This is a genomic window from Shewanella waksmanii, from assembly GCF_043643685.1.
Classification (GTDB): Bacteria; Pseudomonadota; Gammaproteobacteria; order Enterobacterales; family Shewanellaceae; genus Shewanella; species Shewanella waksmanii_A.
This window is the reverse complement of the sequence record NZ_JBHZSN010000010.1, coordinates 115,002-172,351: the sequence shown is the minus strand read 5'-3', so window position 1 is coordinate 172,351 and position 57,350 is coordinate 115,002. Positions and strand designations below refer to the sequence as shown.

The 57,350-nt window shown below is 45.2% G+C and carries 60 protein-coding genes and 2 riboswitches (2 of these 62 cut by a window edge); of the genes, 20 read left to right on the top strand and 40 right to left on the bottom strand.

Annotation, left to right across the window (positions count from 1 at the left end):
• The 3 genes in view from gspE to gspC are tightly spaced (at most 27 nt apart) and all read right to left on the bottom strand, a layout consistent with a single transcriptional unit that may run on beyond the window.
• Positions 1-551, bottom strand: the 5' end (the start) of a protein-coding gene (gene gspE, locus ACHUFW_RS15850) for a type II secretion system ATPase GspE (RefSeq protein WP_394204314.1). Its footprint begins 1,021 nt before the window's first position; only the first 551 of its 1,572 coding nucleotides appear in the window; its start codon is at positions 549-551; the stop codon falls past the left edge of the window.
• Positions 544-2,694 (bottom strand): type II secretion system secretin GspD, encoded by a 2,151-nt coding sequence (gspD, locus tag ACHUFW_RS15845; RefSeq protein ID WP_394204313.1) that lies wholly within the window; start codon positions 2,692-2,694, stop codon positions 544-546. Before gspD ends, gspE begins: the two co-directional genes overlap by 8 nt.
• A 27-nt stretch (positions 2,695-2,721) precedes the next feature.
• Entirely contained in the window at positions 2,722-3,639 is a 918-nt protein-coding gene (gene gspC / locus ACHUFW_RS15840; RefSeq protein WP_394204312.1) for a type II secretion system protein GspC, read from the bottom strand.
• Between the two features lie 256 nt (positions 3,640-3,895).
• Here gspC and hslR point away from each other — a divergent pair, with 256 nt between their 5' ends.
• The 7 genes from hslR to ACHUFW_RS15805 all read left to right on the top strand — a co-directional run bounded on the left by hslR (position 3,896) and on the right by ACHUFW_RS15805 (position 10,647).
• A complete protein-coding gene (hslR, locus tag ACHUFW_RS15835; protein ID WP_394204311.1) occupies positions 3,896-4,294 on the top strand; it encodes a ribosome-associated heat shock protein Hsp15 in 399 nt (132 codons plus the stop codon).
• Positions 4,295-4,306: 12 nt separating this feature from the next.
• Complete coding sequence (hslO, locus tag ACHUFW_RS15830) at positions 4,307-5,170, top strand: Hsp33 family molecular chaperone HslO (RefSeq protein ID WP_394204310.1); 864 nt, start codon at positions 4,307-4,309, stop codon at positions 5,168-5,170.
• 220 nt (positions 5,171-5,390) lie between these two features.
• The gene (locus tag ACHUFW_RS15825; protein WP_394204309.1) at positions 5,391-6,932 is read left to right on the top strand and encodes a phosphoenolpyruvate carboxykinase; all 1,542 of its coding nucleotides are present in this window, start codon (positions 5,391-5,393) and stop codon (positions 6,930-6,932) included.
• Positions 6,933-7,124: 192 nt separating this feature from the next.
• Entirely contained in the window at positions 7,125-7,550 is a 426-nt protein-coding gene (locus tag ACHUFW_RS15820) for a hypothetical protein (RefSeq protein WP_394204308.1), read from the top strand.
• Complete coding sequence (locus ACHUFW_RS15815; protein ID WP_394204307.1) at positions 7,547-7,756, top strand: helix-turn-helix transcriptional regulator; 210 nt, start codon at positions 7,547-7,549, stop codon at positions 7,754-7,756. Before ACHUFW_RS15820 ends, ACHUFW_RS15815 begins: the two co-directional genes overlap by 4 nt.
• A 198-nt stretch (positions 7,757-7,954) precedes the next feature.
• Entirely contained in the window at positions 7,955-8,695 is a 741-nt protein-coding gene (locus tag ACHUFW_RS15810; protein WP_394204306.1) for a helix-turn-helix domain-containing protein, read from the top strand.
• Positions 8,696-8,808: 113 nt separating this feature from the next.
• Positions 8,809-10,647 (top strand): M14 family metallopeptidase, encoded by a 1,839-nt coding sequence (locus tag ACHUFW_RS15805; RefSeq protein WP_394204305.1) that lies wholly within the window; start codon positions 8,809-8,811, stop codon positions 10,645-10,647.
• Between the two features lie 46 nt (positions 10,648-10,693).
• Here the strand turns inward: ACHUFW_RS15805 and ACHUFW_RS15800 are convergent, their stop codons facing one another.
• Positions 10,694-11,476, bottom strand: a complete 783-nt coding sequence (locus tag ACHUFW_RS15800) for a class I SAM-dependent methyltransferase (protein ID WP_394204341.1) — start codon at positions 11,474-11,476, stop codon at positions 10,694-10,696.
• Between the two features lie 223 nt (positions 11,477-11,699).
• On the opposite strand from ACHUFW_RS15800, the gene ACHUFW_RS15795 reads away from it, so the two are divergent.
• Positions 11,700-12,452 (top strand): DUF4097 family beta strand repeat-containing protein, encoded by a 753-nt coding sequence (locus tag ACHUFW_RS15795; RefSeq protein WP_394204304.1) that lies wholly within the window; start codon positions 11,700-11,702, stop codon positions 12,450-12,452.
• An 86-nt stretch (positions 12,453-12,538) separates the two neighbouring features.
• Here the strand turns inward: ACHUFW_RS15795 and ACHUFW_RS15790 are convergent, their stop codons facing one another.
• The 4 genes from ACHUFW_RS15790 to ACHUFW_RS15775 all read right to left on the bottom strand — a co-directional run bounded on the left by ACHUFW_RS15790 (position 12,539) and on the right by ACHUFW_RS15775 (position 16,824).
• Positions 12,539-13,330, bottom strand: a complete 792-nt coding sequence (locus tag ACHUFW_RS15790) for a phosphatase PAP2 family protein (RefSeq protein ID WP_394204303.1) — start codon at positions 13,328-13,330, stop codon at positions 12,539-12,541.
• Positions 13,331-13,529: 199 nt separating this feature from the next.
• The gene (locus ACHUFW_RS15785; protein WP_394204302.1) at positions 13,530-13,835 is read right to left on the bottom strand and encodes a GIY-YIG nuclease family protein; all 306 of its coding nucleotides are present in this window, start codon (positions 13,833-13,835) and stop codon (positions 13,530-13,532) included.
• Positions 13,810-14,652 (bottom strand): phosphatase PAP2 family protein, encoded by an 843-nt coding sequence (locus tag ACHUFW_RS15780; RefSeq protein ID WP_394204301.1) that lies wholly within the window; start codon positions 14,650-14,652, stop codon positions 13,810-13,812. The genes ACHUFW_RS15785 and ACHUFW_RS15780 overlap by 26 nt, the downstream gene beginning before the upstream one ends.
• A gap of 99 nt (positions 14,653-14,751) precedes the next feature.
• A complete protein-coding gene (locus ACHUFW_RS15775) occupies positions 14,752-16,824 on the bottom strand; it encodes a S9 family peptidase (RefSeq protein ID WP_394204300.1) in 2,073 nt (690 codons plus the stop codon).
• A gap of 176 nt (positions 16,825-17,000) precedes the next feature.
• Positions 17,001-17,185: riboswitch (FMN riboswitch) on the top strand.
• 142 nt (positions 17,186-17,327) lie between these two features.
• On the opposite strand from ACHUFW_RS15775, the gene ribB reads away from it, so the two are divergent.
• Both ribB and ACHUFW_RS15765 read left to right on the top strand, forming a co-directional pair.
• Positions 17,328-17,981: a 3,4-dihydroxy-2-butanone-4-phosphate synthase gene (ribB, locus tag ACHUFW_RS15770; protein WP_394204299.1), complete on the top strand. Its 654-nt coding sequence runs from the start codon at positions 17,328-17,330 to the stop codon at positions 17,979-17,981.
• A 279-nt stretch (positions 17,982-18,260) separates the two neighbouring features.
• Positions 18,261-21,482, top strand: coding sequence for an EAL domain-containing protein (locus ACHUFW_RS15765; RefSeq protein WP_394204298.1), 3,222 nt, complete (start codon positions 18,261-18,263; stop codon positions 21,480-21,482).
• Positions 21,483-21,520: 38 nt separating this feature from the next.
• Here the strand turns inward: ACHUFW_RS15765 and ftnA are convergent, their stop codons facing one another.
• Positions 21,521-22,048: a non-heme ferritin gene (gene ftnA / locus ACHUFW_RS15760; RefSeq protein WP_394204297.1), complete on the bottom strand. Its 528-nt coding sequence runs from the start codon at positions 22,046-22,048 to the stop codon at positions 21,521-21,523.
• A gap of 260 nt (positions 22,049-22,308) precedes the next feature.
• Here ftnA and ACHUFW_RS15755 point away from each other — a divergent pair, with 260 nt between their 5' ends.
• From ACHUFW_RS15755 to moeB, 4 genes are all read left to right on the top strand, one after another.
• Positions 22,309-25,416: an efflux RND transporter permease subunit gene (locus ACHUFW_RS15755; protein ID WP_394204296.1), complete on the top strand. Its 3,108-nt coding sequence runs from the start codon at positions 22,309-22,311 to the stop codon at positions 25,414-25,416.
• The gene (locus tag ACHUFW_RS15750; RefSeq protein ID WP_394204295.1) at positions 25,413-26,492 is read left to right on the top strand and encodes an efflux RND transporter periplasmic adaptor subunit; all 1,080 of its coding nucleotides are present in this window, start codon (positions 25,413-25,415) and stop codon (positions 26,490-26,492) included. Before ACHUFW_RS15755 ends, ACHUFW_RS15750 begins: the two co-directional genes overlap by 4 nt.
• A 188-nt stretch (positions 26,493-26,680) precedes the next feature.
• A complete protein-coding gene (gene moeA, locus ACHUFW_RS15745; protein WP_394204294.1) occupies positions 26,681-27,925 on the top strand; it encodes a molybdopterin molybdotransferase MoeA in 1,245 nt (414 codons plus the stop codon).
• 16 nt (positions 27,926-27,941) lie between these two features.
• On the top strand, positions 27,942-28,703 hold the full coding sequence (gene moeB / locus ACHUFW_RS15740) for a molybdopterin-synthase adenylyltransferase MoeB (protein WP_394204293.1): 762 nt from the start codon (positions 27,942-27,944) through the stop codon (positions 28,701-28,703).
• A 43-nt stretch (positions 28,704-28,746) separates the two neighbouring features.
• Here moeB and ACHUFW_RS15735 read toward each other — a convergent pair whose 3' ends face one another.
• The 21 genes from ACHUFW_RS15735 to moaA all read right to left on the bottom strand — a co-directional run bounded on the left by ACHUFW_RS15735 (position 28,747) and on the right by moaA (position 43,117).
• Positions 28,747-29,385, bottom strand: coding sequence for a hypothetical protein (locus tag ACHUFW_RS15735; protein ID WP_394204292.1), 639 nt, complete (start codon positions 29,383-29,385; stop codon positions 28,747-28,749).
• Positions 29,382-29,864: an RNA polymerase sigma factor gene (locus ACHUFW_RS15730; RefSeq protein ID WP_394204291.1), complete on the bottom strand. Its 483-nt coding sequence runs from the start codon at positions 29,862-29,864 to the stop codon at positions 29,382-29,384. Before ACHUFW_RS15730 ends, ACHUFW_RS15735 begins: the two co-directional genes overlap by 4 nt.
• Complete coding sequence (locus ACHUFW_RS15725) at positions 29,857-30,618, bottom strand: HvfC/BufC family peptide modification chaperone (RefSeq protein WP_394204290.1); 762 nt, start codon at positions 30,616-30,618, stop codon at positions 29,857-29,859. Before ACHUFW_RS15725 ends, ACHUFW_RS15730 begins: the two co-directional genes overlap by 8 nt.
• Positions 30,618-31,460, bottom strand: coding sequence for an MNIO family bufferin maturase (gene bufB, locus ACHUFW_RS15720; protein ID WP_394204289.1), 843 nt, complete (start codon positions 31,458-31,460; stop codon positions 30,618-30,620). The genes ACHUFW_RS15725 and bufB overlap by 1 nt, the downstream gene beginning before the upstream one ends.
• Positions 31,453-31,743 carry a BufA1 family periplasmic bufferin-type metallophore gene (locus ACHUFW_RS15715; RefSeq protein ID WP_394204288.1) on the bottom strand — a complete coding sequence of 97 codons (291 nt, stop codon included), beginning with the start codon at positions 31,741-31,743 and terminating at the stop codon, positions 31,453-31,455. Before ACHUFW_RS15715 ends, bufB begins: the two co-directional genes overlap by 8 nt.
• 130 nt (positions 31,744-31,873) lie before the next feature.
• Positions 31,874-33,097 (bottom strand): sodium/glutamate symporter, encoded by a 1,224-nt coding sequence (gltS, locus tag ACHUFW_RS15710; protein WP_394204287.1) that lies wholly within the window; start codon positions 33,095-33,097, stop codon positions 31,874-31,876.
• 278 nt (positions 33,098-33,375) lie between these two features.
• Complete coding sequence (locus ACHUFW_RS15705) at positions 33,376-33,540, bottom strand: DUF2986 domain-containing protein (protein ID WP_394204286.1); 165 nt, start codon at positions 33,538-33,540, stop codon at positions 33,376-33,378.
• Positions 33,541-33,626: 86 nt separating this feature from the next.
• Positions 33,627-33,794 carry a YqaE/Pmp3 family membrane protein gene (locus tag ACHUFW_RS15700; RefSeq protein WP_028772859.1) on the bottom strand — a complete coding sequence of 56 codons (168 nt, stop codon included), beginning with the start codon at positions 33,792-33,794 and terminating at the stop codon, positions 33,627-33,629.
• A gap of 25 nt (positions 33,795-33,819) precedes the next feature.
• Entirely contained in the window at positions 33,820-34,494 is a 675-nt protein-coding gene (locus ACHUFW_RS15695; RefSeq protein WP_394204285.1) for a TIGR01621 family pseudouridine synthase, read from the bottom strand.
• 7 nt (positions 34,495-34,501) lie between these two features.
• A complete protein-coding gene (locus tag ACHUFW_RS15690) occupies positions 34,502-35,725 on the bottom strand; it encodes a sensor histidine kinase (RefSeq protein ID WP_394204340.1) in 1,224 nt (407 codons plus the stop codon).
• A gap of 82 nt (positions 35,726-35,807) precedes the next feature.
• Positions 35,808-36,485 carry a response regulator transcription factor gene (locus tag ACHUFW_RS15685; RefSeq protein ID WP_394204284.1) on the bottom strand — a complete coding sequence of 226 codons (678 nt, stop codon included), beginning with the start codon at positions 36,483-36,485 and terminating at the stop codon, positions 35,808-35,810.
• Between the two features lie 3 nt (positions 36,486-36,488).
• Positions 36,489-37,025 (bottom strand): PepSY domain-containing protein, encoded by a 537-nt coding sequence (locus ACHUFW_RS15680; RefSeq protein ID WP_394204283.1) that lies wholly within the window; start codon positions 37,023-37,025, stop codon positions 36,489-36,491.
• Positions 37,026-37,121: 96 nt separating this feature from the next.
• The gene (locus ACHUFW_RS15675) at positions 37,122-37,472 is read right to left on the bottom strand and encodes a NirD/YgiW/YdeI family stress tolerance protein (RefSeq protein WP_394204282.1); all 351 of its coding nucleotides are present in this window, start codon (positions 37,470-37,472) and stop codon (positions 37,122-37,124) included.
• Between the two features lie 162 nt (positions 37,473-37,634).
• Complete coding sequence (locus ACHUFW_RS15670) at positions 37,635-38,753, bottom strand: ABC transporter ATP-binding protein (RefSeq protein ID WP_394204281.1); 1,119 nt, start codon at positions 38,751-38,753, stop codon at positions 37,635-37,637.
• Positions 38,734-39,414 carry a molybdate ABC transporter permease subunit gene (gene modB / locus ACHUFW_RS15665; protein ID WP_394204339.1) on the bottom strand — a complete coding sequence of 227 codons (681 nt, stop codon included), beginning with the start codon at positions 39,412-39,414 and terminating at the stop codon, positions 38,734-38,736. The genes ACHUFW_RS15670 and modB overlap by 20 nt, the downstream gene beginning before the upstream one ends.
• Before the next feature lie 3 nt (positions 39,415-39,417).
• Positions 39,418-40,182 (bottom strand): molybdate ABC transporter substrate-binding protein, encoded by a 765-nt coding sequence (gene modA / locus ACHUFW_RS15660; RefSeq protein ID WP_394204338.1) that lies wholly within the window; start codon positions 40,180-40,182, stop codon positions 39,418-39,420.
• 66 nt (positions 40,183-40,248) lie between these two features.
• Complete coding sequence (gene moaE / locus ACHUFW_RS15655; protein WP_394204280.1) at positions 40,249-40,716, bottom strand: molybdopterin synthase catalytic subunit MoaE; 468 nt, start codon at positions 40,714-40,716, stop codon at positions 40,249-40,251.
• A gap of 1 nt (position 40,717) precedes the next feature.
• Positions 40,718-40,969, bottom strand: a complete 252-nt coding sequence (gene moaD, locus ACHUFW_RS15650; RefSeq protein WP_394204279.1) for a molybdopterin synthase sulfur carrier subunit — start codon at positions 40,967-40,969, stop codon at positions 40,718-40,720.
• A gap of 18 nt (positions 40,970-40,987) precedes the next feature.
• Positions 40,988-41,419, bottom strand: coding sequence for a cyclic pyranopterin monophosphate synthase MoaC (gene moaC, locus ACHUFW_RS15645; protein ID WP_394204337.1), 432 nt, complete (start codon positions 41,417-41,419; stop codon positions 40,988-40,990).
• Between the two features lie 118 nt (positions 41,420-41,537).
• Complete coding sequence (moaB, locus tag ACHUFW_RS15640; RefSeq protein WP_394204278.1) at positions 41,538-42,056, bottom strand: molybdenum cofactor biosynthesis protein B; 519 nt, start codon at positions 42,054-42,056, stop codon at positions 41,538-41,540.
• A gap of 80 nt (positions 42,057-42,136) precedes the next feature.
• Complete coding sequence (gene moaA / locus ACHUFW_RS15635; RefSeq protein ID WP_394204277.1) at positions 42,137-43,117, bottom strand: GTP 3',8-cyclase MoaA; 981 nt, start codon at positions 43,115-43,117, stop codon at positions 42,137-42,139.
• Positions 43,105-43,240, bottom strand: a riboswitch (molybdenum cofactor riboswitch). Its footprint overlaps the gene before it by 13 nt.
• A gap of 224 nt (positions 43,241-43,464) precedes the next feature.
• On the opposite strand from moaA, the gene ACHUFW_RS15630 reads away from it, so the two are divergent.
• On the top strand, positions 43,465-45,114 hold the full coding sequence (locus ACHUFW_RS15630) for an electron transfer flavoprotein-ubiquinone oxidoreductase (RefSeq protein ID WP_394204276.1): 1,650 nt from the start codon (positions 43,465-43,467) through the stop codon (positions 45,112-45,114).
• Between the two features lie 406 nt (positions 45,115-45,520).
• Positions 45,521-47,437: a methyl-accepting chemotaxis protein gene (locus ACHUFW_RS15625; protein WP_394204275.1), complete on the top strand. Its 1,917-nt coding sequence runs from the start codon at positions 45,521-45,523 to the stop codon at positions 47,435-47,437.
• Positions 47,438-47,498: 61 nt separating this feature from the next.
• On the opposite strand, the gene ACHUFW_RS15620 is transcribed toward ACHUFW_RS15625, so the two are convergent.
• From ACHUFW_RS15620 to ACHUFW_RS15590, 7 genes are all read right to left on the bottom strand, one after another.
• Positions 47,499-47,897 (bottom strand): DUF4870 domain-containing protein, encoded by a 399-nt coding sequence (locus tag ACHUFW_RS15620; protein WP_394204274.1) that lies wholly within the window; start codon positions 47,895-47,897, stop codon positions 47,499-47,501.
• The gene (locus ACHUFW_RS15615; protein WP_394204273.1) at positions 47,897-48,586 is read right to left on the bottom strand and encodes an MOSC domain-containing protein; all 690 of its coding nucleotides are present in this window, start codon (positions 48,584-48,586) and stop codon (positions 47,897-47,899) included. Before ACHUFW_RS15615 ends, ACHUFW_RS15620 begins: the two co-directional genes overlap by 1 nt.
• A 25-nt stretch (positions 48,587-48,611) precedes the next feature.
• A complete protein-coding gene (locus tag ACHUFW_RS15610; RefSeq protein WP_394204272.1) occupies positions 48,612-50,069 on the bottom strand; it encodes a sensor domain-containing diguanylate cyclase in 1,458 nt (485 codons plus the stop codon).
• 273 nt (positions 50,070-50,342) lie between these two features.
• Positions 50,343-51,188, bottom strand: a complete 846-nt coding sequence (locus ACHUFW_RS15605) for a PfkB family carbohydrate kinase (RefSeq protein ID WP_394204271.1) — start codon at positions 51,186-51,188, stop codon at positions 50,343-50,345.
• Between the two features lie 97 nt (positions 51,189-51,285).
• On the bottom strand, positions 51,286-51,687 hold the full coding sequence (locus ACHUFW_RS15600; RefSeq protein ID WP_394204270.1) for a GNAT family N-acetyltransferase: 402 nt from the start codon (positions 51,685-51,687) through the stop codon (positions 51,286-51,288).
• Positions 51,687-52,235, bottom strand: a complete 549-nt coding sequence (locus ACHUFW_RS15595; protein ID WP_394204269.1) for a GNAT family N-acetyltransferase — start codon at positions 52,233-52,235, stop codon at positions 51,687-51,689. Before ACHUFW_RS15595 ends, ACHUFW_RS15600 begins: the two co-directional genes overlap by 1 nt.
• A 5-nt stretch (positions 52,236-52,240) precedes the next feature.
• The gene (locus tag ACHUFW_RS15590; RefSeq protein ID WP_394204268.1) at positions 52,241-52,525 is read right to left on the bottom strand and encodes a putative quinol monooxygenase; all 285 of its coding nucleotides are present in this window, start codon (positions 52,523-52,525) and stop codon (positions 52,241-52,243) included.
• A 272-nt stretch (positions 52,526-52,797) separates the two neighbouring features.
• Between ACHUFW_RS15590 and ACHUFW_RS15585 the strand changes: the two genes are divergently transcribed.
• Positions 52,798-52,986 carry a hypothetical protein gene (locus ACHUFW_RS15585; RefSeq protein ID WP_394204267.1) on the top strand — a complete coding sequence of 63 codons (189 nt, stop codon included), beginning with the start codon at positions 52,798-52,800 and terminating at the stop codon, positions 52,984-52,986.
• Positions 52,987-53,050: 64 nt separating this feature from the next.
• Here ACHUFW_RS15585 and ACHUFW_RS15580 read toward each other — a convergent pair whose 3' ends face one another.
• A complete protein-coding gene (locus ACHUFW_RS15580; RefSeq protein ID WP_394204266.1) occupies positions 53,051-54,388 on the bottom strand; it encodes a coproporphyrinogen III oxidase family protein in 1,338 nt (445 codons plus the stop codon).
• Positions 54,389-54,692: 304 nt separating this feature from the next.
• Here ACHUFW_RS15580 and ACHUFW_RS15575 point away from each other — a divergent pair, with 304 nt between their 5' ends.
• On the top strand, positions 54,693-55,217 hold the full coding sequence (locus ACHUFW_RS15575; protein ID WP_394204265.1) for a hypothetical protein: 525 nt from the start codon (positions 54,693-54,695) through the stop codon (positions 55,215-55,217).
• Here ACHUFW_RS15575 and ACHUFW_RS15570 read toward each other — a convergent pair.
• The gene (locus ACHUFW_RS15570) at positions 55,214-55,927 is read right to left on the bottom strand and encodes a class I SAM-dependent DNA methyltransferase (RefSeq protein WP_394204264.1); all 714 of its coding nucleotides are present in this window, start codon (positions 55,925-55,927) and stop codon (positions 55,214-55,216) included. The genes ACHUFW_RS15575 and ACHUFW_RS15570 overlap by 4 nt on opposite strands.
• Positions 55,928-56,017: 90 nt before the next feature.
• On the opposite strand from ACHUFW_RS15570, the gene ACHUFW_RS15565 reads away from it, so the two are divergent.
• Complete coding sequence (locus ACHUFW_RS15565; protein WP_394204263.1) at positions 56,018-56,605, top strand: DUF4344 domain-containing metallopeptidase; 588 nt, start codon at positions 56,018-56,020, stop codon at positions 56,603-56,605.
• 240 nt (positions 56,606-56,845) lie between these two features.
• Positions 56,846-57,043 (top strand): DUF4344 domain-containing metallopeptidase, encoded by a 198-nt coding sequence (locus tag ACHUFW_RS15560; protein ID WP_394204262.1) that lies wholly within the window; start codon positions 56,846-56,848, stop codon positions 57,041-57,043.
• Between the two features lie 11 nt (positions 57,044-57,054).
• Here ACHUFW_RS15560 and ACHUFW_RS15555 read toward each other — a convergent pair whose 3' ends face one another.
• Positions 57,055-57,350 carry the 3' portion of a hypothetical protein gene (locus ACHUFW_RS15555; RefSeq protein WP_394204261.1) on the bottom strand. Its footprint extends 34 nt past the window's final position, so only the last 296 of its 330 coding nucleotides appear in the window; its start codon lies beyond the right edge, outside the window; it ends in the stop codon at positions 57,055-57,057.

Here is a 57,350-nt window from a genome sequence, read left to right as displayed (position 1 = left end):
ACTTCTTTAAGTACACCGTCGACACGGAATCGCACCACGAGCTGCTTTTCATAGGTTTCAATATGAATATCAGAAGCTTCTTCTTTAATCGCCTCTGAAAGCAGCGCATTAATCAACTTAATGATAGGGGCGTCATCGTCGCCCTCAAGCAAATCTTCTGTTTGTGGCAGCTCTTCAGCAAGCGTAAACAGGTCCATCTCATTACCAATGTCTTCCATTAGCTGCTGGGCTTCTGAAGAGTTGGCTTGATATACCTGAGTTAATTTAGCTTCAAACACCACAGGCTCAAGCAGGCTTATTTCAAGCTCTTGCCCGGTATAGCGACGTACTTCAAGCATCGCCGCTAATGGCGTAGTAGGTGTATGGTACAAAGTAAGAATGTCATCTTCACCTTTGTCCAACACCAACGAGTATCTGTGGGCAAACGCAAACGGTAAACGTTCACGGCTACTAGAGTGAAACACCTCATCTGACTCGGTTTCACTGGCTAACCCAAGCTCTGATGATACTTGAGCTAGCTCTTCATTCGGAGCCGATTGAATCTCACTCATCTTCTGACTTTTCGGCGGCATTGGCTTCTACTGGTTTAGTAGGCTTAGCATCAGCGGCTTTACTATCACTAATATGTCTCAGCGTCGGATCGGTTTCACGCATTTGTGTATCTAAACCTTTACCATCCTTATAGCGCTGCAGAACCTCGTTCACTTCAGTTGGTAAATAAGCTTCTTGATCCCATTCCTCTAGTACCGGAACTTCAGCACTTGGCATTAGGTTTACACCACGATCTTGTTGCTCAAGTTGCAAGGCGCGGAAGTAGTTATACTTACGTCCGGCAATGCCTTCCATCGTGATGCCATCTCGAATAATGGTTGGCTTAATAAATACCATCAGGTTCTTTTTCTTCTTACCGCTTGAAGATGACTTAAACAGATGGCCAATAATCGGGATATCGCCTAAGAAAGGGACTTTTTGGACACTTTCTTGAACTTCTTCGTTAATCAAACCACCAAGCACAACAATTTGGCCTGAATCAGCCATCACCGTAGTTGTTAAACGGCGAGTCGCAAAGGTCACGTCGACACCCGTTTTACCATTGATGCCTGACACTTCCTGTTCAATGGTTAACTTAACAGTGGTTCCTTCATTAATCTGAGGTACCACTTTTAACTTCACCCCAACCTCTTTACGTTCAACGGTTTGGAATGGGTTATTGTTATTTGAACTTGATGTAGAGCCGGTTAAAATTGGGACTTCATCACCGACAATAAATGACGCTTCTTGGTTGTCCAACGTGGTGATAGATGGGGTTGCAAGTACGTTAGACTTGGTATCACTTGATACTGCTTGAATCAAGGCGCCAAAATCACCCATCGCAACACCCCAAGCCATACCATTAACTTTTCCGAGCGCTTGGGCTAGTAAAGTAATATCACCGCGAGTATCTGGATTCTCGGTACAAGTATCTCCGGTACATACAGTCGATCCTTCCTCACCTTGTGCCTGCCAAATACCTGCTCCAATCTCACCAATAGTCGGGCCTAAGTTATTGAACTGAGTACCACCACCAGCTTCGGTTGCCCACTGCACACCAAAGCCAACGTCATCGCCTTCAGCAACTTCGACAATAATGGCTTCAACAAGTACTTGTGCACGACGAATATCGAGCTGGTTAACAACACTTTCGATGGTACGCATTTGGTCTGGCTCCGCGCTAATAACCAACGCATTGGTATCATCATGGGCCATAATATTGATTTCATTGCGGCGCTTACTTCGACCGCCTTGTGGCTGACCGCCATCTTGATCATTCACTAGCTTTTCAGCAAAACCAGTTAATACTTCGACCAAGTCTTCTGCTTTGGCATAGCGTAAATAACGTACCTTGGTATTGCCTGTGGTTGCCTGCTCGGCATCCAACTTACGAATCAAGGTTACAACACGTTGACGACTTTTTTCATCACCACTGACAATCACCGCATTAGTGCGCTCATCGGCAACTACTTTTGGGGCTTGGCCTGGCAGTTGCGATTGGTTTGCTGTTGAGCGGTAAAGCGTATCGACAATACGAACAATTTCACCCGCTGAAGCATATTCAAGCGGCACTACCTGAACTTCGGTATCCCCTTGCTTATCGACTCGGCGAACAATTTCTACCAGTTTGTTGACCACCGCTGCACGGCCAGAAATCATCAATACATTTGAAGGGTCATAGTTAACAACATTGCCGCCACCGGCATTGTCATTAAGCTGGCGAAGCAACGGAGCCAGCTGTTTAGCTTCTGTGTTGTACAGAGCAACAATGCGGGTCACCATTTCGTCGCCTAGACCAGGGGCCTTGTCATCAGCTACACGAATGGCAGATGTTTTCGCATCTTTATCTTTAATGACCTTGATGATGTTGTTTTCCATCTCAACAACAGCATAGCCATAGACTTGCAATACATTGAGGAAGAATTGGTAATATTGCTCATCATTTAATAGGTCGTAACTGCGGACATTAATTTTGCCACGCACCGTTGGGTCAACGATGATAGTACGATTTAAGTTTTTACCAACAATGTTGATAAACTCTTGAATATCGGTGCCTTTAAAATTGGCCGCGTATTGCTCTGACCAAGCGAGTGTTGGTGCAAACAGTGAAGCACCCACTATCACGCCAGCAATTAGCTTACGGCGAATTTTGTTATTATTCATTGTCGTTACTTCCCCTAAACCCTTAATCTATTGCGGCAAACTAAACATGATCTCTACCAACTGATTGTCTCGCTCAACCATGAGTGAGATTTCTGTCAGCTCGGGTAGCTGTGCCATCACTTCCAATGCTTGGCTCATATCGGTGAGATCATAGCCGTTCATTGATTTTGCTAAATCGTTGGCTTTAAAGCCAGCTTGTTTAAATAATTCTCTATCTTTCCCAGGGTTTAATCGATAACCACTGAGTTCACCGCCACTGCGCACAGGTGAAATGGCTAAATAATCAGTAATTTTGCTGGGGTCAGCTAATAATTCGTCGCGAGATTGCTGCAATTCTTCAGCAACTTTACGGTTGGCACGTTGATCTACTTGGGTGACCTTACGATCCACTTTGGCCTGCTGCAGCTGCTGGTTAGCTTGGCTCTGAGTTTCATACTCTAGCCCATCTAACATCAAGGTTTCATAGCGGCCGCTGTTAGTAATTATGATGCGGTCGGCATAAACCTCTTTAAGTGATGCCGATGTCCCTTTAATTTTATCGCCTAGGCCGTAGGTGTTCTGGCTACCACCGGAGGCGATAACCGCTAGGCCTTTTTGTTCTGCTGTTGATGCAACAACACCGGTTAATTGAATAGAAAGTGATGTTTTAGGTGCATCTGTGATCATTTCGACAACATGTTCTACTTTTGGTTTACTTGCAGCTTCATCATGCTGTCCAAATAAGCCCAAATTCTGTAAACCACTGATATTTGCCGGGCCAGAACCTGTAGCTGAAACGGGGGTAGGACGCCATTTAGGAGGCGCGTCTGAGCCTGGAACAAGTTTCCATGTTATTTGGGCCAACAGGTAAAGAGTAATGACCAAACCAAGCCAAAATGTCGCCATACTCAAAGGCTTGTGTGGTATCCCTGCCGCCTTGTTTAAAACTTTATCTAATAAATCCATATAATACGGACCCTCTATACAGGCCTCTGTTCTGATTAAGATAATTTAGAAATATCTGACTCATGCTAACCTAGACAGCATCTGGCAACAAGCCCATAACAGTAGCTAAATTGGCGCACGCCTAGTAAATATGCTAACTTTACGCGCCTAAAAAGGGTGTGAAGTGGGTCGCTATATTAGGCGAAAAGCTATTAAGAATGCCGACTTCTTCCTCAGCTTGTGAGCTTGCCCACGCTACAACGCAAATGGAGACACCATGAGTCATTCCAATGAACCACAAGCACCAGTCCGTCTCGATAAATGGCTATGGGCTGCACGGTTTTATAAAACCCGAGCAATCGCCAAAGAGATGATAAATGGCGGCAAGGTTCACTACAATGGTCAAAGAACTAAATCCAGTAAGCTAGCCGAGCTAGATGCTGTAATAAAATTAAGACAGGGATATGACGAAAAAGAAATTGTCATAAAAAAACTGTCAGATCAGCGCCAAAAGGCGCCGGTTGCCCAAACCTTATACGAAGAAACAGCACAAAGCATAGCGAAACGAGAAACCTATGCCGAAGCTAGACGTTTAAATGCGCTTAATAATCCAGCACCGGATACCAAGCCAGATAAAAAGCAACGTCGCCAATTAATACGCTTTAAAGAAAGCTAACGTGAGATTGAAATGAGCAAAGATACATTACACCGTTACTTATTCGACAACGCCGATGTTCGAGGTGAAATCGTTCAGCTAGAAAGTAGCTACCAAGAAATTTTGTCAGCCCATGATTACCCTGTGGCAATCCAAGTATTGTTAGGGCAACTAATGGCTGCTACCTCACTACTAACAGCAACATTAAAGTTTGCTGGTGATATTAGTGTCCAAGTTCAAGGTAATGGCCCGGTATCATTGGCCGTCATCAACGGCAACAATTTACAGCAATTACGTGGCGTTTCTCGCTGGCAGGGACAACTTGCTGATGATGCCAGCTTAGCTGAGCTAATGGGCACCAAAGCGCACATGGTGATCACCTTGACTCCCACAAAAGGTGAGCGTTATCAAGGTGTAGTTGCCCTAGATAAAGCAACCTTGGCACAATGCCTCGAGCAGTACTTCGCTCAATCTGAGCAGCTACCCACCAGCATTCATTTGTTCGCCAACGGTAAGCAAGCTGCTGGCATGTTGTTACAGGTCCTACCTAGCGATAATGACCATAATGCGGAATTCGAGCATTTGGAACAACTCACTGCGACCATTAAAGCAGAAGAGCTATTTGAGCTGTCTGCCACCGATGTATTGCACCGTCTTTATCATCAAGAGCAAGTGCGCTTATTTGACCCAATTGACGTAAGTTTTTCTTGCACTTGTTCAAGAGAGCGCAGCGCACAAGCCATTCGTACTGTATCTAAAGCAGAGATTGACCAAATTATTGCTGAAAACGGCAAAATCGATATGGGCTGCGAATATTGCAATAGCAACTACAGCTTCGACTCTATTGATATTGAAGCCATCTTTGCCAATACTGAAGCCCCAAAAGCTCAACAATAGTTTGCTGCCCTAGTGCAGAAAAGACAGAGGTAGCCATGCGCTACCTCTTTTTTTTGGCCATTTTCGAGATCTTCCTCACACATCATCCGGTGCTTACGTTACAATCGTGCCAAAGGCTAATTTACCAATAAGTGAATAGCCTCAAAAATAATAATGATTACAAATAAACTGGCAAAGACCAGCAACCTATCATCCCGACCTCAATATGGAGACCTTACAAATGGCGGATGGATCTAACCAAACCCACAAAAATCCCTCAACAGCCCAGCTTGTCGAATTTGCCCTTGCACGCCAAGAAGGTCAACTGACAGCCAATGGTGCATTAGTCGCTAAAACGGGTGAGCGAACCGGACGCTCCCCCAATGATCGCTTTATTGTCAAAGAACCAAGCAGTGAAAACGACATTGATTGGGGCGCAGTCAACAAGCCATTTGAAATGGACGCATTCAATGCACTTTGGGATCGCGTGCAAGCCTACTTAGCCGACAAAGAAATATTTCAGTCTGATTTAGAAGTTGGCGCAGATTCAGAACACTATCAGCCTATCCAAGTCACTACAGAAACCGCTTGGCATCAGCTTTTTGCACGCAACTTGTTTATCGTCCCTGAACAGTTTAATCGTGCCGATAAGCCTGTATGGCAAATCGTTAACGCACCAGGCTTCGAATGTATCCCTGAGCGCGATGCCACTCACTCTGACGCAACAGTGATCATTAACTTCGCTGAGCGCAAAGTGCTACTTGCAGGCTTAAAATATGCCGGTGAAATGAAGAAGTCGATGTTCTCGGTGCAAAACTTCTTATTACCGGCGAAAGGCGTACTACCAATGCACTGCTCGGCCAATGTTGGTAGCGACGGTGACACCACCTTATTCTTTGGACTCTCAGGTACTGGTAAAACAACACTATCAGCTGATCCAAAGCGCTTCCTAATTGGTGATGATGAGCATGGTTGGGCACCAGGTGGGGTATTTAATATTGAAGGTGGTTGCTACGCTAAATGCATCGACTTGAGTCAGAAAAACGAGCCTGTCATATGGGATGCAATTCGCTTCGGTACTGTGCTTGAAAATGTCACTATGGACGAGCAGCGCGTGCCTGACTATAGCGACTCAACATTGACTGAAAATAGCCGCGCAGCCTACCCGCTAGAGCATATTGCCCAGCGTAAACTAGAAAATCGTGGCAATGAGCCCCATGCAGTGGTATTCCTGACCTGTGATGTATCAGGGGTATTACCGCCGGTTTCAGTATTAACCAAAGAACAAGCTGCTTACCATTTCTTGTCTGGCTATACCGCCAAAGTCGGATCAACTGAAATGGGCTCCACATCTGCAATTCAATCAACTTTCTCTACTTGCTTTGGCGCTCCTTTCTTCCCTCGCCCAGCTGGAGTCTATGCTGAGCTATTGATGAAGCGTATCGAAGCCTTTGATAGTCAGGTTTATCTGGTTAACACCGGGTGGACTGGCGGCCCTTATGGCGTAGGTAAACGTTTTGATATTCCAACCACTCGCGCAATTGTTGATGCCATTGTAAGTGGTAAACTAAAAGGTGTTGAAACCGAGCATTTAGCAACCTTAAACCTCAATGTGCCAACCGCCGTTGCCGGTGTTGATAGTAAATTACTCAACCCTATCAATACCTGGAGTGACCAGGCACTCTACAATGAGTATGCGCAAAAGTTAGCCCAAAGCTTCAACGATAACTTTGCTAAGTATCAAGTGCCTGACTCAATTAAGCACGCTGGCCCAAAAGTCTAATCACTAGCATCTAAAGCACAGCTTTCGTGCTGATAAACATCCCGGTTGCAGTTTCGCTGCACCGGGATTTTTTATACTCGCAAACAAAAAGTAAAGGAAGCTTGACTTATTGTTCAGTCAAACCTAAATTAAAGTCAAGCAAGCTTTACATTTTAGGTTTTAAGTTTGATACACGAATAAGGAAGGAGACTTATGCGAGCCATAATAGAAGTAATCTGTGCCAAGGGGCTACCCAAACGCGACATTCACAACGCGAATCGAGTCAATCTGCTAACTCTGTTATGGGCCAGTACAATGTTGCTCGGTACTGTGATTATTGAATTAGAGTTACCACTAGGCGATGCGATTTTTACTGCAGTGTTGCTGCTACACGTTACCATCAGTATCATGATGTTGCTGGCCTTTAAACGCTTTATCACTGAGCTTGATGAGCTAGAGAAAAAAGTCCAGCTAGATGCGTTAGCAATCGCAGTGGGGGTTGCTATTATCGTATTCTCTAGCGGCTCAATTCTGGCGAATGCTGCCTTAGTGCCTGAACTTAAACCTTGGCTACTCATTATCATTATCGCTGTGACCTACATGATTGGCATCATTAAAGGAAGATTGGCTTACCGATGAATAATCGTCTCAAAGAATTACGGGCACAGCGCCGTTGGACTCAAGCAGACTTAGCGGACAAGTTAGCAGTATCACGCCAAACCGTTAACGCTATCGAAAAAGGTAAATATGATCCGAGTTTGCCGTTGGCATTTAAACTGGCTCGACTATTTGATTGCCCAATAGAATCAATCTTCCAAGAAGAGACATTAGAACCCATCCGCTAAAATCGTTATCGCTTGTTACCACAATAATGAACAGTACAAGCGATAACCATTTTGTTCGAATAAGGCTAGCATTAGCGCTGATTTCGTTAATATTCCTTGTTATGCTGCAATATTCATCTTCATATTAATTGATGAATACCCAAGAGTAGTCACTGTTTAATCAACTGATCTTATTCACCGTCAAACAGGGATAGCAACATGACATTAGGTAAACGACTTAAACAGTGCAGAACAGAACGTAATCTCAGCCAACCTGAGTTAGCCGAGCTCGCTGGTATAGAACAATCTTACCTCTCGAAACTAGAAAACGATAAGTCACTTCCATCCAACGACGTATTTCGCCAACTAATGACAGCATTGGCTATGACAACGTCAGAGTTTATCCGAGCCATTGATACACAAAAGTATCGCCAGCAACTCATGCAAATTTCAGATATCGAAATCGTCATCAATCATCGCAAACAAAGCCAATTTATTTACCTGCGTCGAGTGCTCTATCTTTGTGCACTATTAATTGTTGCCGGAGTGACGGTGTTTTATACCGGTACCAGTAAGCAGCTATTTCCTCAGCAGCAATTTCAGTATCAATCATTGGGGGTTGTGTTACCTGGCGAGCCTCTCGATATATTCTCTTCCTGGTCACACCGAATGGCAATAACAACGGAAAAGGACCGCCAACTACGAAGCCAAAAACGGCTGGAAATGGAACAGCGTCGAGACGTCCACTATATACTTACTGCAACGAACCAAAGCCAACAATTCGTCGCTGATGATCCACAAGGGAAAAGGCTCTATATCTTAGATAAGCAAGTTGAGGTACCGCAACCCATTAACGCATGGCTACAAATTATTGGTGTCATGCTATTTATCAGTGGTGTGGTCGGTTTTGGAGTTGAAAGACGGCTACATAAACTCATCACCTTTAATCAATCATTTTAAACAAATGTCACCATGAGCAATGTGGCAGTTGCTCAGTGGTTGCACTTATAAACAAATTAATGAAATATAACGGAGTCTTAATACTAAATCTGCCTCAAGATGGATACATTATCATGCGCCTACGTACTCTAACTGTTATTGGCCTTCTAGCCAGTTGCAGCACTTTACCTGCCCTTGCTGACAACCATACACCAACACCGCAAATAGCCAATACCTATGTCAATGACGCCATTCTTCCAGCCATCATGCCATGGCAAGGTAACAGCGAAACGTTATTACGCGCTGCTGACGATGAATGGGCAACGCCCTTTGAACAGCTAGGTCACAAAACTAGCCCCAATTATGACGAAACATTTGCTTGGCTAGATAAGCTCATTGCCCAAAGTGATATGTTGCATAAAGTCAGCTTAGGTAAAAGCCCTCAGGGGCGTGATATTTGGATGATTGTCGCCAGTAAAGAGGGCATAGATGATCCGGTCAAACTCCAGCAGCAAGGTAAGCCTAACTTATTAGTCCAAGCAGGTATTCATTCTGGAGAAATTGACGGCAAAGATGCCGGCATGATGTTGTTACGCGATATGGTATTTCATGGCAAATCCAACCTACTTGATCAGGCTAATTTGCTGTTTGTGCCGATTTTCAGTGTCGATGGTCATGAGAGAAGCTCAGCGGTCAACCGTGTTAACCAGCGGGGGCCGGAAACAATGGGCTGGCGCACCACTGCCAACAATCTCAACTTGAACCGTGATTATGCCAAGGCTGACTCCCTCGAAATGCAGCATATGCTCAATGCCATTAATTTATGGCAGCCCGATTTATATATTGATGTTCATGTCACCGATGGCATCGACTATCAGTATGATGTCACCTTTGGCTATAACTTGTCTCAGGGAATGAGCCCGAGTAGCTACCAATGGTTAGAAAAACAGTATCGCCCCGCCATAGAACAAGCATTAACTGAACAAGGGCATATACCGGGTCCCTTAGTATTTGCCATGGATAACCGCGATATGAGTAAAGGCTTATCGCTATGGAATCCAAGCCCACGTTACTCTAACGGTTATGGTGATGCCCGCCATTTGCCAACTATTCTGATAGAAAATCATAGCCTTAAACCGTTCAAGCAGCGCGTGCTAGGAACCTATGTCATGTTAGAGGCCAGCCTGAAATTAATTGGCCAACAGAAAACCAAACTACGCGCAGCCATTCAGCAAGATAACTACCGCTATCCGCAAATGATAACTTTGACTTGGCAGCAAGAACAGCAAGCAAAAGGCTGGGACTTTAAAGGCATTGATTATACAGTTGAAAAAAGTCCAATTAGCGGCGCCGATGTGGTGCGTTGGAATGGTAAACCCAAACTATACCCTAACCTTCCAGTGATCGGCTCAACCAAAGCGGATATTCGCGTTAAACGTCCTAGCGCCTACTATATTCCGCCACAGTGGCACCAAGTGATTGAGCGTCTTGCCATACATGGCGTTCGCATGACGACCTTAAACCAACCCACCAGCATGTCGTTGCAGCAATATACTTTTTCTGACTACGACTTTTCCGAGTCTAGCTATGAAAGTCGACAACGGGTATCGATTGAAGCCAAACAACGTACTGTTGAGGCCACGTTACCGGCCGGTACCGTTAAAATAGACACTAAACAGCCCTTAGGCGACTTAGCTATTTTATTGTTAGAGCCACAATCTCCAGACTCTTTACTGCAATGGGGCTTCTTCAATCCCATTTTTACACGTACAGAGTATATTGAAGAATATGCAGTAGAGCCGCTCGCAGCGAAAATGCTGGAGGAAGATCCTGCATTAATGGCTCAATTTGAGCTGGCGCTACAAGACCCATTATTTGCCACTAACCCTAAAGCAAGGTTGCGTTGGTTCTATGAGCGCAGCCCATATTACGACCAACAATACAAAGTCTATCCGGTATTAAGAGCGCAATAAGTTAACCGTTTGCGGCAACCCATTTTCAGGTTGCCGCGATGCTATTTTAAGGTTTAGTCGCCAAGATAGAAAAACACAAAGGGATAGGTTTGTTATTGTGTAGCAAATAATAACGTTGAGCACTCTCACCTATCTCTGCCCCATTAACCATGTTTTCAAAGCAATTGTATGGTGAAAAATCAAACTCATTAAACGACTCGAGTTTCAGACCCGCATTAAGCAGCGCCATAATGACGTCTGCCAATGAGTGAGGCCAAGTCACCATAGTGTGTTTTTCATCGCTGGCATTTTCGGTATAAGTCCCTTCCTGCTCTACATCTGCATGTTGTTGCTCAAAATAACTATAACCTTCAAGCATCGCTTCTACAGGATGAAACTCCACCATATAAAACTGACCACCCGACTTAAGGCTTTTGGCAATAACACCGGCCCATTTATCAAGGTCAGGTAACCAGCAAATCGCGCCATAAGAGGTATACACAAGATCAAACTGACGCTGTAATACATCCGCTGTCGAATACACATCACAGCAAGCAAACTGGGCTGAAATCTCGGTTTGTTGGGCTAACTGTTGGGCTTGTTTTATCGCTACTGGCGATAGATCTATTCCAGTCACCTCTGCCCCATTACGTGCCCAGGACAGGGTATCAAGACCAAAATGACATTGAAGATGCAAGAGTGACTTACCTTGCACATCTAACGCTGATAACTCGATCTCATTGAGCGAACTGTTGCCGGCAAGAAACCCTGGCACATCATAAAATTTTGAGCCGACATGGGTCTTAGTACGCTCATTCCACGCCGCTTGGTTTAATGCTAGATAGTCCATTGACATACTTGCTCCCTAGTCGCCAACTTGTATTGGTCAATTCCGCTAATTATGGCGGTCAAAGCTAACACCTTTCGATTAATCACGCCAACTTGGGAGAGGCCATCAACACAAATCTGGACAAATAGCATTTAAATACAATAACTTAAAAAATTGGCATAAAGTCTGCTTTATTCGATATCAATAATAGGAAAGCTCAATCTAAGAATTAAAGGGAATACACATGTTAAAACGCTCTGTACTACTTTCAACCGTCTGCGCAATCACACTTTCAGGTTGTATCATCAATGTCAGCAAAGCCAACATGGGGCCACTTGAACATCAACACCAATCTATGCAGCTCGAAGCTAGTGAGCTCGAAGGCTTGATTGCCACAACCGGCGCAGGCGCATTAAATATCCAGGGCGTTGAGGGGTTAACCCACATAAAACTAGAAGCGGATGTCTACACTTATGATGGAGTACAGCCAAATTTGTCACTTAAGCGTCAAGGTAACCAGGCGATTGTTGTCGCCGACTTCAACCATCACTCCCACTCAGGCCGCTCACCTTATATTGATGTGACCTTACGTGTGCCAGCCCGATTTAATATGGAAATCGATGATGGCTCAGGCAGCATCGATATCGAAGGTGTAAAAGCCAATATTGCCATCAGCGACGGTTCTGGCAGCTTGTCTGTTACCGATGGGGCAAACTTATCAATCAATGACGGTTCAGGCTCGATTGAAGTGCGCAATATCGATGGCGCAGTCAAAGTTGATGACGGCTCAGGTTCAATGAGTTTAGCCAATATAGGCGGAGATGTGATGATCAACGATGGTTCTGGCGATCTGAGCGTGAAAGATGTCTCGGGCAAAGTGACCATTGATGATGGCTCAGGTGACATTAACGTGGTCAATGCCCAGGCACTCGATATCATTGATGCGGGTTCAGGCGATGTCAACGTAGACAATGTTGAACGTAGCATGGCGATGTAATACTGCAACACCATCTACAAATCTTCCCGGCGCAGCGACATCTGCTTCTAGGATAACCCCTAGCTCCATGTCGCTGCCCACCCAATCTAACGACTGATGCGGCGCCAATGTCGCCACATTAGCAGCGCTGTAAACCCTATCAGTCCCACCCTGAGTCCAATTACCTGCCATAGCAGTTGCTGATCAATCAGTTTCTCGGCAATACAGACAACCAACACCACATAAAGAAACGCAAACACCTGTAACGTACGCTTGGGGTTTAGTTTCACTAAAGGCACAACGCGGCAAGCCACAAACCCACAAAACAAGCCGACAAATGCCCCCATAATGACATCAACAGGCCAATGCGCCCCAACCATAATGCGCGATAACGCCACACTTGCTGCAATGGCAATAACCACTAATTGCAATTTTAACTTCTGGGTCGCTAGCACCATCAATCCCGCTAATAAAAATGCGGTGGCGGCATGACCAGAAGGAAAGCTATGGCTTAAGCGGGTCTCGCCAATAATATGCAAAACATCTAACACTGCAGCGGGGCGCGGTGCGTCATAATACCCCTTGAGTGCGGGGACAAGTAACAAAGATAGCATACTGGCAACAACGACTCGGGCTACCATATCGGGTCGATACACCAAATAGCATAGTGCAATAAATCCCAGCGTTGCTCCATCACCAATGTCGGTGAGCATGGCAAGCAGCCCTGCTGGCAAATACTGGCCTAAATCATTGACAAAGGTAAACACTGATGCGTTAGTCGCATCATTCAATAGCAATAAATGCAATGCAAACAGCACTGCCACTAACAGTTTGAAACTGATATCGGTGACAGGTTGAAATGGGGTAGTGTTTTTGGGGCTAAGCACCTGCTCGGTCACAGGACAATCCTCACAATGATACAAGCCTGTCAGCTTAACCCCTAGGGTGTGAAATTTTAGTGAATGCGCCTTGAATATTGGATGAAAATCAACACTAATACCAACACCAATACATAAACAATAAATCCAAAAAATGACTGATTGTTTATTGCCACTAAAATATAGTGTGCAATAACTCATAGATTACTAACTAAATAATCTATGAGTGCTTCAACAGTGCCAGTTTTTGCTGTTTAGATAGCTTTTTTATCGCGGCTTCGCGTTTTGATGCCGTTGAACGGTCCATTTGAGGCTCACGATAAACAAGGGTTAACGGCCCTTTACCACGTAGGTACTTCGCTCCTTTTGGTGCTCCAGCACTATGTTCAGCAAAGCGGCGCTCAACATCAGTTGTGATACCCGTATAAAGCTGGCCATTAGCACAACGAATTATGTAAACCCACCATGCTGATGTCGCTACCGATTGATTCACTTCTGGGTTACTTAATGATGCCGCTACGTCCAAATTCTCGCGCTTTTTGTCCAAACCTCAACTTCACCTTTGCCTTGCAGTCAAATGCGACCCAAATGAAATGACTCACCATCATGCCACTATATACGATAAGAGACCACCGCATCCATTGCACTGGCGGAAAGTCAGCGAAATCATGACCGCTACCTAACTCGACTGTGACTAGCACGGTCAATATCAGCAGGTAGCACACAAGTTGTTTTGATTTAGATAATGACCAACTGCCACATAAATTGACCGCTGCGAAAGCGCAGATCAATCCAACAACCGCACCCAATGCAACATCCTCTGGCCAGTGAGCTCCAGCTGCAATTCGCGAAGCGCCGACAACAAAAGCCAGTGATAAGGCGGTGATACGTAGCAATCGATGGGGTTTATGGATGTAATATAAACCAGCAAATAGGAATATCGTTGCTGTATGCCCAGAAGGAAAGCTATTACTGTAATGTGCCTGACCAATAATGGTGAGCTGTTGCAGTACCGCCGCCGGACGTTGAGCATCAAAGTACTGCTTCAACGTAGGGACAATAATTAAGCTAAGTACAGCAGCAAGCAGCACTTGACCAGTTCTTTGTGGATACTTTACCAAATAGCACAGCGCCACGGCTCCGAGCGTAACGCCATTACCTAAATCATTAAGCATGGCAATCACGACTTCAGGTACCCATAAGTGGCTTTGATTGATGGTGTGAAATAGGCCTAAATTCACCTCAGGATTCAAGGTCACTATGTGGATTGCAAATGCCGCAATTAAGGCCATTAAGAATGCTTGCGAGTGATGTTGTCCATTTACCACTGGTTGATCTGTCATTGCCGTACCGCCCTATTCGTGTCAATACGGCGATACTAATCATAACCATGTCAATGAAATGTCTTCGACAAAAACTTCACATCTAAACTCAATACAAGATCACTCAGGCACAGCCAATGCGGTCAATAAAAAACTATATTCCGTGGCTACATCTTGGTAATGCTTAAACCGACCACTTTTGCCACCGTGGCCGGCACTCAAGTCAATATCAAACAGGATAGGCTGATCGCTGCTACTGTATTCCCGCAACTTAGCCACCCATTTAGCAGGCTCAAAATATTGAACTTGAGAATCGTGTAAACCACTGGTCACTAACATCGGTGGATAGGCTTGTTCAGTGACTTGATCATAGGGCGAGTAACTCAACATGTATTCAAAACAAGCGAGCTCATTCGGGTTGCCCCATTCATCATATTCGTTGGTTGTTAACGGAAGGGTTTCATCTAGCATCGTCGATACAATATCAACAAACGGCACGTGGGCAGCCACAGCACAATACAATTGTGGCGCTTGGTTAATCACACAACCGATCAGCAATCCACCAGCGCTGCCGCCCGAGGCGACAATTTTATCCTGATGGCAATACTGCTGTTCAATGAGCCCGTGACTCACATCGATAAAGTCATTGAAGGTGTTCTTTTTATTGAACATGCGGCCACTATCGTACCAATGTCTACCTAACATCTCACCGCCGCGAATGTGAGCAATCGCGTAAACAATGCCACGATCTAGCAAGGATAAAATCGCACTATCAAACCAAGGTTCTATCGTATGACCATAGGCGCCATAACCATATTGATAAAGCGGATTAGTGCCATCTTTGGCAAACTTATCACGGCGATAAACCAAAGACACAGGAATACGCTGACCGTCTCGAGCAGAGACAAAAATACGTTCACTTTGATAATCCTGAGACTGAAAGTTGCCGTTAACTTTTTGCTGTTTTAGTAACTTGGCTTCAGCGGTATTTAAGTCGTATTCAAACACCGACTCTGGCGTGGTTAAACTGGAATAATAGACCCTTAGCTTGTCACTATTTTGCTGTGGATTAACGTCTAAACCAGTCACATAGGCACCGTCTTTAAAAGGCAACTCAAACTGCAAATTCATCTGCATATCATAAACATAGATATGAGTAAGCCCTTGTTCACGGGTTTGCACGATAAGATGATTTTCTAACGCTAATACGTCTTCAATGCGACAGGTTTGATGACCCGCTTTGACAACCTGCCACTGACTGCGATCGCTAATAACGTCTGCGTCAGCAGACATCAGCTGGAAGTTCTCCGCTTGCCAGTTGGTCAGTATAAAATAGCGTTGGCCGTGTTTGGCCAGCGAATACTCTATCCCTGTTTCTCTAGCTATGAGTGCTTTAAAATCTTCGCTCGGATTATCTGCGGCTAACACTGACACTTCAGAAGTGATAGTACTTTCATGGCATAGGGTAATTAAGGTTTCATCCAGTGTCTTACCTAAGCTCAAATAAAAACTATCGTCACGTTCTTGATAAACTAAACGATCATCAACTTGTGCAGTACCAATACGGTGGCAATAGACCTTGTTACCTAACAGCGTTTGCGGATCCTTAGCAATGTAAAACAAATGCTGATTATCTTGCGCCCATACAATTTGACCATCGATGCCGGTCAAGGTATCGCTTAGCAATTGACCCGAACGTAAATCTTTAATGAATACCGTATAGATTCGACGACTTAAGGTATCTTCAGCAAAGGCCAATAGATTTTCATCAGGACTCACCGCCAGTCCGCCAAGGTCATAAAACTCATGATCCTGCGCCCGCTGGTTGAGATCTAACATCACCTGATAATCACCTTCTCGCTCAGCACTGCGTTCAAAAACAGGGTATTCATTGTCAGCACTATAACGATGCTGATACCAGTGTTGATGCCAAACATAAGGCACGCTTGACTCGTCTTTATCTACCCGAGAAGTCAGCTCAGTTAACAACTTCTCATATAGCGGCTTTACTGGCGCCAACACTGCGTCGCAATAATCTTTCTCAGCTTGTAAGTGCGACAACATTTGCGGCTCTTGCCGCTTGTCATCCCGTAACCAATGATAGTTATCGAGGCGATTTATCCCATGTAGTTGATGGGTAACCGGGCGTTTTTCTGCAACGGGTGGGCAGACAGTCGTATCAAACCTATTCAAGTGAGAGTTTCCTTTGAGCAACCTTAACCTTTGCTACTTAATATTTAATAAACCACTCTAGTGTACGGCATTAAGCTGATAAATCATCCGCAATATAAAAATGGCTAACTTGTGACGACACTGACTTGTTATTTTTCGCCCAGCAGGTCAACATACGCTGGTCCACTCAATAGCGGACACATTCTCAGGGCGGGGTGTAACTCCCCACCGGCGGTGATAGTGTTTTTCACTTAAGCCCGCGAGCGCCTAAGCGAGTATAACCTTGATTAGGGTCAGCAGATCTGGTGAACGTTTTAACTATTCCAGAGCCGACGGTAATGAGCGCCAAGTGCGCACTAAGTCCGGATGAAAGAGAATATAAGATAACAGTCCACGGGCCCTCGCCTGCGGATACACTTATGCTTATACATCCTGCGCAGTGATCTATCACTTGTAACGGATGACCTTTTCCTATGCCCTGATTCTGGCTAAAACTATGTTTAAGTATTACAAAGGAATAAACCATGAATCAGTCTTTACTATCGCCTTTTGGCACTCCAATTGAACGCGTAGAAGCTGCGCTTAACGCACTCAAGCTTGGACAAGGCGTACTTGTTGTCGATGATGAAGATCGCGAAAATGAAGGTGATTTGATCTTCTCGGCACAACACTTAACCAATGCACAAATGGCGATGCTCATTCGTGAGTGTAGCGGTATTGTCTGCCTTTGCTTAACCGACGAGCAGTGCCAACATTTGTCATTGCCGCCAATGGTGAGCGACAACTCAAGCCAATATGGCACCGCCTTTACTGTGAGTATTGAAGCCAAAAGTGGGGTTACTACGGGTGTCTCTGCTGCCGATAGGGTCACCACCATCAAAACGGCGATTGCTGATGGCGCGGTTGCCGATGATCTTGCCCGTCCGGGGCATGTCTATCCGTTACGGGCACAACCCGGTGGCGTATTCACCCGCCGTGGGCATACCGAAGGTACGGTTGACTTGATGATACTTGCGGGATTAAAGCCTGCCGGTGTACTGTGCGAGGTCACTAACCCCGACGGCACCATGGCGCGTTTGCCACAAATCATCCAATTTGCAGAGCAACACAACATGCCAGTGTTATGCATCGAAGATATTGTTGCTTACCGAAAAGCTTGTTTAGCGAAAGCAAGCTAAACTTTTGATATTAAGGCTAAATAATATATGGAAATTCATATTTATTGTTTAGCCTTATCTTAATAGACACCACCATATTGATAATTTTTAGCTATCAATCTCAGGTCGATTTTTTGTTTCACCGTGTTACTAAATCAGCAGTTATCAGATAAATTCGTGACCTAGATTAGACTTTGATGAATTAACGGTGACAACAGCTAACGCCTGTGATAATTATCCTTACCTTCATTTTTCAGTGGTCTATTACCTCTGGCGCAATTTATCAACAGGGAGTGATCCATGGCGTCAATGTTAAATCGAATGAGTCTAAAGCAAAAACTCATTCTATTTGCAGCCATTCCAACTGTCGTCGTGTTCCTTTTCGGCACACTGCGCATGTTAACCCTGTTTGAACGATTTCATGTGGCCAATACCAACTCATCGGCCATTATCATTACAAAGCAGATTGAAGCGTTATTATTTGAGGCGCAAAAAGAGCGTGGGTTATCCGCCGGTTACCTCAGCAGTGAAACCAATGAATTTAAAGCTAAATTGGTTGCCCAGCGTCAAATCACAGATCAACACCTCACTAAACTATTTCAGCACAGTAACTTAACTAGTCTATTACAGCGATTAAGCAGTAAAGAGCAAAGCCAACAGCTGACCATCAAAATGCAACGTATTAAAGATATGGCTGCACAATTGCCTGATATACGCGCTCAAGTTGATATAAAGCAAACCTACCAAAGTTTCGAGTTTTATTCCGAATTTAACCTCAAGCTATTACGCTTTATTGAGCAGTTGCAAATTAGAGCGATGAGTGTCGCGCAAAACCAAGCTTATAGCGATCTATTACATGTATTGCACATTCAGGAACTCGCAGGTAAACAGCGCGGCTTAGTCAATCACCTGCTATCGTCTGACCAGCTTGACCCTCAGACTTTCTTGGCGATTAATCATATTGAAAGCGATTTAGCTGAGCACCTAGTTGAAGCTATGTCGAGTATGCGTAGCCACCATAAACAGGTGCTCGATGAGATTTTCAGTAGTAGCGCCAACGATACCCTGCTCAATATGCGAGACAATATTGCGATTCAAATGCACATTGTTGACCAAGCACACGAAATCAATAAGTTAATGGGGTATGGTGGCTTAATTCATGCCTTTAAAAATTACTTATTACGTGGCGAAGAACATTACTACCAAAGGTTTCACTATCATCTTGGCCTGTTAGACGAGTATTTGGCCCAACTGAGTAATACGCCGGGGCTAACCGAAGAGCAGCGCCATGCAGTTAACGCCATTGAAGCCACCATTTTTCAATATAAGCACAACTTAGAACAGCTAAGCGTACTGAAACGTTTAGGCGATGATATCAGCAGTCAAGATGACCAAGTCCGTATTGATGACAAACCTATGTTGGAAGCGTTATCACTGCTACAAACTCAACGGCCTATGGTGTCCAATCAACAATGGTGGCAAACGGCGAGTCTTCGGATTGAGCAGCTCTATCAGATAAGCACCGCCATCACCGAAGAGTTAGCACAACTTAGCGACAACCAGCGTCAGCAAGCGGTCAGTTATTTGATTATCGGTTTTAGCATTGCAGCGCTCAATTTACTGTTGCTGCTATTTTTAGGCCGAAATGTCATCCATAGCTTAGTGGGCAGTATTACCGGTATTGCAAAAGCCATGGGGAAAATGGCACTAGATCCAAAACTTGAGCACCGCTTCCCTGTGTTAGGTAATGATGAAATAGCCCAACTATCGCAATCGCTCAATACCATGTTAGATGAGCGACAAAAATCTAATTCTCAATTGGAACTGGCCGCGGCAGTATTTGAATATTCTGCAGAAGGGATTGTCGTCACCAACAAAGACAACCATATTGAACTGATTAACCCAGCTTTCACTCAAATCACCGGCTACACCTTAGAAGAAGTCAAAGGTCGTAGCCCAGCAATTCTTAACTCCAATCAGCAACCACGTCATTTTTACGATGCCATGTGGCAATCTCTACAGGAAAAAGACCGCTGGGAAGGTGAGATCTGGAATCGACGTAAAGATGGGCAAATCTATCCGGAATATCTCGCCATCACAGTGGTGCGTGATGAAGATGGCAATATTGTGCAGCATATCGGCCTGTTCCTCGATATCAGTAAACGCAAAAAATATGAGCATGACATTTGGTATAAAACTAACTTTGATGCGCTAACTAACCTGCCAAATCGTCATCTTTATAATACCCGCTTCCAAGAAGCACTTGATGCAGCAACACAAGATAAGCAACCTATTGCCATCTTGTTTATCGACTTAGATAGGTTTAAATACACCAACGATATTTATGGCCACAATACTGGCAACGAATTGCTAAAACTGGTTGCCGCACGCCTCGAAACCTTATTGGGCAAAGAAGATTTTCTGGCCAGATTAAGCGGTGATGAGTTTGTCATTATCATGCAGAAAATGACTCAAACCCACGCGATTTCAGAAATGGCCGACAATATCATTCGTCACCTATCCTCCCCCTTTGGCGTGCTCAACAATGAAGTGATGATTTCTGCCAGTGTCGGCATTAGCCAGTTCCCTGAAAATGGTAATGATATTGAAACCTTAACCCGCAATGCCGAGACAGCGATGTATCAAGCCAAAGGCGAAGGCCGCAACACCTATCGCTATTTCTCTTCGACCATGAATGCACAAATGATCGCCAGAATTGAGCTAGAACAGCACCTGCGTCACGCGGTACTGCACCAACACTTCTGTCTGCATTATCAACCTATCATCGATATGGAAAGCGGTAAGATCATCGCTGTTGAAGCGTTAATTCGCTGGCAAGATCCTAAGCAGGGGTTAATCTCTCCCGATGCCTTTATTCCTATCGCGGAAGAAACGGGTCTTATCGAGCCCATCGGTGAGTGGGTATTAAAACAAGCACTCTCAGACTTACGCCAATGGCATGATCAGGGCTACATGCTCAATTTGGCGATTAACGTCTCAGGCCGCCAACTCATTAATGCCCAGCAAAAGCCATTTCATTGCTTACTAAAAGGCTGGCTACAAAAGTATGATATTGAGCCCAGCTTCATCCATGTTGAAATCACCGAATCCATGTTGATGACCGACAAAGACCTCAGTCTACAAGCATTGCAATCTATCAGGGCGCTTGGTGTTGATATCTATATTGATGACTTTGGTACTGGATTTTCGTCACTTAGCTATTTAACTCGCTTCCCGATTTCAGTCATTAAAATCGATAAAAGCTTTATCGATAACATGATAGAAAAACAATCAGACACAAATCTGATTAAAGCCATCATTATGATGGGCAAGAGTTTGGAATTGAACTTGGTAGCTGAGGGCATCGAAACCGTTGAGCAGCATGCTTACCTACAACAATTAGGATGTGATTACGGGCAGGGTTATTACATTTCTAAGCCACTGGATGCTGCAGCACTACTGAACTTTCTTGCTGCGCACAGCAATGATCGTAAAGCTGAAGACCAGTACCTCAATATTTAGGGAAGCGTGACCGCTTCCCTAGAGCGTGTCATCAACTATCACATCTCTGTAGAAGTCATCACACTGTCAGATTCTTCAACCGCCATTTGTGCGAGATCTTTATCAACAAAGAACAGTGCTTTACCGTCTTCACCCACTAAACGGATTTTATCGACAATTGACTTAAACAACTTCTCTTCTTCGTGTTGCTCTGACACGTACCACTGTAAAAAGTTGAACGTTGAGTAATCTTGGTTAGTAAATGCCGCATGCGCAAGCGCATTGATTTTTGCCGTGATCATTTGCTCATGCTCGTAAGTGTATTCAAACAATGCTAACAAAGAGCTGAACTCTGCTTGAGGTGCCTCAATCGCACCAAGCAGCGGCATGCCACCGGTTTCACTTACATAAGTGAATAAACGATGCATATGTTGCATCTCTTCATCGGCGTGGGCACGCATAAATTTTGCTGCGCCCTCAAAGCCTTTATCTTCACACCATGCACTCATTTGCAGATACAGGTTAGAAGAGAAAAACTCCATATTAATCTGTTCATTTAACTGATCAATCATTGTTTGCGTCAGCATTTTACGTCCTCTTAAATCACTATGACTTTATATTGTTAGCCATTGTGTTTTAGCCCTCACTGAATTGCAAACTTATTTACTCTATCAAGGCAATCTAAATCATTGTTTATAAAATACAAATTATTATCATTACCAATTAAAATGCTAATAAAACAGTCGGCTGCAACATTTTCTAACCAAATTAGGCTGATCTATTAACATTTAGCCACTAGGCTTTATAGGCACAATCTTGTTCGCTAAAGTCAGGGTAAAGGCTCCCCATGAATCTCACCAAAATCAGCACTGGAAATCCCGCTGGCACTTTAGTCACCTTACTGCTGATTGCTATATTTGGCATTCTTGCTATCACCAAGCTGCCAATCCAGCTACTGCCAGATATTGAACGTCCACAAATCTCGGTGTTTAACAACTGGCGATCAGCGGCACCGCAAGAGATGGAATCCAATATCATCGAGCCGCAAGAAAATGTATTACGGCAGGTTCCTGGGGTTGTCGAAATGACCTCCAACATTTCTCAAGGCTTCGGTGGAGTCACCCTCACCTTTGAGGTGGGAAGTAATATGCAGGAAGCAATGATCAATGTTATCAATGCACTTAACCAAACTCCGCCGCGCCCACTAGATGCCAATGAACCTTTTATCAATGTCGGTGGCGGCAGTGGCTCTCCCAATTTAGCATCATTGCTAATCCGCATGGCTCCGGGTAATCCCAACACAGATTTTGGCCAATACCAAAAGCTCATTGACGATCAGGTCGAGCCTCGTCTTCGAAGGATCACCGGCGTGGGGGCAGTGCAACTACAAAGTCGCTTGCCCAAAGAGCTACATATTGAATTTGATCCATACCGAGCTGCAGCATTAGGCGTGACGCTAGATCAGCTACGCAGCACGCTTTCACGGGCGGCCGATATCTCTGGTGGTACCGCCAATGTCGGTCGGCGCCAATATACGGTGCGCTTTATTGGTCAATACACGCCTGACAACCTCGGCAATTTGATTGTTACCTACAATGAAGGCAGACCCATTTATCTTAACGAGCTAGCCGAAGTCTCTATCTCCACTGCCGAGGTGCAAGGATTTACCAAACGTAACGGTTATCCTGCTTATTACATGACATTAGAAGGCACTTTTGACGCCAACACCGTAGAGGTATTAGACGGCGTCAATCAGGCCATTAAAGAGTTAAATGCAGGTGTATTGCAGCAAGCAGGGCTAGTGATGGATCTCTCTTTTGATGCTTCAGTGCATATCAAAAGGGCAATCTTGCTGGTAAAAGGCAACTTAGCAATTGGGGTGTTACTAGCACTGGTTATCCTATTTGGTTTTTTACGCAGTTTCCGCGCAACACTGATGATCGCTTCCACTATCCCAGTGGCATTACTTATCGCATTTTTTGCGCTCGAAGCCATGGGCAGAACCTTAAACGTAATCTCATTAGCAGGATTAGCCTTTGCGGTAGGTTTAGTGCTTGATGCCGCTATCATAGTACAAGAGAATATCGTGCGTTTATTGCAACAAGGCCAGCCTTTAAGACAAGCCATTGCAGCAGGTACCGATCAAGTAAAAGGCGCACTCATGGCGTCAACGGCCACCACAGTGGCGATATTCTTACCCATATTGTTTATGCCTGGCGTAGAGGGGCAACTGTTTTCTGATTTGGCGCTCACCTTGTCCGTTGCAGTGGTGTCGTCGCTGCTTAGCGCAATTACCTTAATTCCAGTATTCAGCTTGTTGTGGCTCAAGCTCACGCCAAGCCAACAACAGTCGTCTCAAGCATCCCTGTGGCAACGCCTTACCCAGTTGATTCGCCTACTCACTGCAGACACCAAGCGGGCGACGATTTGGTGTGCAATATTAATTGTGGGCTCAGCAATATTAACCGCGCTATTAATGCCTAGACCGGACTTTCTTCCTCAAGCTCGTTCCGACGGTATTTTTGCGTTCTTCTCTTTACCGCCTGGGGCTAACGTAAAAACCCTAGAAAAAGAAGTGGGCGATACCATTATTTCCCGTTTAAAGCCTTATTATGATAAGCAAAAACAGCCCTATATCCGCGGCTATAACTTCTCGATGTATTCCGCATTTAACGTGCTTTTCATCTATCCGGAAGATCCAGCGCAAGCAGATGCCATGATTGAGCTGCTCAATAAAGAGATCTTAATTGGTTTGCCCGACACCCAAGCCTTCACCAATCGCGGCTCATTACTACAGTTTGGTTTTAATGGCGGGCGAGCGATTAATATCGATCTTCAGGGCGCTGATATGGAAGCGCTCATGGCTTCAGCCTCCGAAGGTATGGGACTGATACAACAAGCTTTACCCGGCGCAGTCGTCAGACCGATTCCCGGATTATCGATGGCGCAGCCTGAGCTGCAACTGATCCCCAATGAGCGCCGTCTCGCCCAAGCTGGCGTGGATCGAATTCAAATTGCCAACGCGGTACGCGCATATACATCGGGCTTATTTGTCGGCGAGTACTTCGATGGTAACGAGCGCATGGACGTATTGCTAAAAGGGCCTAAATGGCAAGTGCCAGAGCAGTTATCAGCCACACCGGTATATACCCAAGCTGCGGGCATTCAAACCATTGGGGAACTCACCACCCTAAAACGCACTGTAGGACCAACACAATTGCAGCGCGTCAACGGCAAACGTAGTGTTAGCTTGCTTATCTTCCCTCCTGCCGACATGTCTTTAGACGAAGCGCTGGAGATACTTAACGCCGATGCCATTCCTGCACTGGAGAAAACCCTACCTAGCGACAGCTCACTGATGTTTAGAGGAAGTGCAGATAAGCTCGATCAAACCATTAAAGATATGGGCGCGAATTTTGCCTTAGCCGTGGTCATTTTATTCCTGCTCATGTCTGCGATGTTTAAATCGGCTAAAGACAGTTTACTGGTACTATTATCCATGCCCATGGCGATATGTGGTGGGGTGGTTAGCTTGCGAATATTAAACTTATTTAGCTTCCAAAGTCTGGATTTGCTAACCATGATCGGCTTTATCATCTTATTGGGATTGGTGGTCAATAACGCCATCTTATTGGTTGACCAGACCCGTCAAGGTTTCCGAGACGGACTCGATATCGACAGCGCCATCTATCAAGCCGTTGCCACTCGCGCACGTCCAGTTTACATGAGTACCCTAACCTCTATTTTCGGCATGTTACCGCTGATGTTAGTGCCAGGGGTTGGCAGCGAAATCTACCGAGGATTAGCTGCGGTGATTGTCGGCGGCATGACATTCAGCGCCCTGTTTACCTTAATACTTATGCCAAGTTTGTTGCGACTAACTCATAGCAATAAACCCCAAGCTATATTTACCGATAAAGACCTGACTTTATCGCACCCTGGAGTTAAATCATGAATCTGCTTATCATAGCCTTAGCCTTTTTGTTGCTAAGCCCAACCAGTTTCGCCGCTGACAGCCCAGAATCACCAGCTCGGCTGGTGTCGGTTGTACAAGTGGAAAATCGGCCATTGTCACCTAAAATCATGGTCATTGGCTCAGTTCACTCTCGTAATAATGCGGAACTGACCGCGGGCATTGATGGCAAGTTAGAATGGGTGCAAGAAGCAGGAACACGGGTGGCGGCTGGTGAGGTCATTGCCAAACTTGAACAAACTCGCCTGTTATTGCAATACGATCAACAGCAAGCGCAAATTGAATACGAGCAAGTCGGTCTTGCTAGGCTAGACCGAGATTTAGCCCGCTTAAAGAAGTTAATCGTCAACAAAAATGCCTCTGAAACTGAACTCGATAAAGCGCAATCCGATAGAGACCTTGCCGCTGCTAATCTAAAACTGGCTCAAATTAAACTGCGTATGATTGCCGATGACCTGAGTCGCACAGAAGTAAAAGCTCCGTTTGCAGGCATCATTACCGAGCGCTTACACCAAGCCGGTGAAGATGTCAGTCGCGCCATGTCGATTATCAGCATGACAGACCCTGACAACCTAGAGATTCGCCTTCACGCCCCATTGAAACACAGTCGTCGTGTCAGCGTGGGGGATACATTGCATATTTACCATACTCAAGGTGATTTTGATGCCACTATTCGCAGCCTGATCCCAGTTTCGGATATTCGCTCGCAAACGTTTGAAGCGCGCATCGACCTGCCCTATCACATGCAAGAGGCCTTCAATGTGGGCGAACTGGTGTCGCTGGCATTACCCATTGCACCTAAAAAGATGACCACGCTAGTGCCACGGGATGCCGTGATTCTGCGCTCAACAGGCGCTTATGTATTTAAAATCGACGCCGAAGAAAAAGCAGTCAAAGTGGCTGTTGAACTTGGAGACGGTGATGGCGACTGGATTGCGGTAAATGGTCAATTAGACAATCAGGATTTCGTGGTGATTCGCGGCGCAGAAACCCTGCAAGATGGCCAACAAGTTAAGCGCCAACCACTGCCTCTTGGTGAACGAATCAGCGCAGGTTAACTAACCAGAACCAAGCTACCTATCCATTCTCTCCAGCGCCCGATAAGGGCGCTTTTTTTCACCTGTACCATGGGATGACAAAAACTGTAGCAAAGATCATAGTCTTTCGGTTTCACCGTGGCATAATGAGCGACTATATTCGTTATGACTAAACTCGTCATAAAACCCTAGACGCATAAGGTACATCAATGTCAAAACATGCTGACCCTTGTTCAAAGCCTAGTCTCATGCATCCTGACGAGGCAATCGTAAAATTACTGGCCCAAGTAGAACAGCTAGCAGAATCTGAAGTGGTTCAATTACCTCAAGCATTAGGACGTGTCTTAGCTGAAGATTTAGCCTCAAGCATTGACTTACCTCCCTTCAATAATTCCGCTATGGATGGCTATGCCTTTAGATTTAAAGACCTTGCCACCAGCAGCACTTTAAGCTTGATTGGCGAGTCCTTTGCTGGCCATCCTTTTACCGGTAAGCCGCAACCCAATACCTGTATTCGCATCATGACAGGTGCCCCAGTACCTGATGGCTATGACACAGTGCAAATGCAAGAGAAAGTCAGCGTCGATGGTGATGACATTCGTATTGAAGCGCCCAAAGCCTTAGGAGCTAACGTGCGCTGCCGTGGCGAAGAAGTGAAAGTGGGCGGCAAGGTGCTACAAGCAGGCACTCAAATTGGTGCAGCAGAAATGGGGGTGCTTGCCACTATTGGTGCCAGCCAAGTGCGGGTGACCCGCCAAGTAAAAGTTGCCTTTTTCTCCACTGGTGACGAGTTACGCCCCGTGGGTTCTGAGCTTGCTCCAGGTCAAATCTACGACTCTAACCGCTACAGCCTTCAAGGCCTACTGAGCCGTGCTAATGTGGAATGGATTGATCTGGGTGTGATTGAAGATGATCCTGAAGCGATTCGCCAAGCATTTCGCACCGCTTCTGCCCAAGCAGATATGGTGCTCACTTCTGGCGGCGTATCTGTTGGCGATGCTGATTACACTAAGCAAATTCTCGATGAAGAAGGTGAAATTACCTTCTGGAAACTGGCGATTAAACCAGGTAAACCTTTTGCCTTTGGTAAACTAGGCAAAGCGGTATTTTGTGGCCTGCCGGGCAACCCAGTATCGTCAATGGTCACCTTTTATAAACTAGTGTGGCCGCTATTGAACAAGATGCAGGGATTAGCGCCAAGTCAGCCAGTACAACTGCAAGCTAAGCTGACCAGTGACTTACGTAAGTTCCCAGGGCGAGTTGAATACCAACGCGGTATTTTAAGCCAAAACGCCCAAGGCGAAGCTGAGGTCACTATTACCGGTGGTCAAGGTTCTGGCATGCTCACATCTATGAGCTTAGCCAATTGCTTTGTTATCCTAGCGCAAGAGCAAGGCGACACCCCAGCTGGAACATTGGTCACAGTTGAGCCTTTCAATACGGTGCTAAGTTAACTGGCCAAGGAAAACTATGAATCTCGATAACGAAGATATTCTATCTGACGCAGAAACCCTGCGTTATAGCCGACATATCTCTATCAAAGCGATGGATTTTGAAGGCCAAGAGCGCCTGAAACTCGCTAAAGTGTTAGTGATAGGTGCCGGTGGGCTAGGCTGCGCAGCGAGCCAGTACCTAGCGGTCGCTGGGATTGGCCACATGACTTTAGTCGATTTTGATACGGTTGAGCTGTCTAACTTGCAACGCCAAGTATTGCATCAAGACCACAATATTGGCGAGGCAAAAGTAGACTCAGCCAAAGCATCGCTGTGCCAACTTAATCCACACTTGGTTGTCGATACTATCAACAAAGTGCTTGATGACGATGAAATCGATGATTTAGTCGCGCAGCACAGTTTAGTGCTCGACTGCACCGACAATGTCATGGTGCGCGAGCAACTAAACCGCAGCTGCTTTAGCCATAAAATCCCATTAGTCTCTGCAGCTGCAATTCGCATGGAAGGCACGGTCACTGTGTTTGATTACCACAGCGACACACCGTGTTATCAGTGCTTTAGCCAACTGTTCGGCGAGCAACAACTCACCTGCGTAGAGTCGGGAATTTTAGCGCCGGTTGTCGGCATGATTGGTTGTTTACAAGCAACCGAAGCAATAAAAGTTATCGCCCAAATGGGACAGCCGCTTGCGGGTCGCATTCTCATGATAGATACGATGACGATGGAGTTTAGGCAAATGAAATTGCCTAAACAGCCAAGCTGCCCTGTTTGTGGTTAAGCAAAATTCAACAAGGCGCCGATTTCAACGCGGCGCCAGTTTTTTAAGATTCAATATCACTAACCTGCGCCATCAATAAGCCTTTTTCCACCCAGAGCAATACTGCAATCCCTCTAACTTGCAAAGACATCGGCGGCTCTCCTAATGCCAACTGCGGAATTTGTTGATGTCGCTGTGGCTCAAACGGTACCTCATATAAGGTCACAATCTGGCCATCGACTTGCTGATAACGTAACTGTGCCGCACTTTCCCCTTGAATTGAGCAGTAACGCCCTCCGAGCAAAGTCGCCGATACTCGTTGGCTGGCAGTAACAGCAAAATCGAGTTCAGTAAAGTAACGCTGCAGCGGCGGTAACGCCTGCGCTTCAATTTCAAGTGGCTTCATTTTGATATGGTTAACTGCAACTTCATTGGCGATCTCCCAAGCTAAACCAGAGGAGCGAGGACCACTCAAATTAAACATCACTAGCAATAATATACTGGCAGCAATGGCCATCACCGCATGAGGTCCCCTCAGTTTATTGCGACTGGCTTGCACCGGTGTGGAGGTCGCAAGTGCATCATGCTGCTGTAGTAACTTGGCAAACTGCTGCGCCTGTTTATCAGTCAAAGTTTGCTGCTCAAAATAATCTTTACTTGCTTGCTTTAGTGGTAATGATGGCGACTTAGATGATGGCTTCATGACCCTTGCCTCCACGCCTCATTAGTGGTTGCTGACCATTGAGCAACTTTCAACTTAATCCGATGTAGGCGCGACAAAACTGTTCCTCGAGGTTGGGCTAATTCAGCGGCGATTTCTGTGGCACTAAAGCCGACAACAGCCCAGAGATATAACACTTCGCGCTCAGACACTGAAAGCTGCACAATCACTTTCTCTATTAAATCTTGCTGAACGGTTAATTGCTCTAAATTTTGTTCATCCAATAAAACGGGTGCATGCTGCTCTATGCTATCAAAGGCGACACACTGTTGACGCCGACAATCGTCAATATACTGGTTACGGATCATCTTACGCATATAAGCACTGTGATATTGCTGTCGATTGGCTAATTTAAGCCACTTTTCCAAAACCGTTTGCAATAAATCTTCTGCATGGCTTTTATCTAAGGTTAAGCAAAAACAGTAGCGATAAAATCCATTGAGCTGCTCTATATCAAACATCACAGCCCCCCGATGATTCAATGCCGACTATCCAGCCATTTTCAATTGCGGCGGTAATTTGGCTCGCTATCGAGTGCTGAGCACAAATGTCACCCAACAGAGATTGACGCTGAGCTAAATGCAGTAATTGCCACGTAGCCATGTCAATCTGCTTCACGATAATGTTCCCGTTCACTCGATAGATAACTAGCGGATAACTGACTTCATCGTCGATGATCGCCGTACTATCAACACCTGACTGTTGATGACGCTGCCAAATACGCTGTATCGGGTAGCGACTTTGCATCAAATACACATCTGCCGCTACCACCAGCCTGATCTGATGCTGCTCCTTTTGCGTTAACTGAGGCAATATTTGCCAATCTTGCGAACACGCTTCACCAGCATAATAGCTTTGATAAACGTACCACTCTAACCTAGCTAACTCCTCTAAATAAGGTAGCGCAGCAAAGGCTTCTTGCTCGGCAGTGAGTTCAGCCATAACCCGATCAAACGCCGCACCATACTGATTTAAATTGGCAGAAATTGGCGGGTAATTGGCAATATAACGACGACCAATGAAGCTAAAGCAGGTTTCACCAACAACCTTATTGCAGCATGGGTAAGTCGCAGCTAGTACGTTAAGTAGTGCTTGTTGGTAATTGTTACGGTAGACAGCAAAACGCGGTTGCTGTGACGGAACGTCCGGAGCAAGGTCTTGCTTCACCGCTTGGATACCAGCAATAAATTGCGTCCGCCACTGCGCTAAATCCATTAGCTCGCCACCTCTAGCCCTGCGGCACGTTCCAAGCATGTTTCTGCCTGCTGCCGCTCTGCTAGCAGCTGCGTCAAACTAGGTAAATCATTGTCCCATTCAATCATACTTGCCACCGGTCCATGCTGGTTAATATAGTTTGAAAATGCTTGCCATACAGGCAATGCCACCGGATGATTATGGGCATCAAGCAAGTAATCACCTTTATCTTCAAAGCCTGCTAAATGGATCTGCTTCACTTTAGTATGGTCAATTTCTGCCAAAAATTGCGCTAAAGATTGCTCAAGGTTGCTACTGGTTACATAGGCATTATTGATATCTAACAACAGTAAACAATCTGCTTCATTGGCTACCGCTGACAAGAACTGCCCCTCACTCATCTCATTACTTGGGTATTGCAAATAAGTAGACACATTTTCAAGCAACAATCTTTCACCTAAGAAGTCCTGTACTTGGCTAATACGCTCAGCCATATACTGCACCGCCTCTTCGGTATATGGCATCGGCAACAGATCAGGTACTTGCACATGTCCATCGCTACAAAAGCAAGCATGCTCTGAATACCAAACTGCACCACAACGCTGCTTTAGCGCCTTGATGCGATGTAAATAGTCAAAGTCTAACGGTTGCGCGCCACCTAACGACAACCCCACACCATGCAGTACCAGTGGATAGCGCTCGGCGATGGCATCAAGTAGGTATACGTTAACCCCGCCCTCCACCAACCAATTGTCCACCAGCAACTCGAACCAAGGGGCGACTAACTGCGACTGAGCCAGCACCTGCTGGGCATGGGGTAGGCGCAAGCCAATACCCGCGCCTTGAATTGTGTTACTAACCATGTTTTTTAGCCGGCTTAACTGCTTTTACCTCACCACCAGCAATTTTGTCGCAGGTACCAGCAGGAACATAGACCCACTCTGTCGGCAAGTTGTCACTTTTAGCCTGGCCAGCACAACCATGGCTACCATCCAGAGCACCGCAATCATTGCCACCCGCTTTGGCAATACCGGCGCACTTCTCCCACTGTTTTGGCTGATCGGGCACGGCATTAGCGTTGACAGAAAGGCCTGCTGCTAACATACCTGCGACGGTGAGACTTAATGCTTTATTGGCTGAGTTCATATCTGTATTCCCTATCGTTTGGTTATTGAGTTCATAACCTATAACGAATCAGTCACAGTATTGATTGCATCAAGGGATAATAAAAAACGCACCCGAAGGTGCGTTTTTTAAATTAGCTAGATTGATTCACTCAGCCAATAAAGCTCAAGTAGCCTTGTAATATAATGGCGTTAACAATATCAATGAAAAACGCACCTACAATCGGTACCACCATAAACGCCTGTGGCGAAGGACCCGTTCGGGATACTAGCGCCCCCATATTCATCACTGCTGTCGGCGTCGCGCCCATACCAAAACCACAATGTCCGCCTGCAATCACCGCCGCGTCGTAATTCGAGCCCATCACTTTAAACGTCACAAAGTAGGCAAAAGCAGCCAAAATGACGGTTTGTAATAACAAAATGATTAACAGTGGCACCGCAAGGTCGAAAATTTCCCACAGCTTTAGATTCATCAGTGCCATAGCAAGGAACAGTGACAAAGACACAGTCCCAAGTACATCAACGCTTTCCGCCTTGATCTTATATCCCCGTGACAGCTCAGTAATGTTAGTGATCACCACACCAAGAAACAGCGCATAGACAAAGTCAGGCATTTTTAACCAACTCACATCCATGGTTTTTACTAACCCACCAATCCATTTGGCACTGGCCACGCAAAGCAATAGGATAAATAACACTTCAAGAATGCTCTTCGCCGTCACTCGGTCTTCTTCAAGTTGATCGTAGGTCAATAGATCAGGGTGATCGGTGTGGTGGTTACCGCCTATGCCGTAACTGGACTCTAAGCCATTTTTATTAATTAGCCGCTGCGCCACAGGCCCACCAATAATCCCGCCCATAACCAGACCGAATGTGGCTGCTGCCATAGCAAACTCTAAGGTGTTAATCCCATAATTTTCACTAAAGGTTTGCGCCCAAGCCGCACCAGTACCATGACCCCCGGATAGGGTGATTGAGCCTGCAATCAAACCCATCAAAGGCTCTAGACCCAACATTGTCGCCACCGATACCCCGACCGCATTTTGAATCACAATATACAGTGATGCGACACCTAAAAAGACAAACACCTTACTGCCACCTTTAAGCAACTGTTTGTAGCTGGCGGCTAACCCCACGGTGCTGAAGAACATCAGCATCAAGGTATTTTGCATTGATAACGTAAACTGCAATGAGATTTTATTGAAATGCAATACAGTGATCACTGCTGCGACAATCAAACCGCCAACAATAGGCTCGGGGATATTGTACTTTCTAAACAGTGCCACATGGCGGTTGACGCTATGGCCAATGAATAACACAAGAATGGCGATGAGAAAGGATTCTAACTCACCAATAGCATAAACAGTATTCATGAAACTCCCACTAAGATGACATCGGTCTGTAGATTTATCGACAACAATAAATGCTATTCCATGACCCTAGGTTCAATATGATTTACCTGTATCAGAATGTAATACAGCCGACTATTCTGCCATAAATAAATAGCTGAACGTTATCATCAATTTAGCAAAATACGATATAGGTTGGCTTATATGAAAGTGTAATACAGCTTTTGCACAATAACCGTACAATTGCGACGATTTTAATGCTCAAATTTCGCACAAACAGAAAAACAGTAACAAGTGAGCACTCACTCCGGCTCATTAACCTCTGCACTGTTTTCAGCAGATTGCTCCGCTAATTGTGCTCGCTGCGCTTTAGAAATATAGGCGGGCTTATTACTGCGGTGTAATTTAGCATTGGCCTTTTTGGCCTTGCTTTTGAGGGTTTGGTTAATCTTTTTACGTCTATTCATCATCACGCCTTATATCAGTGGACGCTATTATACCAATAAGCAAAACGCAGCCTAGAGGCTGCGCGTTTAGACCCTAGCCCACTTAATCAAGATTTCGTCACAACCCAAAGTGCATGGAGTAAACCGGGAATGAAAAATAGTAAACACAAAATGATGTTGATGAGCAGATCTTTGCCCACGCCGCTTTTTAAAAAGACGGCAACCGGCGGTAGCAAAATGGCAATAATGATCAATAGCAGCTTATTGGTATCCATTGAATTAACTCCCTTTTATTTGCGATTATTTTTGTTTAGGCCATGCTAACTTCTCAGGGTTTGACCAAGTTTGCAACTGATTTTTAATCTCTTCACCAGTGAAAAACTCGCCCTGTGTTGGTGGACAAAAATAATCAAACCTCTGCTGATTGTAGACAAAACTAAGCGCATAAGCATGTAAATAACCACGATCAGCTTGTGCGCCACCATAAAGGCGATCCCCTAGAATCGGCACGCCTAAACTGGCTAACGCCACCCGAATTTGATGGGTTTTACCACTTAGCGGTTTTAGTAAATATAACCGCAGGCTTGGTGCTACCGATTGTGAAAAGAACTGAGTGATTGCTGGATTATTCTTGCTGCGTAAAAGCTTATGCATGCTGCGGCGTGCTTTGGCCATATCGCCAATCACTGCCCCCTGCTTTTTCTTAGGTTTACCACTGGCTAGGGCTAAATAGTACTTTTGCACTTGGTGCTGGCTAAACATCTGGGTAAATATCGCAGCGGTATGGGCACTTTTGGCAAAAATCAGCAATCCTGATGTCATCGAGTCAAGTCGATGCACCGAATATAATTTAATGGCTAAATCCGCCTCTAATTGCGCCATAACGCCAGGGTGACCGTCTTGGCTATGAAAGTGAACATCAGCCATTTTGCTAATCACCATAAAATCAGCTTCGTCAGCAACTATCTGGTACATTTGCATCCTAAAAATCAATCACTACCACTAAGCCTGGCTCACCATCTTGAAGGCTAATTCGCCCATTATGACGGCTGATAATTGCCTTCACTAACGATAGTCCTAAACCGGTCCCCTTGTGATGACGACTCGGGTCTAACCGCACTAAACGATCGAACACTTTCTCTTTGGCCTCATCCGCAATACCTGGACCATTATCCTCAATGATAATTTGCTTACCTTGCTGAACGATTTTAACTTCTGCGCCTTCGCCAGAATACTTAATCGCATTATCAATAAGATTAAACAGCGCTTGGAATAACAGATACTTATCGCCTGTTACGGTCGCATCGTCACCCAGAGTGAGACTCAGTTGTTGGCCTTTTAACTCAGCCATGGCTTCAGCCATCTCAAACAAGTCTTGGCAAATCGCATGTAAACTCAACGGTTGTAGCTCTAATGCTTGTTGCCCTTCTTCAATCCGTGTTAACGACAGCATCGCATCAAATGTGGCTAAGCAATGATCCAACTCTTCAGTCAATATAGCGCAGGCTTCATCGAGCTCTTCTGGTTGCTTGCTTGGTAGCTGTTCTAACCCGATGCGCAAATGCGACAGCGGCGTACGCAAATCATGGGCAATATTGTCGGTCGCGCCACGCACCGCATGCAAATTATCCTCTAGGGTATCTAACACACGATTAAACTTGCGTGCCAGCATATCAAATTCATCTTGACGCCAACTAACTGGAAGGCGGGTTGAATACTCACCTTTTTCAATAAGTCGACTAAGTCGATTATATTGTACCAACCGACGTAAAATTGCTTTAGAGAACAGATACCCCAACGCCAATGTCAACACAATGGTCAACATCATCGCGGTAATCGCAGCATTAACGAAACGCTCAATCAATGTCGCTAGCTGATCGGTTCGAGTCGCAATCAATACTGGTCCATAGCGAGTCATGACCAATCCACCCGTTAAGATATGGAGCTTATCTGGTCCTCCAGTCAAAATCGGGAATTCGCGAGTTTGTGGCAGTAATGGCATGTCGTCAGGCATCAGGCTTAATGCGCCAACTAAATCGTAAGAGTTTCGCCAGGCCACCAGCGCCACTTTAGGATCGGCATTACGAATTTGAGTCGCAAAACTGCGCCTATCTAAGGTCAGTGCCATCTGTTGATAGCGTGCTTTTTCTGCGGCCAGGTGCTGATTGAGCTGTAACTCTTGCTCGTTCATCAATTGACGGTACATACCAAACAGTAATGTACCGATGATGAGCGTGACTAAACCAGAAAATATGATGGTGATGCGCCACGCACTACTTTGATAGGGTCTAATTCCCTTGACGGAGACGATAACCTGCACCCCTGACGGTTTCAATTAACTCGCCAAATCCTAGCTCTTCAAATTTACGGCGCAATTTGGCGATATGCACATCAATCACATTGGTGCGCGGATCAAAATGGTAATCCCACACTGCTTCAAATAGCAGTGTACGGCTAATCACCTGATTTGGGTGCTCCATCAGATACTTAAGCAGCTGAAATTCTTTGGGCTGTAGCAAGATCTCATTGCCATCTAGCGTCACCTTACGGGTCAACAGCTCCATCACTAAATTACCTACAGTCAATTCAGTTTTAGCGGGTTGTGATTGACCGCGATGCATTAGCTTCTCTGCACGGACGAGCAGCTCAGAAAATGCAAAAGGCTTAGTCATGTAGTCGTCACCGCCAGCACGTAAGCCCTTTACTCGCTCATCCACATGGCTTAAGGCTGACAGGATCAGCACTGGTGTTTGGCAGCCTGTTGCTCGAACAGCCGCCAACACCTTTAATCCATCCAGCTGAGGCAACATACGATCTAAAATAATCAAATCGTATTGCATACTGGTTGCCAGCAGCAGGCCTTGATGACCATCGCTTGCTGTTTCAATGTTATGCCCTTGCTCGGCAAATCCTTTTACCACGTACTCAATCGTGGTGGCATCATCTTCAACTAGCAATATTTTCATCTATTAGTCCCACTTCAACATAGGTAATGGTCGCTGACTTTTAATATCAAACGCCAATGTCCGTTTGCCGGTATCATCAATTAATTTTAGCTCTAAATAGCTAATGCCTAAGTCATGATCTAACTGTGCTTCAAGCATATAAGCCTGTCGCTCATGCATAGCCTGTTTGACCAGCTCAGAAAATGTCAGCACTTGATCATTCATCAATAGCACCGCTTTAAGGCTATCTTGGTCATCGGCTTCTAATGCCGAGATTTTTTGATCAATTAAACTGCCATCTTTGGCTAGAAACTCAAACTCTGTCTTGGTTTCGAGTTGACTGTTAATGACACTGATCTCATAAACCAGTTCACCATCTTCAACATCAATTTCAAACTCGCAGATCACACCAGCGTAATCGCGTTCAACCTGAGACAGTAATATTTGAGGAGTCAGACCTTGATTATTAGAAAGTAGTTCAAGCACTTCCTTTGCAGCCCAACTAGGGGCAGAAAACCCGATGCTTGATAGGACCATCGCCCCAACTAACCAACGCGTCATAACTCCTCCGCAAAAAATTCATCAGCCGTCATCTTACCGTAATTGGGGATAAAAGTGACCCCAAAAACACCAACACAATGACCAAATGTTTGGCGATTACTCTGCCAATAAGTTGATACTATCAATTTCGATTTCAATGCCTTGCCACTCATCATCGACTTCACCACGCAACATCACCGTCGTATCGTCAGACACTTCGATATCACGCCATAATGCATCATCAATTTCGACTTCAATCTCACCGGTATCATCACGGAACAAATATTTCTCATCGCCTAAGCTTTTGACTAACTTACCGGTTAATTCTACCGGCATATCATCAGTGGCGTTCTCGGCTTCAGAAACATGTTTCATGACTTTCTCTGCACTTGGTCCTACATACGCAGCCATCGCAGGCATAGTCAGCACACAAGATAAGATTAAGGTACCAGTTAATTTCTTCGACATAATGTAATTCCCCCTTTTGAATGTGTCGATATCATAACGACAGGAGGATAACGCCGAGATGGCATTGAGATTAAGATTTGATCATCTTACATACAGCATTGCGCAAGCTTTGATTAGCAAGAGAAACAGTGACTCTGCTCCCCTATCCTGCTAACGACCAAACTATGCGTCTAAATCTGTTTCAAGAATCTGAATTAATTCAGATTTTAATGCGACTTCTGTGGCCACGCCTGGGGCAAGATTGAGTTTTTGCGCCAAGTGCAGTGGCACCTCGGCATTCAACTGGTGTTTAACGCCTTGCATGCTCGCCACTATCCGCACCGACTCCCCCATCACCAACATAGAATCAATGGTAATATCGAGCTTATTAAAACTACGGCACAAGCGCCCTTTAGTGATCGAATTAAAGCGCACACCTTGATTGGGGATCACCCAGCGCACTTTCGCGCCCACATCTAGTTGCTCGATATAACTCGAAGCAATCAGGTGCTCACCAAATTTAAGCCAGGTGATCTGGCGCTCGGTTTCCTGAGCAACCACATAGGCATCGAATATATTGCGCAGACCCATCTGTTTAGCAACCGCTTCATTACGCGGTTTGGTTAATACTTCTCTTGGCGGACCTTGCTGCAGCAGTTTACCTTGGCTGATCAAAATCATTTTATCAGCCAATAACATCGCTTCATTAAGATCGTGGGTCACCATGATGACAGGGATAGATAACTGCTCTTTCAGCCGAGCCAGTTCCAAATACAACCTTTCACGCGTCTCTCTATCAACCGCACTAAACGGTTCATCCAGCAGTAACACCGATGGTTCACGGGCCAATGCACGGGCTAGTGCGACCCTTTGGCGCTGACCACCGGATAAATTTGCCGGCAGCCGCTCTGGCAAGCCATGCAAATTCACTCGCTCTAACCAAGTGCGCGCTCGCGCTTCTCGTTGCGCCTTAGGAATATGGTCAAGTGCAGCAATGACATTCTCTAATGCACTTAAATTGGGAAACAGTCCAAAATGCTGTGGCACGTAACCTAGGTGGCGCTGTTGAGGAGTCAAAAACTGTTTATTGTCACTACTAAACCAGATTTGTTCACCATAACTGATTTCGCCTTGCTCAGGCTTATTCAAACCGGCAATCATGCGCAGTAACGTCGATTTACCGCCGCCAGAAGGTCCAACAACCGCCAGTAGCTCTCCGGCTTTGCAGCTGAACTCGGCGTGTAATTTAATAAACTTCTGCTGAGAAATTTGACAGTGAAGATCAGCGACCTGTTGTGCCACGGCCACCTCCCATTCGACGTGACAGGCTGGTTGTTAATGCCAAGGCCGTAATCGCAAATACCAATAGCACTAACGACATCTGTCCAGCACTGGCAAAATCAAATGCCTGAACACTGTCATAGATAGAAATAGCAATGGTCTTGGTTTCACCTTCGATATTGCCCCCCATCATCAATACCACGCCAAACTCACCTAATACATGGGAGAAACACAGCACTAACGCAGTTAACACACCAGGCCAAACAAGCGGAATTTCTATTTTTATCAACGCTTTAAGTGGACTCATACCACAGCAAGCTGCGGCATCTCGCACATCTTCTGGCACCGCTTCAAATGCGCGCTGAATAGGTTGAATAGCAAAGGGAATATTAACGATAACCGAAGCCACGACTAGGCCTGCAAAACTAAATACAAGTTGCTGACCAAATAACTGTTCAATCCACTGACCCAACCAAGACTGGCTTCCTAAGCCAACCAGCAAGTAGTAGCCAATCACAGTAGGTGGTAACACAAGTGGCACCATAATCAGTGCCTCGACCCAAGACTTTCCTCTAAAGTGACGATAGGCTAGCAGACGGCTAACAATGATTGAAAAAGGGATCAATATCAGTACGGTAACGGTACTGAGCTTGATTGAAAGCATTAACGCTTGCCAATCCATCAACTATGCTCCGCCATCGGGGTGAGTCGGCAATCCAAAGCCATACTTAACAAAAATCTCACCCGCACGCTGCCCTTGCAGGTAGTGGTAAAACTGCTTGGCAGTGTCACCGGCTTTATCGGTCAACACCATGCGCTGCAGCATCGGTGAATGCATCGATTCGGGCAACTCCACATAATGCGCGCTCGCCTTAAACTGCGGTGCAATGGCTAAAGATAACGCAACGATACCACCTTGAGTTGAACCACTTAAAGCAAACTGCGCCGCTTGCGAGACATTTTCACCATAGATAAGTTTAGGCTCAATGGTTTGCCATAAGCCTTGTTTAAGCAAGATCTCTTTTGCTCGCTCACCGTATGGAGCATGCTCAGGATTGGCAATGGCAAAACGCTTTATGTTGCCAGCTTGGAGCATCTGTTTAAGGCCATTAAGTTCGCTATCTAACACCAGTGGTGAGGATTTGGGGGCTGCAAGCGCCAAACGCCCAATGGCATACAGGGTGCCCGCTTCTTGGGTCACACCTAAGTTTTGCAACTGTTCAATATAACGCTCATCTGCTGATAGGAACAACTCAAAAGGCGCACCATGGCGAATTTGAGCGACAAAGTTTCCCGAAGAGCCGTAGGAAATCCTAACGCGCTTACCCGTTTCTTGAGTAAATGCACGATGAATTTCATCAAGGGCAAACTTAATATTTGCTGCCGCTGCAATCGCAGGCGTATCTGCCGCTAGCAGTGGAGATAACCCGCTACCCATCAACAATAACATGGCCAGTACGCCAGACTTAACCCAACCGAAAAATGATTTCACCACCGTGGCGACCACTCCCCTAAATTAACGCTTTTCCCACATTTTAGCGGCTTGTTCATCGGCATCTTTGGCTTCTACCCAATTAGCCCCTTTATCACCCGCCTCTAACTTCCAAAATGGCGCTTTTGTCTTTAAGAAATCAATCAGGAATTCACAGGCTGCAAATGCCGCTTTACGATGGGCACTCGTCACGCCAATAAATACGATTTGCTCGCCTAAAGCCATCGTGCCGACACGATGAATAATGGTGACATTATTAAGCGGCCAGCGCTCACGGGCCTCAGCTGCAATCTGATTCAATACCGCTTCAGTCATTCCCGGGTAATGCTCTAAGGTCAAATCCGTCACGACGCTGCCATCATTAAAATCGCGCACTTTACCCACAAATGTTACGGCTGCACCATCGCTGTTATCTGCGGCAATCAATCCGTACTCGTGAGCAACGTCGAAATCTTGTGTTTGTACCCGTACAACATTTAATTGTGAGGTCACATTAACCTCCAGTTACAGGTGGGAAAAAGGCCACTTCATCACCATCCTGCACAGGGGTGTCCCAGCTGCTAATGGTCTGATTAACTGCCACCAACAATTTATCTGAAGCAAGCACCTTGCCCCATTTGTCATCTTTAGCGGCCAGTTGAGCTCGTAACCCTTCGGCAGTGTTGTTCGTGTCACTAGCCTCAATCGCTACACTACCTTCACCTAGCAGCTCACGTACTTGTGCAAAAAATAATACATTTATCATCTATCTATACCTTGGCTGTTACGCTTTAAAGTGACCAGATTTACCGCCACGTTTTTCAGTCAAACGTGTTTGGGAAATAATCATATCTTTCTGTACTGCTTTGCACATATCGTAAATCGTCAATGCCGCTACAGACGCTGCTGTTAGCGCCTCCATTTCAACACCGGTTTTACCTGAAAGCTTACATAAACTGGTAATATGAACACGATTATGTTCAGGCTGAGCCACTAAATCTACTTCTACTTTGGTCAGCATAAGTGGGTGACATAGCGGGATTAAATCCGACGTCTTTTTAGCCGCTTGAATACCAGCGATACGGGCTGTTGCGAACACATCACCTTTATGATGTGAGCCACTCATGATCATCGCTAATGTTTCAGGAGCCATTTCAACAAAGGTTTCAGCACGAGCTTCACGCTCAGTCACATTCTTTTCAGTGACATCAACCATGTGAGCGTTGCCGTCTGCATTGATATGGGTAAATTCATTACTCATGGGTTTGTAAGCCTTAATTTGTAGTTCAATGTGCGCCTATCGCAGTGTAGCCGATATTATCAGGGTAAAACGATTACACCTGCTTGACATGCATCACGAAATTGCAGGGTCGATGGGTTGCATCAAGTTGTTCTTTGATGATTTTGTTCCAGCCAGTTCGACAAGCACCTGTTGAACCCGGCAAACAAAAAATGGCAGTTTGATTTGCAAAACCACCCAATGCCCGAGACTGCACCGTCGACGTGCCAAGCTCAGTATAGGTAATGTGACGAAACAGCTCGCCAAAGCCTTCAATCTCACGGTCAAACAAAGGTTTCACCGATTCAGGGGTGTTGTCTCTAACGGTAAAGCCGGTACCACCAGTTGTTAAAATCACCTGCACATTATCATCGGCGACCCATTGAGAAATGACAGAGCGAATCAGATACTTGTCATCTTTTATCAATTTACGGTCAACTAATTGATGCCCAGCCTGTTGTAAAGCATCCTGCAAAAACTGTCCCGATGTATCTTGACTTAAATCACGCGAATCTGACAGGGTTAACACAGCGATATTGAGCGGTGTAAACTCAGTCGTACTACAATGTCCCATAACTAAATTCTCACAAATGAATTGATGTAAAACTGTGAAGTGAACAGGCAGCTGCTGAGCACAGAATGCTCAGCAATAACTTATCCGCCAATCGAGGCTAAGTGCTTGGTTACGCCTGTAATGCCATCATGTAGAAAATGAGTCTCTTTCTTTTGTGCTAACTGACCATGTAATCGCTCGACTAACTCAGCTCGCTGCTCATGATGTTGCAGCAGATCGCGTAAATCGAGGCCACTTTCAGTGAATAAACAAAGGTGTAACTTGCCTTTTGCAGAGACGCGTAATCGATTACAGCTGGCGCAAAAGTTTTTCTCATAAGGCATGATCAAACCGATACGACCTTTGTAGTCATGGTGGCTAAAGTTTTGCGCTGGACCATCATCTGCCGCCGCACGGTCCATTTGCCAACCTTCGGCATAAAGACGTGACTTAATATCTGCGCCAGCTAAATGATGAGCTTGGAAATAGTCTCGCCCTAAACCGGTTTCCATTAACTCAATAAATCTAAGGTCAATGGGGGTATTTTTAATCCAATGCAAAAATCTTGGTAGATCTTTATCATTGAGATCTTTTAGCAATACCGCATTAATTTTGACTCGCTCAAAGCCGGCTTCTAACGCGGCATCGATACCGCGCATGACCTGGTCAAATTTGTTCTCGCCAGTAATTTGATAAAACATGCGTGGATCTAAACTATCCACCGACACGTTAATGCGGCGTAAACCGGCATCAAACCATTCTTGTGCATGTTTTTCTAAGCGATAGCCATTTGTTGTGGTAGCAATAGTGTCGATATTGTCATTGTCAGCAACAATACGAATAATATCGCTAAAGTCTTTGCGCAGCGTGGGTTCACCACCTGTGATGCGGATTTTCTTAGTACCGACCTCAGAAAACGCGCCGACAAGATTCTCAATTTCATTGAGTTCAAGAAACTTAGGTTTACCGTCTGGGCGGTAACCATCTGGCAGGCAGTATGTGCATTTGAAATTGCAAACGTCGGTAACTGACATTCGCAAATAGTGAAATCTTCGACCAAAATTGTCTTGTAGTTGAGACATGATCACCTTTCCAAGTAAGGGGAGGTGAGTCAATTTCTTTTCTCACCCCGGTGGCGTTATTGCCACGGCTAACAGTCCTTATCTTAGGGACGTAGGACTAGAAGCTCGGAGAACCGTCAACTTCAATTATAGGCAGATTTAGCCTGTTGCTGAAAGTAAAAACAGCAAAATACTTGCGCTGGCCCCCTTGGCCGTTAATTTTTTGTGACACCGCTCACGAAGGTTAATCGACAGAATTTGCACTCAAGCACTGCTTAAACTCTGTGCTATCTTTGGTTTTTCAGGTAAGGTGAACACACAAACTAAAACACCCGTTTCAATCGGGGGACGTAACAAGAGGTGAAGTGATGGAACGCGAATCAATGGAATTCGACGTCGTAATCGTCGGCGCAGGACCTTCAGGTCTCGCAACAGCATGCAGGCTAATGCAGGTCGCGCAAGACAGCGACAAAGAACTAACCGTTTGTGTTGTTGAAAAAGGTTCAGAAGTTGGCGCCCATATCCTATCTGGCGCAGTGTTTGAGCCCAAAGTACTGTCTGAATTATTTGATGACTGGCAAGAGCGTGGCGCACCACTGCATACCCCAGTCACTGACGATGAACTGCATATGCTCAGTTCAGCAACAGCCTCCCGCGCCATGCCTAATGCATTTATCCCAAAAACCATGCACAACGATGGCAATTACATTATTAGTGTCGGTAACTTAGCCCGTTGGTTAGCGGAACAAGCTGAAGCCTTGGGCGTAGAAATATTCCCAGGCTTCCCCGCAAGCGATCTGCTTTATCACGAAGATGGCAGCGTTAAAGGTATCATCATTGGCGATATGGGCGTCGGTGAAGATGGCCAACCTAAAGATAGCTATGAGCCAGGTATGGAGCTACACGCAAAATATACCGTCTTCAGTGAAGGTTGCCGTGGCCACTTAGGTAAACAGCTCATCGACAAGTATCACCTAGATAATGGCCGTACACCGCAACATTATGGACTGGGTTTTAAAGAAATTTGGAAAATCCCCAGTGAACAACATCATCAAGGTAAAGTCGTTCACACCGGTGGCTGGCCATTGGTCGATGGCGCCTCAGGGGGCGGATTCTTATATCACCTTGAGGACAACCAAGTCGCTGTTGGTCTGATTGTAGATCTCAACTACCAAAACCCGCATTTAAGCCCATTTGATGAGTTCCAGCGCTATAAGACTCACCCGACCATTGCCAAACACCTTAACGGTGGTGAGCGCATTAGTTACGGAGCCCGCGCAATTACCAAAGGTGGACTTAATTCACTACCTAAAATGAGCTTCCCTGGCGGTTTAATTGTGGGTTGCGATGCCGGCACACTCAATTTTGCCAAAATTAAAGGCACTCACACGGCAATGAAGAGCGGCATATTGGCTGCGGAAACGATTTCCCATGCACTACATGCCGGCGTAGATGGCGGCAAAGATCTCGATTGTTATCAAGAACGCTTTGAGAAGAGCTGGCTGCAAGAGGAGCTATATTGCTCACGTAACTTCGGGCCAGCCATGCATAAATTTGGCGCCTATTTAGGTGGGGCATTCAATTATCTCGATCAAAACTGGTTTGGCGGAAAGTTTCCTATCACCTTGCGTGATGAAAAGCCCGACCACAGCCAAATGGCCGATGTGAATAGTTACAGCAAAATCGACTATCCAAAACCAGACGGTAAATTAAGCTTCGATAAGTTGTCATCGGTATATTTATCAAATACCTACCATGAAGAAGACCAACTTTGTCATTTACGCTTAAAAGACGCTAGCATCCCTATTGCTGTTAACTTGCCGCGATTTGATGAGCCCGCTCAGCGCTACTGCCCAGCAGGGGTTTATGAAGTGGTTGAGGACAATGGTGAAAACAAGTTCGTGATAAACAGTCAAAACTGTATTCACTGTAAAACCTGCGATATTAAAGATCCTAGTCAAAATATCACTTGGGTCACCCCAGAAGGCGGCGGTGGACCCAACTACCCGAACATGTAACCCACTTTGAGTTAATTTAGTCCAGTATCACAAAGCAACGTGAAAGCTTAGCCTTCACGTTGCTTTGTCTTTTATTAGCCAGCGTTTCAGTTTGTTACGGCATGAAATGATTATTTTTAAGCACAAAACACTAATGTAGTGATTTATTGACAGCCCAATAAAGTTTTTTGCTACTTTTTTGAACAAATTTGGTTGCTTTATTACAGTAAGCTACTCATAATCCGCGCCACTTAAAGAGACGTAGTAAGTCTAAATCGTCCAATTGCTGTCTGAAACACGTACCTATACCTCTACAAAAATAATCTATGCTTAGATGGGTAATACAATAACATCACTCATCTAGTGACCCATTAACTTATTGTGCAGCCAAAGCAAATGCACATAATTGATGCGAGCCAAACAAACTATGCAATTTAATAAGCTAACCATCAAACAAAAGATTTTGTTGACGGTAACCTTAGCCGTACTCTTGTCGACCATCTTGGTCGGAGTATTAGGTCAACGCAGCGCAAAGCAAGTTGTAGAACAGCGTATGCTTAACTCTGAGTTACCCAACATGCTGCAGCAGATCCGCAATAAAGTAGAGATGGATATTTCCAACTTGATGAATGCGGCACAGCAACTTGCCAGCAGCGAAATGTTAGCTCACTGGCTTGAAAATGATCGACCAGCCGATGAAGAGTCGTTGGTGATTAAACAGCTACGCGGTATTCAACAGCAGTATGGGCTCACACAAGCCTCTTTTGCCGATCGCGATACGGCGGCCTATTACACTCAAGATGGTTTCTTACGCATTCTTAACCCAAGCCAGGACGGCTGGTTTTTTGATTATAAGAATAGCCGTCAAGAACGTATGTTGAATGTGTTCACCGAAGCAAATGGTGAGGTCAAGCTGTTTGTTAATTATCAACAGCCCAATGGCCGCGGGCTAGTCGGGTTAGCTAAGTCGTTAGATGACATGGTTCAGCTTTTGGATTCGTTCAAAATAGAACAAACCGGGTTTGTGTATCTTGTCGATAGCCAAGGTCAGGTAAAGCTACATAAAGATACCTCACAGATGGACCGTGCCAACCTCGCTAGCTTATACCCTGATTCACAAACTAATAGTTTGTTAACTCGTAGCGATTTCAGTCTGATCACCACTGAATTAGCCGGTGAGTCGACCTTTGTCGCCACCAGCTATATTCCGTCTATGGATTGGTATATTGTGGCGCAGGTACCAGAAGCTGAAGTATTTGCTCTGCTGCAAGAATCTGCTTATCAAATCCTGATTTGGACCATCATTATTGCCGTGGCATTTATCCTACTCGCCTCTTTTGTTGCGAGCTCAGTCAGCCAGCCCATTGCTAAAGTGGCTGCGATGCTGCAAGACATTGGCGAAGGTGAAGGCGATTTACGCCAGCGCTTACCGGTTAACGGCAGTGATGAGCTAGGGCAACTGGCTAAAGGCTTTAACAGCTTTATTACTAAGATTCAGGCATCGATTGTTGAAGTCACCGATACCAGTGAGCAACTAAGCCAAGCAGCAAAAGCGGTTGCAAGTCAGGCACAACAAACTTTAGACGACAGCCAATTGCAAAAAGATCAAACCATGATGGTAGTGACAGCCATCAACGAAATGGGCGCCACGGTACATGAGATTGCAGGTAACGCAGCACAGGCGGCTGATAATGCCAAAGATGCCGACAATGAATCCAACACCGGACAAGAAGTCGTTACCCGAGCCCGGGGAACCATCAACCAGCTTTCTGATGATGTTGAACAAGTCGGTACCGTGATTGAATCACTGGCTACCCACACGACTTCTATCGGTAGCATTCTTGATGTGATTCGTGCGGTGTCTGATCAAACCAACTTGCTAGCGCTCAACGCCGCCATTGAAGCTGCTCGCGCAGGAGAGGCTGGCCGCGGATTTGCAGTGGTAGCAGATGAAGTCAGAGATCTTGCATCACGCACAGCGGCTTCAACCGATGAAGTGCAGAAAATGATCGATAATCTGCAAGCTGAAGCGAGCCGCGCAGTTGATGCAATGACCCAAAGCCGCAGTCGTAGCCAAGAGGGTGTGGCTGCTGTAGATGAAGCAAGCCAAACATTGACGGCAATTAGTGAACGCATTGGCTCTATCACTGATATGAACATTCAGGTGGCGGCGGCAACTGAAGAGCAATCAACCGTGGTAGAAGACATTAACCGTAATGTTACTGAAATCAGTGAAATTACTCAGCGAACAGCTGAAACATCCCATGCGGTAGCACAAGCTAGTGCCGATTTGAACGATTTAGCCCGCCGCCTAGACAGCCTAGTGGCCGGTTTTAAAGTTTAATTTCATACTTGGTATGAAACAAAAAAAGCCCGCAATTGCGGGCTTTTTGCTAAGGCGTACATTAACGCGGCTTTAAAAATTTAATCGTCAGCGGATACTGATAACTCTCACCCTCACTGGCTTTCATCGCCGCAATGATGGTTAGCACAATATCGGCAATGGCCAACACACCTAACAGGATAAAGCCGATACCAACAAACATTAAGATGGCAGCAATAAACGCATAGACCACCACGCTCAATTTAAAATTAATACAATTTCGACCACATGTATCGACAAAGGCGATTTCATCACGCTTCATCAACCAAACAATCAAAGGGCCTAAAATAGAGCCAAATGGGATCAGGTAACCTGAAAAGCTAGCTAAATGGACAGCAACGCCCATGTTTTTATCGTCTTTGGACAATGATGTTTGTAGATCTTCTGTCACTTGTATCTCTCCTTGAGCAGGCTCAACCATTACACGCCAAACAGGCGAATTTTCCAATTTTCAATCTTACGGCTATCAAGACGTTTAGCAAGACTTTGTCGCCATGACACCGCCAAGCCTTCAGCGGTCAGTAGTCGTTGATATTCTGCCTCATTAAATTCAGTACTAAAATAGATAGACATCGCTTGTTTGACCGAGATATCACTATGGCGTTCCACGCGCACAATACTGTCACCTTGATGAATATGTCCCGGCGTGAGCACCCGATAGAACCAGCCACACAAACTACTGGTTTGCATTGCTAAGGCAAACTCTGGATGACCAAACTGTTTATTGAGCTTGAAGCAAGGTGAGCGAGGCTGAGTAACCTGTAAGACCACGTCGCCAATTTGCACCACATCGCCAATGTTAACCATGGACTCATCAACACCGACTGTACTGATATTCTCACCCATGGCTGGTGCATCTTTAAAGCCAGTCATCATGTCCCAACGGCGGTATTGTCCATAATGTTCACGGGGAAAGTGATGCAATACCCGATCATTACCCCCATGGTGTTTCGGATCGGCCTGAGCATCCCCATCAACATTACCCGAATTCACCACTAAGAAGTCTCGGCGAGATTTTCCATTAATCCCACTGACAACGCCATCAAACGAACTCATTGTTTCGCCTGCATATAAACCCGATACACTGTCCGCTAATACTAACTGCGTCAAAACACATAACTCCCTTATTCGGTGACTAATGGGACAATACTACCTGATTTCTACCCAACTCTTTAGCCTGATATAGCGCGGTATCAGCTCTATTTAATAATTGGTCACGTTGCTCGTCGTGACGATAGCTCGCCACGCCGACGCTCACAGTCACCCGAACTTGATGACCATTAACTCTGATGGTTCGCTCAGCCACTTTATGACGTACCTGCTCTGCAAGTTCATTGGCTCGAGCCAGATCATAATCGGGCAATAACAATAAAAATTCTTCGCCACCCCAACGACACACTAATCCCTGTTTAGCGACCACATCCATCAAGGTATGACTAATAGATTGAATCACCAAGTCACCGATATTATGTCCATGACTATCATTAATCGCCTTAAAATGATCGATATCTAAAAGCACCAAACTAAGTGGTTGTTGGTTGGCGAGGCAGGTTTGCAAGGCTTGGGAGTAAGTACTATCAAAAGCTTGTCGATTGGCCACGCCAGTGAGTTTATCTGTAGAAGCCAACAGCTCTAAACGGCGTTGATAGCGGCCGAGTGTCATATTGGCTATCACAATGATAATAATGGTGACAGCAACACTGAGCATGATATTAAACCAGAAGGTATTCATCAGCTTTTGTTCACTTTCAACTTCATACTGCTCAACGATTAGATACCATTTGAATTCAGACACTAAACGACTATTTAAATAAATAGTCTTACCATCACGTTGATAAGTCAGTGATGCACTTGGACTGGTTAAAATACGGGTTGCATATTTAGTGAGACCTTGAGAACCCTGTAAAGACTGTCCGCCTTCGTACTCGGCGCCATGTAGCGTAACCTTGCCTTCGGTATCAACAAAATAAACTCGGCGGTTATAACGTTGTTGATACAGTTCAACCAGCTCTTTGACCTTATCAACTGCCAAGCCAACCCCCGTCACACCAATGAAATTACCATTAAAATCAAATACTTTATAATTTACATAAACCACGGTACGCGATTTGTCAGCGCTATCAGGATCGATGTTAACTTCATACAATTCATGGGCTGGCAACGAGCGTACTCTAAAGTACCAAGCATCATCTGGGTTGGTATCTTCAATCTGCTTTAATACCCCTGAAGAGTGATAATAGTTACGGGTTTTTTCTGAAATGAAAAAGCTGGTAACCGTATCATATTTGTCTTGTATCTCTTTTAGATAGCGGATCAATTTCTCTGGCTGCTGTTCTTGGTTTAGGGTCCAGTCACGCACAAAAGTATCGTGGGCCATTAGCGAGGAAATAAAAATTGGCCTAAGTAAATCTTGTTGTATTTCAGAGTAAATATTGTCACTGGTCAGCGGCAATGCATTATCTGCAATTTGTTCACGTAACGACTCATGGGCAACTTGGTAGCTTATAGCACTGGTGAGAACAAACGCGCCTAACAGCAAAATCGATAATATCCAGGTAAACTTGCGTTTATCACTCCAAACCGTACTACCCATAGCCACCCCAACATCTATCCGCTTACAAAACCTGTTATTTAACCTAAATGTAACCTAATTTAAACAAGAACACATTAGATTCTATTCTCTGCCTTCATGTAATACCAATCGGCATAAGAAAGTGATGTTGATAGTTAAGATAAAAAAAAGCCCTGATGGGGTTCAGGGCAAGAAGACGCTATTAATCAGCACAACTAAATCAACAAGCACGGGAGTACTGGTGGGCAAATTTAGCGGCATTTAATGACAGCTTAATGACAATATTAAAAAACGTTACTCAGATTCTGTCAGGTAGTGTTTGAGGGCTTGACCGGGAATAGAACTCTGAGTGGCCACCGCAAATGCTGACCAACGTGCGCCCTCCTGCATCGACTTCACAATATCCCAGCCTTGTACCTGGCCATGTAGTAACCCTGCAGCGTAGGCATCACCTGCACCAGTCGTATCCACCACTTCGGCCGGAATCGCATCAACATGGCGAGTTTGTTCAGCCTCATAGACCATTGCGCCTTGTTCACCATCGGTGACGATAAAATATTGCAGACTATCGCCCGCTATCGATAAGCCATACTCCCAAGGTGCTAACTCAGTACGCCCCTGCATATCGGTTTTAGAAGCAATTAAGATATGACACGGGCGAGGCCGTTCATCTTTAGCAAGCTGTGCCATTACAAGCGCGTGTTTTAATGCTGTTTTAGCCCAGCTTACGGCACCCGCAGCCGAAGAGTTGATATATAACGCATCCCAATACTGCCAAGAAGGCGGCGCAGCAAGCTCAAAAATCGGCCTTTCTGGGCGGATAATGGTCCGTTCACCATCCGGCGTCATCACCAACAACATTTCATTAGTATTGCCTTGATGACGTTGGATTAAATGACAATCTATGCCCTGTGTACTCGCTTCGGCAAGCAACCAGTCACCCACTTTATCGCGGCCAACCTCGCTCACTAAAGCAACACGATGACCTGCCCACGCGAGTCCCAGTCCGGTATTGGCACCACCGCCACCGAGACGCTGCCCACCATCTTGATAATGGAATCGCCCGCCTGTTTGCAGCGGTTTATTGAGCATTAAAATGCGGTCACAATTGAGATTGGCGACTAAGATTATGTTGGCCATGAAGACTCCAAAAGGTAACAGCAAGCACTGGCCCAAGGGCATGGATGTTAATAACGATTATTGCTGTTATACCAACTCACTACCGACACCACAACCATTATGCTTTAACGATATACATACCTTCGCTGGCAGGGCGGCTATATTGAAAACCAAATTTAAGATATAAAGCAGGCACATCTGCCATTAAGGTAATATAAGCTCCCGTTGGGGCTTGTGTATCTAAATACCCCATAATTGACTGCATCACTATCCGGCCAAAGCCCTTACCTTGAAACTGCGGATCAACGGCAATATCCACCACCTCAAAGTTAAGTGCGCCATCACCTACCACTCGCCCCATGGCAATGACCTGTTGCTCAACCACAACATGCACACCAAACAAACTGCGGGGTAAGCCTTTTTCTGCCGCCGCTCTGGGTCTTGGGGTCAAACCGGTAATCAATCGCAACCGCAGAAAATCTTCAACACCAACCACCTGCTCCACAACCTTATACTGCATTATGTCTCCAATTTCTGCTGCCATTCCCGCGCTAACATGGCATAACCATATTCACTGCCCCATTGACCCTTAAAGAAAATATTTTCACGCCAATGGGCTTCACGCCTGAACCCTAACGCCTCTAAAAGATGCCAACAAGCGGTATTTTCACAATCAGTAATGGCGATTACTCTGTGTTTATTCAATCTGTTAAATAGCCAAGAAAGGCAACCTGCTAACGCCTCTTTAGCCAAGCCTTGCTTTTGAAACTCCGGCGCTAGAGTAAAACCAATCTCCATTTGCTGCTCATCCACAAAATGCAAAGCGATATCACCGATTAATTGCTGTGTGTCATTGGCCACGATAGCGACTTGATACCAGTGCCCCACCTGAGCAAACGTTAGCTGCTGCATTTGCGCAAACAGTGCTTGCCCTTCGGCTAGCGTGTAATCATGCCAACTTTGATAACGAGCTACCTCAGCACATTGACGATAATGCACAAAAGGTTCTACATCACTCGCTTGAAATTGCCGCACAGATACTCGTGGACAACGAAATAAAACTGCCATAGTGATTAAGACTCACATAAGTAATATTGGCCACTTGGTGCCCCCGCAAACAACGGCATAACCGCTGCCATTTGCTCCTTCGGATAAGCCGCTAGCGAGTCCTGATGGGCCTGTTTTGACTGCCAATGCTCAATCACCATAAACTTGTCTGCAACGGCTTCATCTCTGAGCACTTGATAACCTAAGTTGCCTTCCGACTGGCAAATATGCTCCGCCAAGGATTGCAAAAAATCATACAGCTCATCTGACTTCCCTAGCGCTGCTTGAAAATGTCCGACTCGTACAATCATATACCTAACTCCATGTTATTAGTCACTACCAGCAGATTACACCCAACTGTGACTAGTTTTCCAATTGTGTTGTAAGCCATGTCGCACAGCCCTGTAAGCGATAGCAACTCTGCTCGATTAACCTCAACAGCTTCCTTCATAAATCAATGAAATAGTTACACAAAAATTCAGATAGCCGATATTTACTATTGAGCTTAATACTTTAGGACTACGCCAGGCACACCTTAGCCTAATTACAATGTCGTTTACCAAGGAAGTACTGGATAATCTAAATGGACTTTATGATTAACATGGATGGTTTTTTCGATGACGCTGATGGCCCACGACAACGACTTGCTCGTTACCAGGCCTGCTTACAAGAGTTTGAACGACTCAATCACGAAGATAATTACGTCAAACAAATTAGAAAAGAGATCAAACAATTACAACAACTCGTTGCAGATATGGGACCTCACAATTAATGAGTTAGGGTATCTCTATCAAAAAAAAAGGCTGCCTATTGGCAGCCTTTCTAATAGCAAATCATTACATGTCAGCTTCTTTTAGCGGTTTACGCAATTGCGCCCGCACATTATCCATTCCAGAGTAAAACTCTTTCATCATTAACAATCCCATCATTTTACCATTATCGGTAACAATCAAATTGTCTGGATCCTTAGGGTCATTTTTAATGGCGCCAATTGCCTTCATAGAGGTCATTTCTTTAAATAATGCCCAATCAAGGTTTACCCCAAAGGTTTCACGGAAATACTTTCGCGACAGGCGACCAGAGAACATTCCTAGTAAGAAACGATATTGCATTACATCCTTCTTACTATATTGTTTTTGCTGCTCAACACCCATACGCCCTGCTGCGATGTTCTCTTGATACTTACGTAGCGAGAAGTTATTCACATACAAGGTGTCATCGAGAAAACTGAACGAACCAGAGCCAACGCCTAAGTACTCATCGTAATCGATAACATACTCATCGAAGCCTTCGTTATTTGCTTTACCAAATGCCCAGGCAGATAGCTGATTATATTGGCCATTTAAGCTGTTTAAAATCTGACGATATTGACGTGCCATATCACCATGGGGAGCCGCCAACTTACCTTTTACACTCTTACGGGTTTGATGAGTAATCATCAATGGGTAAGTGGTGATCTGACGAGGATCGAGCTTAGATGCCATATCTAAATCATGTTGAATCACTTCATCTGTTTGGCCACGGAAACCAAAAATCAAATCAACATTGATGATAGGGAACAATTCTTTGGCGGCCATGATCTTGTCAAACGTTTCTTGTCCAGAGCCAAATTTTTCAATTCGATCTGTCATCGTAAGAATGTCGTCATTGAAGCTCTGCACACCGATCGACATACGATCAACTAGCCCCTCTAACTGCTTAAAGCCTGGGCTATCTAAATGCTGTGGGTCAGATTCACAAGAAACTTCTTTAATGCTTGGGAAAAGCGTTTTTGCATGCTCAATGGTACGCGCTAGCTCATCTTCAAGCACGGTAGTGGTACCACCGCCGATATACATAGATTCAAAGTCATAGCCTAGCGCTTTGACCATATCCATCTCTTTACGAAGAGAGATAAAATACGCCCGTGCTTTTTCTTCTTTAAATAGAAAACGATGGAAAGTACAGAAAGAGCACAATGTATGACAGAAAGGCACATGGGCATACAGCATGTACTTTTTGCCCTCAACTGGCGCAGGCATCATAGATGCAGATTGAGTATCGAGTCTTAAGTTTCTATCAACATAAAACTGCATTACTCGTTCCATTGAGCTAAGCATCCAGTTAGGCACAGTGATATCAGCCTGATATGGCTTAACGATCTCTGTACTAGTTGATTGAATAATGGTTGACATATAAATTCCTGACTAAAACAACTTTCCGTGACGAAACGACACTATTGTGAGGGACACATCCTATATGCGGAGCACAAAAGTATCACTTAAGTTATAGACAAAACGTGAACTGGTTATAAGTTACAGCACCTAACAGCTATTGATATCAATTTTTGTTAAGCAGTTCATGTTTTAGCAAAAGTTGATTGAATATACCAATTAAGCTAGCACTTAATTGCAATATCTTGTTTTTTCATTGAGTTAAATAATAAACTCACGTAGCTTAACCTTTGCTGTCAAACAGGATGTTATTAGGAATTTTCTCATGATTAAATGGATATTAGCACTACTCATCGCCACTAATGCTGCCATTGCTGGCTGGGGCTATACGCAATGGCAAGCACTACAATCACAAGACAGCATGATCAATCAGCGTCTCGATTCACTCATTGCCGATATCAACAACTCAGCGACCATCGTACCTCGCAATTTAGTGGCCTACTTTGATCTCGATAAATGTCCACAAGGTTGGCAGCCTTTCACTTCAGGATATGGGCGTTTTACCATTGCAACCAACGATGGCAACAATGAATTACTCGCCCACAGCTTGGGCAAAACCGGTGGCACAGAAAAACACAAATTAACCAAGTCAGAAATGCCACGCCATACCCATGTGTATTACGACTGGTATTTTCTTGATATGGGTAACGAACCTGAATTTTCCACCGGTGAAGGTGATGATGTAGGCATGCGTAAAAATAAAGCTCGTCGTACCGAGCCCACAGGGGAAAGCGTACCACACAACAATATGCCGCCTTATATTGCGCTCACCCAATGCATTAAAACTTAACTATCTATGGTTAGCTTATGGCAGCGCATAAACAGAAAATTAGGCTGAGTAGACAACTTTTGATAATGCTCTGGACTAATGCGCGCCACCTTAGGATCCACCTTGCCCTCTGAAAGTTGCGAAACCAGCAAGCCATTAGCAGTCACTGCCGAAACAATATCAGTTAACGAGCGCCGATAAAACGCCACTGCTACTGGCTCACCTATCGTGTGCCACACTTCCTCAACATACTCTTGTTGAAAGTAGTTTCCTGACACAGTACATTCGAAATCCAGCATCGGATGATGGGTCGAAAACACCACATACCCACCAGACTTTAGTACCCGACTCACCTCAGCAAAAAATAGATTCAGGTTCTCGATATAGTGGATCAGCAAAGGGCAAAGAATTACCTCATATTGACCATCCGCCTCTTGAGGTAAACCCTGATTGAGATCTTGTACATAGGCCTGCACTTGATTGCCAAGTTTTTGCTTAACTAACTCAATCATTTCGGGCGATGCATCCACACAGGTTACCTGACTTGCACCTTGGGCCAACAGGTATTGCGCATAAATTCCCGAACCGCAACCTAAATCAAGCACCTTAGCCTGGCTAACCCCAGTCAGCATCGCCTGTAGCGAGGGACGTTCTAGGTGCGCATTGTAAATGTTATCCTGAACAGCGACATCATATTGCGCCGCATGTTTGCTGTACATTTCTGACTTCATGATTGAAACCCTACAAAAATTTTACTCATAGCTCACTGTGCTAAACTGGTGAGCACACCTTACTGGCATGATTGCTTTGGAGTTTTCCCCATGTACTTGATATTCACCATACTCTTTCTAAGCGGGACTCTTTTCATCGCCAGCCCAACACTTGCCGCGGTAAAAATAGAATATCTGCCGCCCTCACCCACCCAACAAATTGAGCATCAATGGTTAACGCAGCAGCCCATCAATGCATTATTTACATCCCTGAGTGATGATCACTTTCGTTTCAGTCAGGCTGTAACCCTGCAATATGGCAGTGATGATGGACCGTTATATGACCCAGAACATCATCAGATTCAGATTCCCTATGAATTTATTAGCCATACCCGCTCGGCGCTTTCACAACTCGATGACGGCGCAGATTTTGACAGTCAACAAGCTGCCGTTGATAGCTTATTGCACACACTGCTTCACGAAGCCGGACATGCTTTTATTGTCGACCAAGATATTGCCATTCTTGGTAAAGAAGAAGATGCAGCAGACCATTTTGCTGCCATTATAATGCTAAATTATCTACCGCAAGGCGATATCGCCCTGCTCAACGCCGGCAATTTATTCGCATTAGAGTCTGAACAAAAACCACAATTTTATGACTTTGGTGAATATATGATACCAATCGTCATAAGAAAGTGATCTACTCAGAGCTATTTTGGGCAAACTAGTTCGAGACGAATAACTTAAGTAATAGTGGTTCTATTGGGAAGTTATTCAACGAAGAAATAGGCAGCCCAAAAAGCTCCCAAAGGGCGAGTTTTAGCACTTCTGATACTGTGTAAACGAACTTGAACGTAGAGTAACTATGCCCTTCATTCGTTGCCTTGTCTCACAAGCGCTAAACTCTCGCTGAGCGATCACATCTTTATGCCGATTGGTATGAATGAACATAGCTTTGACTTACAGCGCTACTTTTCGATTTTGTGTCTCACTTATGGCAGTCAGCCGCAAACACATCAACGGCTGTTAAAGGAAATTGAAACGACATACCGCCAAGATAGACAAGAGTTCTGCGTGGATAACTATCACTTACTTAACGACAGTTGGCAGCGTTATTTGAGCCAGCCACGCGGTTAAATTACGCGGTGTTAACTAACCAGATCGCTTGCAGCCATCCGTTTAAGTAGCGCTTGTTTCATTACCATTTCGGTTAATCGTTGCTCTGTTTTAGATAACACGATAAACAGCACTACAACTCCAATAATCGCAGCAAGGTACGCCAATAAATGCCCTTGCTGTTCAATAGTCGGGAAGCCCATCACAATAAGTAAGCCACCGACAAGGTAACTCAGCATACTAATCAATATACGCAAGGTTTTAGTCTGTTTACGCGCTTGAGTGATCACCGCAAACGTCTTGGCACTGCTGACTTTATTCAGCTGTG

What these genes read in the sequence shown, in the direction of transcription:
- ACHUFW_RS15715 (WP_394204288.1), bottom strand. Translation starts at nt 31,743, where the DNA reads ATGAACTCAGCCAATAAAGCATTAAGTCTCACCGTCGCAGGTATGTTA.
- hslR (WP_394204311.1), top strand. Translation starts at nt 3,896, where the DNA reads ATGAGTCATTCCAATGAACCACAAGCACCAGTCCGTCTCGATAAATGG.
- ACHUFW_RS15580 (WP_394204266.1), bottom strand. Translation starts at nt 54,388, where the DNA reads ATGTCAACCATTATTCAATCAACTAGTACAGAGATCGTTAAGCCATAT.
- ftnA (WP_394204297.1), bottom strand. Translation starts at nt 22,048, where the DNA reads ATGCTGACGCAAACAATGATTGATCAGTTAAATGAACAGATTAATATG.
- gltS (WP_394204287.1), bottom strand. Translation starts at nt 33,097, where the DNA reads ATGAATACTGTTTATGCTATTGGTGAGTTAGAATCCTTTCTCATCGCC.
- ACHUFW_RS15595 (WP_394204269.1), bottom strand. Translation starts at nt 52,235, where the DNA reads ATGGCAGTTTTATTTCGTTGTCCACGAGTATCTGTGCGGCAATTTCAA.
- ACHUFW_RS15560 (WP_394204262.1), top strand. Translation starts at nt 56,846, where the DNA reads ATGAATGAACATAGCTTTGACTTACAGCGCTACTTTTCGATTTTGTGT.
- ACHUFW_RS15750 (WP_394204295.1), top strand. Translation starts at nt 25,413, where the DNA reads ATGAATCTGCTTATCATAGCCTTAGCCTTTTTGTTGCTAAGCCCAACC.
- moaA (WP_394204277.1), bottom strand. Translation starts at nt 43,117, where the DNA reads ATGTCTCAACTACAAGACAATTTTGGTCGAAGATTTCACTATTTGCGA.
- modB (WP_394204339.1), bottom strand. Translation starts at nt 39,414, where the DNA reads ATGGATTGGCAAGCGTTAATGCTTTCAATCAAGCTCAGTACCGTTACC.
- ACHUFW_RS15690 (WP_394204340.1), bottom strand. Translation starts at nt 35,725, where the DNA reads ATGTACCGTCAATTGATGAACGAGCAAGAGTTACAGCTCAATCAGCAC.
- moeB (WP_394204293.1), top strand. Translation starts at nt 27,942, where the DNA reads ATGAATCTCGATAACGAAGATATTCTATCTGACGCAGAAACCCTGCGT.
- ACHUFW_RS15805 (WP_394204305.1), top strand. Translation starts at nt 8,809, where the DNA reads ATGCGCCTACGTACTCTAACTGTTATTGGCCTTCTAGCCAGTTGCAGC.
- ACHUFW_RS15800 (WP_394204341.1), bottom strand. Translation starts at nt 11,476, where the DNA reads ATGGACTATCTAGCATTAAACCAAGCGGCGTGGAATGAGCGTACTAAG.
- ACHUFW_RS15675 (WP_394204282.1), bottom strand. Translation starts at nt 37,472, where the DNA reads ATGTCGAAGAAATTAACTGGTACCTTAATCTTATCTTGTGTGCTGACT.
- ACHUFW_RS15735 (WP_394204292.1), bottom strand. Translation starts at nt 29,385, where the DNA reads ATGAAGCCATCATCTAAGTCGCCATCATTACCACTAAAGCAAGCAAGT.
- ACHUFW_RS15700 (WP_028772859.1), bottom strand. Translation starts at nt 33,794, where the DNA reads ATGGATACCAATAAGCTGCTATTGATCATTATTGCCATTTTGCTACCG.
- ACHUFW_RS15685 (WP_394204284.1), bottom strand. Translation starts at nt 36,485, where the DNA reads ATGAAAATATTGCTAGTTGAAGATGATGCCACCACGATTGAGTACGTG.
- gspC (WP_394204312.1), bottom strand. Translation starts at nt 3,639, where the DNA reads ATGGATTTATTAGATAAAGTTTTAAACAAGGCGGCAGGGATACCACAC.
- modA (WP_394204338.1), bottom strand. Translation starts at nt 40,182, where the DNA reads ATGTTATTGTTGATGGGTAGCGGGTTATCTCCACTGCTAGCGGCAGAT.
- ACHUFW_RS15820 (WP_394204308.1), top strand. Translation starts at nt 7,125, where the DNA reads ATGCGAGCCATAATAGAAGTAATCTGTGCCAAGGGGCTACCCAAACGC.
- ACHUFW_RS15590 (WP_394204268.1), bottom strand. Translation starts at nt 52,525, where the DNA reads ATGATTGTACGAGTCGGACATTTTCAAGCAGCGCTAGGGAAGTCAGAT.
- moeA (WP_394204294.1), top strand. Translation starts at nt 26,681, where the DNA reads ATGTCAAAACATGCTGACCCTTGTTCAAAGCCTAGTCTCATGCATCCT.
- ACHUFW_RS15705 (WP_394204286.1), bottom strand. Translation starts at nt 33,540, where the DNA reads ATGAATAGACGTAAAAAGATTAACCAAACCCTCAAAAGCAAGGCCAAA.
- ACHUFW_RS15605 (WP_394204271.1), bottom strand. Translation starts at nt 51,188, where the DNA reads ATGGCCAACATAATCTTAGTCGCCAATCTCAATTGTGACCGCATTTTA.
- ACHUFW_RS15755 (WP_394204296.1), top strand. Translation starts at nt 22,309, where the DNA reads ATGAATCTCACCAAAATCAGCACTGGAAATCCCGCTGGCACTTTAGTC.
- ACHUFW_RS15680 (WP_394204283.1), bottom strand. Translation starts at nt 37,025, where the DNA reads ATGACGCGTTGGTTAGTTGGGGCGATGGTCCTATCAAGCATCGGGTTT.
- ACHUFW_RS15725 (WP_394204290.1), bottom strand. Translation starts at nt 30,618, where the DNA reads ATGGATTTAGCGCAGTGGCGGACGCAATTTATTGCTGGTATCCAAGCG.
- ACHUFW_RS15765 (WP_394204298.1), top strand. Translation starts at nt 18,261, where the DNA reads ATGGCGTCAATGTTAAATCGAATGAGTCTAAAGCAAAAACTCATTCTA.
- ACHUFW_RS15585 (WP_394204267.1), top strand. Translation starts at nt 52,798, where the DNA reads ATGGACTTTATGATTAACATGGATGGTTTTTTCGATGACGCTGATGGC.
- ACHUFW_RS15730 (WP_394204291.1), bottom strand. Translation starts at nt 29,864, where the DNA reads ATGTTTGATATAGAGCAGCTCAATGGATTTTATCGCTACTGTTTTTGC.
- ACHUFW_RS15575 (WP_394204265.1), top strand. Translation starts at nt 54,693, where the DNA reads ATGATTAAATGGATATTAGCACTACTCATCGCCACTAATGCTGCCATT.
- ACHUFW_RS15695 (WP_394204285.1), bottom strand. Translation starts at nt 34,494, where the DNA reads ATGTACCAGATAGTTGCTGACGAAGCTGATTTTATGGTGATTAGCAAA.
- bufB (WP_394204289.1), bottom strand. Translation starts at nt 31,460, where the DNA reads ATGGTTAGTAACACAATTCAAGGCGCGGGTATTGGCTTGCGCCTACCC.
- ACHUFW_RS15600 (WP_394204270.1), bottom strand. Translation starts at nt 51,687, where the DNA reads ATGCAGTATAAGGTTGTGGAGCAGGTGGTTGGTGTTGAAGATTTTCTG.
- ACHUFW_RS15780 (WP_394204301.1), bottom strand. Translation starts at nt 14,652, where the DNA reads ATGACAGATCAACCAGTGGTAAATGGACAACATCACTCGCAAGCATTC.
- moaD (WP_394204279.1), bottom strand. Translation starts at nt 40,969, where the DNA reads ATGATAAATGTATTATTTTTTGCACAAGTACGTGAGCTGCTAGGTGAA.
- ribB (WP_394204299.1), top strand. Translation starts at nt 17,328, where the DNA reads ATGAATCAGTCTTTACTATCGCCTTTTGGCACTCCAATTGAACGCGTA.
- ACHUFW_RS15610 (WP_394204272.1), bottom strand. Translation starts at nt 50,069, where the DNA reads ATGGGTAGTACGGTTTGGAGTGATAAACGCAAGTTTACCTGGATATTA.
- moaC (WP_394204337.1), bottom strand. Translation starts at nt 41,419, where the DNA reads ATGGTTGATGTCACTGAAAAGAATGTGACTGAGCGTGAAGCTCGTGCT.
- ACHUFW_RS15570 (WP_394204264.1), bottom strand. Translation starts at nt 55,927, where the DNA reads ATGAAGTCAGAAATGTACAGCAAACATGCGGCGCAATATGATGTCGCT.
- hslO (WP_394204310.1), top strand. Translation starts at nt 4,307, where the DNA reads ATGAGCAAAGATACATTACACCGTTACTTATTCGACAACGCCGATGTT.
- gspD (WP_394204313.1), bottom strand. Translation starts at nt 2,694, where the DNA reads ATGAATAATAACAAAATTCGCCGTAAGCTAATTGCTGGCGTGATAGTG.
- ACHUFW_RS15810 (WP_394204306.1), top strand. Translation starts at nt 7,955, where the DNA reads ATGACATTAGGTAAACGACTTAAACAGTGCAGAACAGAACGTAATCTC.
- ACHUFW_RS15795 (WP_394204304.1), top strand. Translation starts at nt 11,700, where the DNA reads ATGTTAAAACGCTCTGTACTACTTTCAACCGTCTGCGCAATCACACTT.
- ACHUFW_RS15565 (WP_394204263.1), top strand. Translation starts at nt 56,018, where the DNA reads ATGTACTTGATATTCACCATACTCTTTCTAAGCGGGACTCTTTTCATC.
- ACHUFW_RS15630 (WP_394204276.1), top strand. Translation starts at nt 43,465, where the DNA reads ATGGAACGCGAATCAATGGAATTCGACGTCGTAATCGTCGGCGCAGGA.
- ACHUFW_RS15625 (WP_394204275.1), top strand. Translation starts at nt 45,521, where the DNA reads ATGCAATTTAATAAGCTAACCATCAAACAAAAGATTTTGTTGACGGTA.
- moaB (WP_394204278.1), bottom strand. Translation starts at nt 42,056, where the DNA reads ATGGGACATTGTAGTACGACTGAGTTTACACCGCTCAATATCGCTGTG.
- ACHUFW_RS15620 (WP_394204274.1), bottom strand. Translation starts at nt 47,897, where the DNA reads ATGGTTGAGCCTGCTCAAGGAGAGATACAAGTGACAGAAGATCTACAA.
- ACHUFW_RS15825 (WP_394204309.1), top strand. Translation starts at nt 5,391, where the DNA reads ATGGCGGATGGATCTAACCAAACCCACAAAAATCCCTCAACAGCCCAG.
- ACHUFW_RS15815 (WP_394204307.1), top strand. Translation starts at nt 7,547, where the DNA reads ATGAATAATCGTCTCAAAGAATTACGGGCACAGCGCCGTTGGACTCAA.